51 protein-coding genes, 6 tRNA genes and 1 pseudogene (2 of these 58 cut by a window edge) are annotated in these 56,229 nt (G+C 61.6%); 34 read left to right on the top strand and 24 right to left on the bottom strand.

Going from position 1 to position 56,229, the window contains the following annotated elements; all coding sequences use genetic code 11:
- Positions 1-753 carry the 3' portion of an ATP-binding protein gene (locus tag HBN98_RS06670; RefSeq protein ID WP_064588751.1) on the top strand. Its footprint begins 594 nt before the window's first position, so 753 of the gene's 1,347 nt are visible here — the last part of the coding sequence; its start codon lies off the left edge, out of view; its stop codon occupies positions 751-753.
- Between the two features lie 120 nt (positions 754-873).
- On the opposite strand, the gene HBN98_RS06665 is transcribed toward HBN98_RS06670, so the two are convergent.
- The gene (locus tag HBN98_RS06665; protein WP_083368191.1) at positions 874-1,872 is read right to left on the bottom strand and encodes an AraC family transcriptional regulator; all 999 of its coding nucleotides are present in this window, start codon (positions 1,870-1,872) and stop codon (positions 874-876) included.
- Between the two features lie 349 nt (positions 1,873-2,221).
- On the opposite strand from HBN98_RS06665, the gene HBN98_RS06660 reads away from it, so the two are divergent.
- Positions 2,222-3,556: a dicarboxylate/amino acid:cation symporter gene (locus HBN98_RS06660; RefSeq protein ID WP_083368192.1), complete on the top strand. Its 1,335-nt coding sequence runs from the start codon at positions 2,222-2,224 to the stop codon at positions 3,554-3,556.
- A gap of 257 nt (positions 3,557-3,813) precedes the next feature.
- On the top strand, positions 3,814-4,995 hold the full coding sequence (locus tag HBN98_RS06655) for a CaiB/BaiF CoA transferase family protein (protein ID WP_083368193.1): 1,182 nt from the start codon (positions 3,814-3,816) through the stop codon (positions 4,993-4,995).
- A 36-nt stretch (positions 4,996-5,031) separates the two neighbouring features.
- Here the strand turns inward: HBN98_RS06655 and HBN98_RS06650 are convergent, their stop codons facing one another.
- Both HBN98_RS06650 and HBN98_RS06645 read right to left on the bottom strand, forming a co-directional pair.
- Positions 5,032-5,526, bottom strand: a complete 495-nt coding sequence (locus HBN98_RS06650; RefSeq protein ID WP_041067555.1) for a SprT family zinc-dependent metalloprotease — start codon at positions 5,524-5,526, stop codon at positions 5,032-5,034.
- Positions 5,527-5,674: 148 nt separating this feature from the next.
- Positions 5,675-6,277 (bottom strand): Yip1 family protein, encoded by a 603-nt coding sequence (locus HBN98_RS06645; protein ID WP_007917515.1) that lies wholly within the window; start codon positions 6,275-6,277, stop codon positions 5,675-5,677.
- A gap of 466 nt (positions 6,278-6,743) precedes the next feature.
- Between HBN98_RS06645 and ttcA the strand changes: the two genes are divergently transcribed.
- Both ttcA and HBN98_RS06635 read left to right on the top strand, forming a co-directional pair.
- Positions 6,744-7,568 (top strand): tRNA 2-thiocytidine(32) synthetase TtcA, encoded by an 825-nt coding sequence (gene ttcA, locus HBN98_RS06640; protein ID WP_003227187.1) that lies wholly within the window; start codon positions 6,744-6,746, stop codon positions 7,566-7,568.
- A gap of 180 nt (positions 7,569-7,748) precedes the next feature.
- Positions 7,749-8,423, top strand: a complete 675-nt coding sequence (locus tag HBN98_RS06635; protein WP_083368194.1) for a DNA-3-methyladenine glycosylase I — start codon at positions 7,749-7,751, stop codon at positions 8,421-8,423.
- A 90-nt stretch (positions 8,424-8,513) separates the two neighbouring features.
- On the opposite strand, the gene HBN98_RS06630 is transcribed toward HBN98_RS06635, so the two are convergent.
- Genes HBN98_RS06630 through arsC form a run of 3 tightly spaced genes read right to left on the bottom strand, consistent with a single transcriptional unit; the run spans position 8,514 to position 9,888 of the window.
- Complete coding sequence (locus HBN98_RS06630) at positions 8,514-8,939, bottom strand: DUF2069 domain-containing protein (protein ID WP_083368195.1); 426 nt, start codon at positions 8,937-8,939, stop codon at positions 8,514-8,516.
- A gap of 2 nt (positions 8,940-8,941) precedes the next feature.
- Positions 8,942-9,538 carry an NAD(P)H:quinone oxidoreductase gene (wrbA, locus tag HBN98_RS06625; RefSeq protein WP_083368196.1) on the bottom strand — a complete coding sequence of 199 codons (597 nt, stop codon included), beginning with the start codon at positions 9,536-9,538 and terminating at the stop codon, positions 8,942-8,944.
- The gene (arsC, locus tag HBN98_RS06620) at positions 9,535-9,888 is read right to left on the bottom strand and encodes an arsenate reductase (glutaredoxin) (protein ID WP_064588744.1); all 354 of its coding nucleotides are present in this window, start codon (positions 9,886-9,888) and stop codon (positions 9,535-9,537) included. The genes wrbA and arsC overlap by 4 nt, the downstream gene beginning before the upstream one ends.
- Before the next feature lie 114 nt (positions 9,889-10,002).
- Here arsC and HBN98_RS06615 point away from each other — a divergent pair, with 114 nt between their 5' ends.
- Entirely contained in the window at positions 10,003-10,470 is a 468-nt protein-coding gene (locus HBN98_RS06615) for a TlpA disulfide reductase family protein (protein WP_007968708.1), read from the top strand.
- 162 nt (positions 10,471-10,632) lie between these two features.
- Here HBN98_RS06615 and HBN98_RS06610 read toward each other — a convergent pair whose 3' ends face one another.
- Positions 10,633-11,037 carry an META domain-containing protein gene (locus HBN98_RS06610; protein WP_007968709.1) on the bottom strand — a complete coding sequence of 135 codons (405 nt, stop codon included), beginning with the start codon at positions 11,035-11,037 and terminating at the stop codon, positions 10,633-10,635.
- Positions 11,037-11,471: a hypothetical protein gene (locus HBN98_RS06605; protein ID WP_083368197.1), complete on the bottom strand. Its 435-nt coding sequence runs from the start codon at positions 11,469-11,471 to the stop codon at positions 11,037-11,039. Before HBN98_RS06605 ends, HBN98_RS06610 begins: the two co-directional genes overlap by 1 nt.
- A 133-nt stretch (positions 11,472-11,604) precedes the next feature.
- Between HBN98_RS06605 and HBN98_RS06600 the strand changes: the two genes are divergently transcribed.
- Positions 11,605-12,042, top strand: a complete 438-nt coding sequence (locus tag HBN98_RS06600; RefSeq protein ID WP_083368198.1) for a hypothetical protein — start codon at positions 11,605-11,607, stop codon at positions 12,040-12,042.
- A gap of 19 nt (positions 12,043-12,061) precedes the next feature.
- Here HBN98_RS06600 and HBN98_RS06595 read toward each other — a convergent pair whose 3' ends face one another.
- Positions 12,062-13,051 carry a 2-hydroxyacid dehydrogenase gene (locus HBN98_RS06595; protein ID WP_083368199.1) on the bottom strand — a complete coding sequence of 330 codons (990 nt, stop codon included), beginning with the start codon at positions 13,049-13,051 and terminating at the stop codon, positions 12,062-12,064.
- An 84-nt stretch (positions 13,052-13,135) separates the two neighbouring features.
- Complete coding sequence (locus HBN98_RS06590) at positions 13,136-15,889, bottom strand: response regulator (RefSeq protein ID WP_064590059.1); 2,754 nt, start codon at positions 15,887-15,889, stop codon at positions 13,136-13,138.
- A 217-nt stretch (positions 15,890-16,106) separates the two neighbouring features.
- Here HBN98_RS06590 and HBN98_RS06585 point away from each other — a divergent pair, with 217 nt between their 5' ends.
- The 7 genes from HBN98_RS06585 to HBN98_RS06555 all read left to right on the top strand — a co-directional run bounded on the left by HBN98_RS06585 (position 16,107) and on the right by HBN98_RS06555 (position 24,497).
- Positions 16,107-16,829: a response regulator transcription factor gene (locus HBN98_RS06585; RefSeq protein WP_083368200.1), complete on the top strand. Its 723-nt coding sequence runs from the start codon at positions 16,107-16,109 to the stop codon at positions 16,827-16,829.
- Positions 16,816-18,282, top strand: coding sequence for a sensor histidine kinase (locus HBN98_RS06580; RefSeq protein ID WP_083368201.1), 1,467 nt, complete (start codon positions 16,816-16,818; stop codon positions 18,280-18,282). Before HBN98_RS06585 ends, HBN98_RS06580 begins: the two co-directional genes overlap by 14 nt.
- Before the next feature lie 81 nt (positions 18,283-18,363).
- The gene (gene cysM / locus HBN98_RS06575) at positions 18,364-19,266 is read left to right on the top strand and encodes a cysteine synthase CysM (protein ID WP_064588738.1); all 903 of its coding nucleotides are present in this window, start codon (positions 18,364-18,366) and stop codon (positions 19,264-19,266) included.
- Entirely contained in the window at positions 19,266-20,642 is a 1,377-nt protein-coding gene (rlmD, locus tag HBN98_RS06570; RefSeq protein ID WP_083368202.1) for a 23S rRNA (uracil(1939)-C(5))-methyltransferase RlmD, read from the top strand. The genes cysM and rlmD overlap by 1 nt, the downstream gene beginning before the upstream one ends.
- Positions 20,643-20,743: 101 nt before the next feature.
- A complete protein-coding gene (gene relA, locus HBN98_RS06565; RefSeq protein WP_064588736.1) occupies positions 20,744-22,987 on the top strand; it encodes a GTP diphosphokinase in 2,244 nt (747 codons plus the stop codon).
- Positions 22,988-23,094: 107 nt separating this feature from the next.
- Positions 23,095-23,928, top strand: coding sequence for a nucleoside triphosphate pyrophosphohydrolase (gene mazG, locus HBN98_RS06560; RefSeq protein ID WP_083368203.1), 834 nt, complete (start codon positions 23,095-23,097; stop codon positions 23,926-23,928).
- Between the two features lie 26 nt (positions 23,929-23,954).
- Complete coding sequence (locus HBN98_RS06555; RefSeq protein ID WP_083368204.1) at positions 23,955-24,497, top strand: DUF2058 domain-containing protein; 543 nt, start codon at positions 23,955-23,957, stop codon at positions 24,495-24,497.
- A gap of 145 nt (positions 24,498-24,642) precedes the next feature.
- On the opposite strand, the gene HBN98_RS06550 is transcribed toward HBN98_RS06555, so the two are convergent.
- The 6 genes from HBN98_RS06550 to HBN98_RS06525 all read right to left on the bottom strand — a co-directional run bounded on the left by HBN98_RS06550 (position 24,643) and on the right by HBN98_RS06525 (position 32,115).
- A complete protein-coding gene (locus HBN98_RS06550; protein ID WP_003227153.1) occupies positions 24,643-24,831 on the bottom strand; it encodes a hypothetical protein in 189 nt (62 codons plus the stop codon).
- Between the two features lie 330 nt (positions 24,832-25,161).
- The gene (gene fabB / locus HBN98_RS06545) at positions 25,162-26,382 is read right to left on the bottom strand and encodes a beta-ketoacyl-ACP synthase I (RefSeq protein WP_007968959.1); all 1,221 of its coding nucleotides are present in this window, start codon (positions 26,380-26,382) and stop codon (positions 25,162-25,164) included.
- A gap of 11 nt (positions 26,383-26,393) precedes the next feature.
- Positions 26,394-26,909, bottom strand: a complete 516-nt coding sequence (gene fabA, locus HBN98_RS06540; RefSeq protein WP_003227150.1) for a 3-hydroxyacyl-[acyl-carrier-protein] dehydratase FabA — start codon at positions 26,907-26,909, stop codon at positions 26,394-26,396.
- A gap of 247 nt (positions 26,910-27,156) precedes the next feature.
- Entirely contained in the window at positions 27,157-29,061 is a 1,905-nt protein-coding gene (locus tag HBN98_RS06535) for a response regulator (RefSeq protein WP_064588733.1), read from the bottom strand.
- Positions 29,058-29,990 (bottom strand): ABC transporter substrate-binding protein, encoded by a 933-nt coding sequence (locus HBN98_RS06530; RefSeq protein WP_083368205.1) that lies wholly within the window; start codon positions 29,988-29,990, stop codon positions 29,058-29,060. Before HBN98_RS06530 ends, HBN98_RS06535 begins: the two co-directional genes overlap by 4 nt.
- A gap of 1 nt (position 29,991) precedes the next feature.
- Positions 29,992-32,115, bottom strand: coding sequence for a TonB-dependent receptor plug domain-containing protein (locus HBN98_RS06525; RefSeq protein WP_083368206.1), 2,124 nt, complete (start codon positions 32,113-32,115; stop codon positions 29,992-29,994).
- 196 nt (positions 32,116-32,311) lie between these two features.
- Here HBN98_RS06525 and HBN98_RS06520 point away from each other — a divergent pair, with 196 nt between their 5' ends.
- From HBN98_RS06520 to HBN98_RS06480, 9 genes are all read left to right on the top strand, one after another.
- Positions 32,312-33,337 carry an NAD(P)H-dependent glycerol-3-phosphate dehydrogenase gene (locus HBN98_RS06520; RefSeq protein WP_064588730.1) on the top strand — a complete coding sequence of 342 codons (1,026 nt, stop codon included), beginning with the start codon at positions 32,312-32,314 and terminating at the stop codon, positions 33,335-33,337.
- Between the two features lie 18 nt (positions 33,338-33,355).
- The gene (locus HBN98_RS06515) at positions 33,356-33,703 is read left to right on the top strand and encodes a DUF4389 domain-containing protein (RefSeq protein ID WP_083368207.1); all 348 of its coding nucleotides are present in this window, start codon (positions 33,356-33,358) and stop codon (positions 33,701-33,703) included.
- Positions 33,700-34,152 carry a phosphohistidine phosphatase SixA gene (gene sixA, locus HBN98_RS06510; protein WP_064588728.1) on the top strand — a complete coding sequence of 151 codons (453 nt, stop codon included), beginning with the start codon at positions 33,700-33,702 and terminating at the stop codon, positions 34,150-34,152. The genes HBN98_RS06515 and sixA overlap by 4 nt, the downstream gene beginning before the upstream one ends.
- Positions 34,153-34,318: 166 nt before the next feature.
- Positions 34,319-35,974 carry an AMP-binding protein gene (locus HBN98_RS06505; RefSeq protein ID WP_083368208.1) on the top strand — a complete coding sequence of 552 codons (1,656 nt, stop codon included), beginning with the start codon at positions 34,319-34,321 and terminating at the stop codon, positions 35,972-35,974.
- Positions 35,975-36,005: 31 nt separating this feature from the next.
- Positions 36,006-36,449, top strand: a complete 444-nt coding sequence (locus tag HBN98_RS06500; protein WP_083368209.1) for a hotdog fold thioesterase — start codon at positions 36,006-36,008, stop codon at positions 36,447-36,449.
- Between the two features lie 117 nt (positions 36,450-36,566).
- Positions 36,567-37,373: an alpha/beta fold hydrolase gene (locus HBN98_RS06495; RefSeq protein WP_083368210.1), complete on the top strand. Its 807-nt coding sequence runs from the start codon at positions 36,567-36,569 to the stop codon at positions 37,371-37,373.
- Positions 37,370-38,224, top strand: a complete 855-nt coding sequence (locus HBN98_RS06490; protein WP_064588724.1) for an alpha/beta hydrolase — start codon at positions 37,370-37,372, stop codon at positions 38,222-38,224. The genes HBN98_RS06495 and HBN98_RS06490 overlap by 4 nt, the downstream gene beginning before the upstream one ends.
- A 115-nt stretch (positions 38,225-38,339) precedes the next feature.
- On the top strand, positions 38,340-39,146 hold the full coding sequence (locus HBN98_RS06485) for a DUF4892 domain-containing protein (RefSeq protein ID WP_064588723.1): 807 nt from the start codon (positions 38,340-38,342) through the stop codon (positions 39,144-39,146).
- A 69-nt stretch (positions 39,147-39,215) separates the two neighbouring features.
- Entirely contained in the window at positions 39,216-40,256 is a 1,041-nt protein-coding gene (locus HBN98_RS06480; protein ID WP_064588722.1) for an AI-2E family transporter, read from the top strand.
- A gap of 810 nt (positions 40,257-41,066) precedes the next feature.
- Here the strand turns inward: HBN98_RS06480 and xopAW are convergent.
- From xopAW to HBN98_RS06465, 3 genes are all read right to left on the bottom strand, one after another.
- On the bottom strand, positions 41,067-41,918 hold the full coding sequence (xopAW, locus tag HBN98_RS06475) for an EF-hand domain-containing protein (protein ID WP_083368211.1): 852 nt from the start codon (positions 41,916-41,918) through the stop codon (positions 41,067-41,069).
- Between the two features lie 233 nt (positions 41,919-42,151).
- A complete protein-coding gene (locus HBN98_RS06470; RefSeq protein ID WP_083368212.1) occupies positions 42,152-43,204 on the bottom strand; it encodes a sensor histidine kinase in 1,053 nt (350 codons plus the stop codon).
- Positions 43,204-43,953, bottom strand: a complete 750-nt coding sequence (locus HBN98_RS06465; protein WP_025112978.1) for a response regulator — start codon at positions 43,951-43,953, stop codon at positions 43,204-43,206. The genes HBN98_RS06470 and HBN98_RS06465 overlap by 1 nt, the downstream gene beginning before the upstream one ends.
- 295 nt (positions 43,954-44,248) lie before the next feature.
- Between HBN98_RS06465 and pyrF the strand changes: the two genes are divergently transcribed.
- Entirely contained in the window at positions 44,249-44,947 is a 699-nt protein-coding gene (gene pyrF / locus HBN98_RS06460) for an orotidine-5'-phosphate decarboxylase (RefSeq protein ID WP_007968913.1), read from the top strand.
- A 124-nt stretch (positions 44,948-45,071) separates the two neighbouring features.
- Here pyrF and HBN98_RS06455 read toward each other — a convergent pair whose 3' ends face one another.
- On the bottom strand, positions 45,072-46,076 hold the full coding sequence (locus tag HBN98_RS06455) for an NADP-dependent oxidoreductase (RefSeq protein WP_064588718.1): 1,005 nt from the start codon (positions 46,074-46,076) through the stop codon (positions 45,072-45,074).
- 238 nt (positions 46,077-46,314) lie between these two features.
- Here HBN98_RS06455 and HBN98_RS06450 point away from each other — a divergent pair, with 238 nt between their 5' ends.
- The 4 genes and pseudogenes from HBN98_RS06450 (at position 46,315) to HBN98_RS28180 (ending at position 50,716) form a co-directional block, all read left to right on the top strand.
- Positions 46,315-47,076, top strand: coding sequence for an SDR family oxidoreductase (locus HBN98_RS06450; protein WP_083368213.1), 762 nt, complete (start codon positions 46,315-46,317; stop codon positions 47,074-47,076).
- Positions 47,077-47,269: 193 nt separating this feature from the next.
- Positions 47,270-48,640, top strand: coding sequence for an aminotransferase-like domain-containing protein (locus HBN98_RS06445; RefSeq protein WP_083368214.1), 1,371 nt, complete (start codon positions 47,270-47,272; stop codon positions 48,638-48,640).
- 108 nt (positions 48,641-48,748) lie between these two features.
- Positions 48,749-49,807 (top strand): annotated as a pseudogene (locus tag HBN98_RS28185) (methyl-accepting chemotaxis protein); the annotation flags it as partial.
- A gap of 27 nt (positions 49,808-49,834) precedes the next feature.
- Positions 49,835-50,716: a methyl-accepting chemotaxis protein gene (locus tag HBN98_RS28180; RefSeq protein ID WP_418323059.1), complete on the top strand. Its 882-nt coding sequence runs from the start codon at positions 49,835-49,837 to the stop codon at positions 50,714-50,716.
- Positions 50,717-51,306: 590 nt separating this feature from the next.
- Here HBN98_RS28180 and HBN98_RS06435 read toward each other — a convergent pair.
- Positions 51,307-52,065, bottom strand: a complete 759-nt coding sequence (locus HBN98_RS06435; protein WP_169842111.1) for a hypothetical protein — start codon at positions 52,063-52,065, stop codon at positions 51,307-51,309.
- Positions 52,066-52,449: 384 nt separating this feature from the next.
- Between HBN98_RS06435 and HBN98_RS06430 the strand changes: the two genes are divergently transcribed.
- The 6 genes from HBN98_RS06430 (at position 52,450) to HBN98_RS06405 (ending at position 53,157) form a co-directional block, all read left to right on the top strand.
- Positions 52,450-52,525: transfer RNA gene (locus HBN98_RS06430), tRNA-Glu, on the top strand.
- Positions 52,526-52,527: 2 nt separating this feature from the next.
- Positions 52,528-52,603 (top strand) — tRNA-Gly (locus tag HBN98_RS06425).
- 104 nt (positions 52,604-52,707) lie between these two features.
- A tRNA-Glu gene (locus HBN98_RS06420) sits at positions 52,708-52,783 on the top strand.
- 3 nt (positions 52,784-52,786) lie between these two features.
- A tRNA-Gly gene (locus HBN98_RS06415) sits at positions 52,787-52,862 on the top strand.
- Between the two features lie 141 nt (positions 52,863-53,003).
- A tRNA-Glu gene (locus tag HBN98_RS06410) sits at positions 53,004-53,079 on the top strand.
- Positions 53,080-53,081: 2 nt separating this feature from the next.
- Positions 53,082-53,157, top strand: a tRNA-Gly gene (locus HBN98_RS06405).
- Between the two features lie 143 nt (positions 53,158-53,300).
- On the opposite strand, the gene HBN98_RS06400 is transcribed toward HBN98_RS06405, so the two are convergent.
- From HBN98_RS06400 to HBN98_RS06390, 3 genes are all read right to left on the bottom strand, one after another.
- Positions 53,301-55,040 (bottom strand): dipeptidase, encoded by a 1,740-nt coding sequence (locus HBN98_RS06400; protein ID WP_083368217.1) that lies wholly within the window; start codon positions 55,038-55,040, stop codon positions 53,301-53,303.
- A 200-nt stretch (positions 55,041-55,240) separates the two neighbouring features.
- On the bottom strand, positions 55,241-55,879 hold the full coding sequence (locus tag HBN98_RS06395; RefSeq protein ID WP_083368218.1) for a LysE family translocator: 639 nt from the start codon (positions 55,877-55,879) through the stop codon (positions 55,241-55,243).
- Position 55,880: 1 nt separating this feature from the next.
- Positions 55,881-56,229: the 3' end of a 2OG-Fe(II) oxygenase gene (locus HBN98_RS06390; RefSeq protein WP_064588707.1), read on the bottom strand. It continues 422 nt past the right edge of the window; 349 of the gene's 771 nt are visible here — the last part of the coding sequence; the start codon falls outside the window, past its right edge — the gene reads right to left on this strand; it ends in the stop codon at positions 55,881-55,883.

The raw sequence follows: 56,229 nt of genomic DNA, 5'->3' as shown, positions 1-56,229 counted from the left end.
CTCGACGAAATCGAAAGCGGCACCCGCGAAAGCCTCAGCGAACAACACCCGCGCGAACTGCTGCGCCTGACCGGCTCGCTCAACCGTCTGCTGCACAGCGAACGCCAGCAGCGCAGCCGCTACCGCGACTCCCTCGATGACCTGGCGCATAGCCTGAAAACCCCGCTGGCGGTGTTGCAAGGCGTCAGTGAGGACATGGCCCAGCGCCCGGAAGATCGCGATCAGGCCTGGGTGCTGCAAACCCAGATCGAACGCATGAGCCAGCAGATCAGCTATCAACTGCAGCGGGCCAGCCTGCGCAAAAGCGGCCTGGTGCGCCACCAGGTGCGTCTGCAACCGGTGCTCAAAAGCCTGTGCGACACCCTCGACAAGGTCTACCGCGACAAACACGTGCGGGTGGCCTTCGATCTACCGGAGCATTGCTACGTGCCGATCGAGCAGGGTGCATTGCTGGAGATGATGGGCAACCTGCTGGAAAACGCCTATCGCCTGTGCCTGGGCGAGGTGCGTATCAGCGTGCGCCAGACCCTGGACGGTATCGAATTGTGCGTCGAGGACGACGGCCCCGGTGTGCCGCCGAATCAGCGCGCGCGGATCCTCGAGCGCGGCGAACGTCTGGATCGTCAGCACCCGGGGCAGGGCATCGGGCTGGCGGTGGTCAAGGACATCATTGAAAGCTACAACGCCAAACTGATGCTCGGCGATTCGCCGATGGGCGGGGCGGCGTTCAGGATTCAGTTTCCTGCGGTTTAGTCGCATGTCTTGCCGGCACCTTCGCCAGCAAGCTCGCTCCCACATTGGATCGGCGGCGTTCACAGCCCCCCTGTGGGAGCGAGCCTGCTCGCGAAGACGCCAGTCGGTTCACCGCGGCACTCACTGCTCCTGCGCCCGATAAGCCCCCGGCGTCAGCCCCGTCCACTTCTTGAACGCCCGATGAAACGCCGACGGCTCGGAAAATCCCAGTTGCTCGGCGATCTGTTGCAACGACAGATCCGCCCGGCCCAGGTGGTAAATGGCGATATCCCGCCGCAACTGATCCTTCAATTCCTGAAAACTGGTGCCTTCCTCGCGTAAATGCCGACGCAGGGTTTGCGGGCTGATGTGCAGGTGCGCGGCCACCGCTTCCAGGTCCGGCCAGTGCGCGCTGTCGCGGCTGAGCAAACGGCGCAGGCGGCTGCTGAGGCTGTCGCCGTCGTCGGGGCGTGACAGCAGGTCGGCGGGGGAGCGTTCAAGGAAATGCTTGAGGGTGCGTTCGTCCTGCAGCAGTGGCATCGACAGATAGCGGCTGTGAAACAGCAGACTGCTTTGCTCGGCAGAAAACACCAACGGGCAGGGGAACAGCAGGTCGTACTCGGCGCCGTGCGGCGGTTTCGTATAGCTGAACGTGGCCTGCTCCAGACGAATCCTCTGGCCGATCAGCCAACTGCCGAGGCGGTGCCAGATCACCAGCAGGCTTTCGCTGAGAAAGTGATCCGGGTCCCATAACTGCGAATCATCGAGGCTCAGGCGCACCCATTCGTCTTCGCGCTGCAGGCTCAGGCGCGTGGCCGTGGGGAATAGGCTATAAAACAATAAACCGCGTTGCAGTGCCTTCTCCAGGTTGCGGCAGTGAATCAGGGCGTGGCACATCATCGCGAAACTGCCGGGTTTGCTCGGTGCGTTGCCAAAGCCCAGGTATTCGTCATCCAGGGCCAACCACAGGCTCTGCAGCAGTTGGGTGAATTGCTCCGGGGCGATGCGCGCCCGCGGCTCATCCAGCAGCTCCGGGCTGATGCCCAGCTGTTGCAGCAGCGGCAGATAATCAAACCCCGAGCGGCGTGCGCCACCGAGGGCGGCACGGGCGAAATGACTGGCGATGGTACGTTCGCGCATAAGCGGCAGATCCTTCCTCAGGCGCCGGATGTTAGCCGCGGGCATCATCGCCAACAAGGCGGATTTCCGCCAAATTGTAGGACGAGATCCGGCGAGTTGGCGGAAATCCGCCACATTTGAGTCACCAAACAGTGACACAGAACAAGCTGTAAGTCCTGATATCAAAAGGCTTGCAGCGAATTGCACCAAAGTGGCACGGCGTTTGCGATAAGAGCGACAGAAGTGTGCGTCTATCCCGTGGGAAAAGCGCCGCTCGAACAACAAATCCCTCCAGTGCAGGAGGGTTCGCAATTCAGGTTCTGCGCTCAACAGATGGATGTTGCCCGCGGGACGCTTGAGGAAACTTGCAATGACGACTCGTCAGCCACTGTACAAATCCCTGTATTTCCAGGTGATCGTCGCGATCATCATCGGTATTGCCCTTGGTCACTACTACCCGCAGTTCGGTGTGGCGGTTAAGCCACTGGGTGACGGGTTCATCAAGCTGATCAAAATGATCATCGCCCCGATCATCTTCTGCACCGTGGTCAGCGGTATTGCTGGCATGCAAAGCATGAAGTCGGTCGGCAAGACCGGTGGTTACGCACTCCTGTACTTCGAAATCGTTTCGACCATCGCCCTGTTGGTCGGCCTGATCGTGGTCAACATCGTGCAGCCGGGCAATGGCATGCACATCGACGTCAGCACCCTGGACGCCTCGAAAGTCGCGACCTACGTGCAACAAGGCGCTGACCAGAGCGTTGTCGGCTTCCTGCTCAACGTGATCCCGACCACCATCGTCGGCGCGTTCGCCACAGGCGATATCCTGCAAGTGCTGATGTTCTCGGTGATCTTCGGTTTCGCCCTGCATCGCCTGGGTGACTACGGCCGTCCGATCCTCGACTTCATCGATCGCTTCGCCCACGTGATGTTCAACATCATCAACATGATCATGAAGCTCGCGCCAATCGGTGCCTTCGGTGCGATGGCCTTTACCATCGGTGCCTACGGTGTCGGCTCGCTGGTGCAGCTGGGTCAACTGATGATCTGCTTCTACGTCACTTGCCTGCTGTTCATCCTGATCGTGCTGGGCGGTATTGCCCGCGCTCATGGCTTCAGTGTGCTGAAGATGATCCGCTACATCCGTGAAGAGCTGCTGATCGTGCTGGGTACTTCCTCCTCGGAATCGGTACTGCCACGCATGCTGATCAAGATGGAGCGTCTGGGCGCGAAGAAATCGGTAGTGGGTCTGGTGATCCCGACCGGTTACTCGTTCAACCTCGACGGTACTGCGATCTACCTGACCATGGCCGCCGTGTTCATTGCTCAGGCCACCGACACGCACATGGACATCACCCATCAGATCACCCTGCTGGTGGTGTTGCTGCTGTCCTCCAAAGGCGCCGCCGGTGTGACCGGTTCGGGCTTCATCGTGCTGGCCGCCACTCTGTCGGCAGTAGGTCACCTGCCGGTGGCCGGTCTGGCGCTGATCCTCGGTATCGACCGCTTCATGTCCGAAGCTCGCGCTCTGACCAACCTGGTCGGCAACGCCGTAGCGACCATCGTGGTTGCCAAGTGGGTGAAAGAGCTGGACACCGACGTGCTGCAGTCCGAGCTGGCCTCGGGCGGTCGCGGTATCGCTGACACCCGTCCTGAAGACGACCTGGGTGTGGCTGAAGGCCCAACGCCTAACAGCGTCAAGTAAGCTGTATTTGGCAATACCTTGTGGCGAGGGAGCTTGCTCCCGCTGGACTGCGCAGCAGGCCCCTCTTTGAAGAGCGGGACCGCTTCGCGCCCCAGCGGGAGCAAGCTCCCTCGCCACACAGGCACTGAAGAACCTGCCTCGGCAGGTTTTTTATTGCCTGCGATTTGAGCATTACGGTCACAACTGCTGACACATAAGGTGATTGCCGTACGCGGCAGCGCTGCCTAGGCTGGGTGCATCGCCCAAGGAGATCGCCCATGTCCGCACCGCTGGCCTCACTGAAGATCCTCGATTTCTCGACATTGCTGCCAGGTCCGTTCGCCTCGCTGCTGCTGGCGGACATGGGGGCCGAGGTGCTGCGCATCGAATCGCCGACGCGCCTGGATCTGCTGCGAGTGCTGCCGCCCCACGATCAGGGCGTGTCAGCCAGTCATGCGTACCTGAACCGCAACAAGCGCAGCCTCGCACTGGATCTCAAACAACCTGAAGCGCTGGAGGTGGTCAAGCAACTGCTGGCCGATTACGACATCGTCCTGGAGCAGTTCCGTCCCGGCGTGATGGAGCGTCTGGGCCTGGGTTACGAGGCGCTGAAGGCGATCAACCCGAAGCTGATTTATGTGTCGATCACCGGCTACGGCCAGACCGGGCCGTACAAGGATCGCGCCGGGCATGACATCAACTACCTCGCACTGGCCGGGCTTGCCAGCTACACCGGCCGCGCCGACAGCGGTCCGTTGCCACTGGGCATGCAGGTGGCGGATGTGGCGGGCGGGTCTCTGCACGGGGTGATCGGCCTGCTGGCGGCGGTGATTGCCCGTCAGCAGACCGGGCAGGGCACCCATCTGGACGTGAGCATGACCGATTGCGCGTTCAGCCTGAACGCCATGGCCGGTGCCGGGTATCTGGCCTGTGGCGAGGAGCCGGCGTGGGAAGACCAGATGCTCAATGGCGGCAGCTTCTATGACTACTACCGCTCGCGCGACGGGCGCTGGATGTCGGTAGGCAGTCTCGAGCCGGGGTTCATGCAGCAATTGTGCACGGCGCTGGGCCGCCCGGAGTTGGCGGCGCAAGGTTTGTCGCCCAAGCCTGAGCAGCAGCGGGCGTTGAAATACGCGCTGACGGTCGAGTTCGAAAAACATGCCTTTGCCGAGCTGTGCGAGATGTTTGCCGGGATCGATGCGTGTGTCGAGCCAGTGTTGAGTCTGGGGGAGGCGGTGCGCCATCCACAGTTACAGGCGCGGGAACTGGTGACCCAGGTGCCGCGCGGGGATGGCACGACCCAGGCGCAAATGGCGTGTCCGTTGAAATTTTCCGAGGCGTTGCCGGCGCCACGGCATGTTGGCGCGGGGTTGGGGCAGCATACGGATCAAGTGTTGTGGGAGTTGGGCTTCAGTGCTGAGCGAATTGCTGAATTGCGGGCCTTGAAGGTAGTTGCGTAGCTCGTTCCCACGCGGAGCATGGGAACGATCAGGGAGTCACTCGACGCGCATCTCACCACTGAACACCAAGGTGTTGCGGCATCTGCGGCACAAATACCGCCGCCCCTGCCTTACCAGGCTGTGCCGTTGCGCCGAGAACGGAAAATCACTGTCGGCGCACGGGCATTTGTAGATGTAGCGCGTCACGCTGCGGCGTTTCACGGCGTAGGTGTGGCAACGGTCCGGCGGCAGTTCATAGACCCCGCGCATGATCAGTTGCCACTCCTCGCCGTGCGGCTGGATGCGGTCGCCGAACAGTTGATGGGCGATCAGGTGCGCGACTTCGTGGGCCACGGTCTGCTTGAGGAAGTGTTCGGTGTTTTCCCGGTACAGCTGCGGGTTGAAGCGCAGCAGGTTCTCGTGCAGATGCGCGACACCGGCTTTCTGCCCGCGCAGCTTGAGGCTGACGACGGGGCGTTGGAAATGACGTTTGAAAAAGGCTTCAGCGAGTTGGTAACAGTCTTCGACGCGGGTATTGAGTTGCTCGGGCATGCTTGATGGATCTCCAGAGGCGTCGAGTATGCCGCAACCTCCCGGACTTGCGAATCGCCGACCTGCCGAATGGTCATCCGCCATACGAGAAGGCCGCCTTGCGGCGGCCTGTATTGGCAGATCTTGTTGTTCTCGGGGGTGAATCATGTCAGTTGGTATACACCGGCCCCACGCCGAGGCCCCAGACGATCACGGTGAACGCCATGATGGCCACCAGCACCACCAGGCCTACCGCGAGCACTGAGCTGGAAAACAGAAAGCCTTCGTCCGACGGAATGTTCATGAACGTCGGCAGCCCCACGTACAGCAGGTACACCGTGTAGCAGATGGCCGCCGTGCCGACGATCATCCCCAGCCACATGTGCGGATACAGCGCTGCCAGCCCGCCGACGAACAACGGTGTCGCGGTATAGGTGGCGAATGCCACGCAACGGGCCAGGCTCGGGTTGGCGTCATAGGTGCGGGCCATCCAGTGCACGAAGGCGCCCATCACCGCGACCCCGCCGAGCATCGCCAGGTACGACATTACGGTCATCCAGATCGCGCTTTCCACGGTGAGCATCACCGGCGCGCGGTTGCCGATCACCCAGCCGACCTGGGTGGTGCCGATGAACGCCGAAACGGCTGGAATCGCCGCCAGAATCAGCGTGTGCGTCAGGTACATGTGGCTGATGCTTTCCTCTTGGTCGCCACGGATTTCCTTCCATTCCTGATCGGGGTGGGTAAACAGTCCCACTACGTGATGGATCATGCCAGTCACTCCTCTTGTTATTGCCATCGCCCCCCAACGGAGCGCCTACGGGCCAAGGTGGCCGAGCAAATACAGGTCTTCAGATGTGTGCGACCTTATGTCGCAGTATAGAAAGGACTTAACCGCACAGGGACTAGGGGCTTAGAGCAAATCGCGCTGTAAACACGGGGCGTAATCGCCTTGGGGTCTTGGCATCAGCTCTTTTTTATCTCTGAAATACATTTGTGGTGAGGGGATTTATCCCCGATGGGGTGCGAAGCATCCCCAAAACCTCAGAACTCTATTTTCCCGATACTTCGCGGTGGATGGTTTGGCGACATGCTGCGCAGCCGATCGGGGATAAATCCCCTCGCCACAGAGGGCAATGCAGACCTCGGAAGAATGGGGCAGACCCACGGCCCTTCGCCCCCGGCGGGTTTTTTGCGTAAAATGCCGGCCTTTCGTCACACCTCACGGATTTCGCGTCATGGGCACTCTTACGGTCAACCAGAACAAACTGCAAAAGCGCCTGCGCCGCCTGGCCGGCGAAGCGGTCGCCGATTTCAACATGATCGAAGACGGCGACAAGGTCATGGTCTGCCTGTCCGGGGGCAAGGACAGCTACACCATGCTCGACGTGCTGATGCACCTGCAGAAGGTTGCACCGATCAAGTTCGAGATCGTCGCCGTGAACATGGACCAGAAGCAGCCGGGCTTCCCCGAGCACGTGCTGCCGGCCTACCTGAAAGAGCTGGGCGTCGAGTACCACATCGTCGAGAAGGACACCTACTCGGTGGTCAAGGAGCTGGTGCCGGAAGGCAAGACCACCTGCTCGCTGTGCTCGCGCTTGCGTCGCGGCACGCTGTACACCTTCGCCGACGAAATCGGCGCGACCAAGATGGCCCTCGGTCACCACCGTGACGACATCGTCGAGACGTTCTTCCTCAACATGTTTTTCAACGGCACCCTCAAGGCGATGCCGCCGAAGCTGCGCGCCGATGACGGCCGCAACGTGGTGATCCGCCCGTTGGCCTACTGCAACGAGAAGGACATCCAGGCTTACTCGGACTTCAAGGAGTTTCCGATCATCCCGTGCAACCTCTGCGGTTCGCAGGAAAACCTGCAGCGTCAGGTGGTCAAGGAAATGCTCCAGGACTGGGAGCGCAAGACACCGGGTCGAACCGAAAGCATCTTCCGCAGTCTGCAGAACGTGGTGCCGTCGCAACTGGCCGACCGCAACCTGTTCGACTTCACCAGCCTGAAGATCGACGAGACGGCGGCTTCGCGCTTCGTTAACGTCGTTAACCTCTAATCAAAACTGTAGGAGTGAGCCCTGTGGTGAGGGGATTTAGCGAAACGTCGCACCGCCCCGATGGACTGCGCAGCAGGCCCAAGCTCCTCTGGGGGCGCTTCGCGCCCCATCGGGGATAAATCCCCTCGCCACAGGGCCTACTCCTACATTGGATTTTCGTTTCATTTCCCAGGAGAGGGCATGCGCGATTACAAGTGGCTGCACGAATACTGTCTGAACCGCTTCGGTTCGGCGGCTGAACTGGAAGCCCATCTGCCCGTTCCCAAGACCCCGGCGCAATTGCGCAAGATCAGCGACGATCGCTACCTCTCGACCATGGCCCTGCGCGTATTCCGCGCCGGGCTCAAGCACAGCCTGGTAGACGCCAAGTGGCCGGCCTTCGAAGAAGTGTTCTTCAAGTTCGACCCGGAAAAAGTCGTGCTGATGAGCGCCGAACACCTCGAACGCCTGATGCAGGACGCGCGGATTATCCGCCACCTGGGCAAGCTCAAGAGCGTGCCGCGCAATGCGCAGTTCATCCTTGATGTCGAGAAGGAGAAGGGCAGTTTCGGCGCGCTGATCGCCGACTGGCCGGTGACCGATATCGTCGGTCTGTGGACTTACCTGAAAAAGCACGGCAGTCAGTTGGGCGGGCTGTCGGCGCCGCGCTTCCTGCGCATGGTCGGCAAGGACACCTTCGTGCCGAGCTATGACGTGGTCGCGGCGCTGAACGCGCAGAAGATTGTCGACAAGGCACCGACCAGCCTGCGCGATCTGGCGAGTGTGCAGGATGCGTTCAACCAGTGGCATGAACAGAGCGGCGGGCGGCCGATGAGCCAGCTCTCGATGATGCTCGCGTACACCGTCAACCATTAAGACCGCGTCGCCCCATTCGCGAGCAGGCTCGCTCCCACAGAGGGAATACATTTCAAATGTGGGAGCGAGCCTGCTCGCGAAGGCGTCAGATCAGGCGACGCTGATCTCGCCCTCGCCAGCCAGCTTGCGATTCAACTGATACCGCCAGCGCACATACAGCAGCGCCGAGCAGAACAGCGCCAGGCTGGCGACCATCTCCAGCACACCAAACAGCTGTCGGTTCGGGTCATAGGCCGCCAGTGCGCCTTTGATGAAGTACAGATTCACCACAAAACACATCCACGAATGCCCGCGGGCGCTGCCCATGATCATCGCCGGTGCGAGGACGATCCACGGGATCAGCTCGACCAGCAGAATCACCCACGGCCGCGCGCCGTGCAGGTCGGCGAACACCAGGTAGTAAGCGGCGAGCAGCCCGGCGAGGCCGAAGAAGCACAGCAGGCTGATGACCCGCATCGCCTTGACGCGCGGTTCGAGCCACTCGATCGAGGGCAGGATTTTCGGCTTCTTCGCCACCCTCAGCCCTCCAGCTTTTGCGCAGTCTTGGCCAGACGCAGGCCGAGGGCGCGACACAGCGCCATTTCGTGCTGATCGAGGCCTTTTTTGCCGTCCGCGCCGGCGTGGTGGCTGGCGCCATACGGCGTGCCGCCGCCCTGGGTTTCCAGCAGCGCCGACTCGCTGTACGGCAGGCCGGTGATCAGCATGCCGTGGTGCAACAGTGGCAGCATCATCGACAGCAGGGTGGTTTCCTGGCCGCCGTGCAGGCTCGCGGTTGAGGTGAACACGCCGGCCGGTTTGCCGACCAGCGCGCCGGTCAGCCACAGGTTGCTGGTGCCGTCGAGGAAGTATTTGAGCGGCGCGGCCATGTTGCCGAAGCGGGTCGGGCTGCCGAGGGCCAGGCCGGCACAGTTCTTCAGGTCATCGAGGGTCGCGTAGAGTGCGCCTTCATCGGGAATGCCCGGGGCCACGGCTTCGCACTCGGTGGAAATCGCCGGCACGGTGCGCAGACGCGCTTCGAGGCCGGCCTGTTCGACACCGCGGGCAATTTGCCGGGCCATCTCGTTGGTCGAGCCGTTGCGGCTGTAATACAGCACCAGAATGTACGGCGCGCTCACGGCAGCAACTCCAGGATCTGCTCCGGCGGACGACCGATCACGGCCTTGTCGCCGACTTCAAGAATCGGCCGTTCCATCAGTTTCGGATGCTCGGCGATGGCGGCGATCAGTTGCGCTTCGCTGAGGCTCGTGTCAGCCAGCTGAAGCATTTTGTATTCATCTTCTCCGGTGCGCAGCAGTTGCCGCGCGCTGATCTGCAGCTTGCCAAGCAAGGCCTTGATCTGCGCGGCGTCCAGCGGCGTTTCCAGGTAACGCACCACGTTCGGGGTCAGGCCACGGGCCTCAAGAAGTTCCAGCGCGCCGCGGGATTTCGAGCAGCGCGGATTGTGATAAAGCGTCAGATCGGTCATGGCGGGTCGCTTCTGGCGTAAAGTGGCGGCTATTCTAACTGTGCAGCGCGCAATCCAGAACCTTCAGAGGCGATGGGTCGCAGGCGCATTCAATTTTTGACCAGGGAACATGACATGACACGGCGATTGGCAGCGGCATTGACGATAATCGGGGCGTTGATGCTGGGGGGCTGCGGGAACGACTACGGCATTGACCAGAACGGTCAGAAAGTCGCGTCCGAGCGTCTGGACAAACAATGGGTGGTGCTCAATTACTGGGCTGAATGGTGCGGCCCGTGCCGCACGGAAATTCCGGAACTCAATCATCTGGCGGACGAGTTGAAAGGCAAGAACATCGGCGTGTTCGGGGTCAACTTCGACAACGTACAGGGCGAGGATCTCAAGTCTGCCAGCGAGAAGCTGGGCATCAAGTTCACCGTGCTGGCGCAGGATCCGGCGGACCTGTTCGACCTGCCGCGCAGTGAAGCGTTGCCGGTGACCTACATCATCGACAACAAGGGCAAGGTGCGCGAACAGTTGATGGGCGAGCAGACGGCGGCGGGGGTGATGGCCAAGCTGGAGGCGTTGCAGGCTACAAAGTAGGGTAAGTGAGGTTTTGTGGTGAGGGGATTTATCCCCGATGGGCTGCGCAGCAGCCCTGAAACCCGAGAGCTCGGTTTATCCTGAGCCTCCGAAGGGGGGCGCTCCGCGACCCATCGGGGATAAATCCCCTCGCCACAGGGTAGTCTCAGCAGCAGGAGGGGGTTAACCCTCTTCCAGCCACCAGCGCAGCGGCTTGCCTTCAGCCGGCCAGAAGCGCATCTGCTCGATCGGCGAGATGTCCCAGCGTTCGACGCCTTGCAGCGCCTGCAGGAAGCGTTGTTCCTGCTCCATCAGCGCCGGCGCGCAGAGTTTGCGGGTCTTGCCGATCGGGCCGAAGCTCAGCTTGTCGCCGTCGAGGGTGTACGGCGCGAACCAGTGGTTGCAGCCGCCGTTGCCGTAAGCACGACCATCGTCGCCGAGGGTCACGGTCAGGTGGCTGTAATCCATCAACGGCCGCTCGCCGATCCACTCCAGAATGTAGCTGCGGTTTTGCTGCAATTGCACAGGCTCTGCAGCACAGCCCACCAGAGCGGCACCGACCAGCAGGGGCAGGGCAAGGCGTTTCATCACGCAGGCTCCTGGCATTTCGGGCACAGGTGCTTGTCACCGACGGCTTTCCAGCCCAGCTCGGCGATGCGCGCGGTGGCGGCCGGTTTCTCGGCAGGCTTGCCCAGCTTGGCGTCCACCGCGAATTCGAAGTTCAGCTCTTTGGCGCAGCTGTCGCAGTTGACCTGCCAGGTGTGGATCGCCAGTTCGCCGAATACCGGGCCGGAGGTCATCGCGGTCCATTGGCCCGGCGGATTGATCAGGTGGCGCACAGTGTCGACGGTCAGGCGCATGGACAAGTCCTTGCTGCCTTTGAGGGTGACCAACAGGACGTCACCGTTGCGGATCGAGCCACCATTGCCGGTGACCTGATAGCGGCCCGGTACAAGGGCGCGGCATTCGGTGAGGGTGTGTTGCGGGTTCATCAGGGTGTAGCGGAAATCGTGTTCGACCATGGGTCCTCCAAATATGCGCGACATGCTAGCACGGGCTTGATTGCAGGATGGCGTACGCGTGCGACCTTCGATCCGGTTCAAATCGGCCGGCGCTCATGGCAAACTGCCGCCCTTCACTCTGAGGGAACGGAACATGGCGCTGATTGAATGTTATGAATGCAAGCGGAGCATCAGCTCGGAAGTAAAGGCGTGCATTCATTGTGGTGCTCCGATGGCGCAGCAGCACGAGCACAGCCCGGCGCAAGCAGCGACCACGATTTCATTTGGCAGCCTGCCACGTAACAAATCCGTGCCCGAGGCTTTTGTCCTGCCACCGGCGCCTGAGCCGGCGCCGAAAGTTCTACCGGCCGCAGTCGGTCGCCGTCGTCGGCAATCCGCGCCAGTCCCTCAAGTCCAGCCCAACGCCGACGGCTCGCGTCCGGTGGAAGGCTGGTTGAAGATCATGGTGTTCCTGTTGCCGATGGTCTTTGTCTGGTTCCTGCTGCGTAACGGCCACTCGATGAAGCAACGCTTTTTCGGTTTTGGCTGGCTGGCGCTGCTGATCCTGGCCTCTTCGCTGTCGCCGAAATAATTCGACAAACCTTCAACCTTCAACCTTCGACCTGGTTCTGCGGCGCACCTGCAGCCCAGGTCGCGATGTTGTGCAAGGTGGTCGCGGCAATCGCGCCCAGGGCCTCATGGGTCAGAAACGCCTGGTGCGCGGTGATGATCACGTTGGGGAAGGTCAGCAAGCGCGCCAGCACATCGTCCTGCAACGGCAGGTCGGAGCGATCCTCGAAAAACAGTTGCGCCTCTTCTTCATAGACATCCAGTCCCAGATAGCCGAGTTGACCGTCCTTCAACGCGTCAATTAGTGCTGGCGTGTCCACCAGACCGCCGCGTCCGGTGTTGATCAGCATCGCCCCCGGTTGCAGATGCGCCAGTGAATGACGGTTGATCAAATGTTTGCTCTGCGCGTTGAGCGGGCAGTGCAGGCTGATGATTCGCGACTGCGCGAGCAGCTCCGGCAGGCTCAGATAACGTGCGCCCAACGCCACCACCTCGGGGTTGGGAAACGGATCGTAGGCCAGCAATTCACAACCGAAACCGTGCATGATTTTCGCGAACGTGGCGCCAATCTGTCCGGTGCCGACGATCCCGACGGTCTTGCCCACCAGATCGAAACCGGTCAGGCCGTGCAGGCTGAAATCCCCTTCGCGGGTGCGGTTGTAGGCGCGGTGCAGGCGTCGATTCAGGGCGAGGATCAGCGCCACCGCATGTTCGGCCACGGCATGCGGCGAGTAGGCCGGAACCCGCACCACGGCCAGCCCCAGGCGTTTCGCTGCAACCAGGTCGACGTGGTTGTAACCCGCCGAGCGCAGAGCGATCAGCCCCGTGCCGCCGGCGGCGAGACGCTCCAGCACCGGCGCACTGAGGTCATCGTTGATGAACGCGCAGACCACTTCGTGCTGCTCGGCCAGGGCCGCGGTGTCGAGACTGAGCCGGGCCGGCTGAAAGTGCAGCTCGATAGCGGCCGGGCAGTCAGCGGCGAGGAAACTGTCGCGGTCGTAGGTCTGGCTGCTGAAAACGATCGTGCGCATGCATTCCTCCTGGAGCGGGATGGCGGGCCAGTGTTGACCCGCCCTCACTTTAGCGTGGGACGGCAAGCGCGACATTGCCGTGGATCAGGCGCTGATCCTGGCCTGCGCCGCGAGGCGATTGATCGCGCGCTCGAGCTCTTCGAGCGCCGCCACCGCTTTCGGGTCGCCCTGTTTGAGCAGGGTTTCACTGCGCTGACAGGCCGCGCGCAGTTGCGGTACGCCGCAATACCGGGTGGCACCGTGCAGGCGATGCACACGCTCGATCAGCGCGTTCTGGTCACGGGCTTCGCTGGCGGCGTGAATGGCTTCGCGGTCGGCTTCCAGCGAAGCGAGCAGCATCGCCAGCATGTCTGCTGCGAGGTCGGCCTTGCCGGCGGCCAGGCGCAGGCCTTCTTCGTGGTCGAGCACCGGCAGTTCATGGCTGCCCGCCGCGCTGTCGATGGTCCGTTCCGGTCCTTGATTGCGCAAGGCCAGACCGGTCCACTTCAACACCACTTGCGCCAGTTGCCGCTCGCTGATCGGTTTGGTCAGGTAGTCGTCCATGCCACTTTGCAGCAACGCGCGTTTTTCGTTGGCCATGGCGTGGGCGGTGAGGGCGACGATGGGCAGCGGCGTGCAATGCCGTTCGCTTTCCCACTGGCGGATGGTTTCCGTGGTCTGGCGTCCGTCCATGCCCGGCATCTGCACGTCCATCAGCACCAGATCGAAGGATTCGCTCTGCACCGCTTTGACCGCCGCATAGCCGCTTTCCACGGCCAGGACCTTGGCGCCCATGTCTTCGAGTAGTGTCTGCACCAGTAACAGGTTGGCCGGGTTGTCGTCGACACACAGCACTTTCGGCGCGCGGCTCGATAGCGGTTCGCCCGGTTCGTTGCGTGGCTGGCGCGGGTTGGCCAGGTCCGCCAGGGCCCGGCGCAGTTTGCGCGTGCACGCCGGTTTCGCCTGCAGTTGACTGTGCGGGTTTGGCACCGACAGATGGAACAGTGTCTGTTCGGTGGTCGGGCACAACACCAGGACTTTGCAGCCCAGGTGTTCGAGGTCCCAGATGTGCTGGTTCAGGCGCTCCGGAAGCATGTCGTTGCTAGTGATGCCGAGCACGGCGAGGTCGATCGCCTGATCGGTCTGATGTGCGCCGGTGACGCCGTTGGTCAGGCTTTCCAGGGTGTTGAAGGGCGTGACATCGAGGCCACAGTCTTCCAGTTGATGCTGCAGCGCCTGACGCGCCAGTTCGTGACTTTCCAGCACCGCGACCCGGCGCCCGAGCAGCGGCGGGCCCGGCAGGTCTTCGGTGTCGTCGCGGGTTTTCGGCAGGCTCAGGCTGATCCAGAATTCCGAGCCTTCGCCCGGGGTGCTGTCGACGCCGATTTCGCCGCCCATCTGTTCGATCAACCGCTTGGAGATCACCAGCCCCAGGCCGGTGCCGCCGGGTTGGCGCGACAACGAATTGTCGGCCTGACTGAAGGCCTGGAACAGCGCGCGCACATCCTGACTCGACAGGCCGATGCCGGTGTCCTGAATGCTGATGCGCAGTTGCACGCTGTCTTCGTGCTCTTCTTCGAGCATGGCGCGGGCAACGATGGTGCCTTCGCGGGTGAACTTGATCGCGTTGCTGACCAGGTTGGTGAGGATCTGCTTCAGGCGCAGCGGATCGCCGACCAGCGACAGCGGCGTGTCGCGGTACACCAGACTCACCAGCTCCAATTGTTTGGCGTGGGCGGCTGGCGCCAGAATCGTCAGGGTGTCCTGCAACAGGTCGCGCAGGTTGAATGGAATATGGTCGAGCACCAGTTTGCCGGCCTCGATTTTCGAGAAGTCGAGGATCTCGTTGATGATCCCCAGCAGGCTGTCGGCGGATTTCTCGATGGTGCCCAGATAGTCGAGCTGGCGCGGGGTCAGTTCGCTTTTCTGCAGTAGATGCGTGAAGCCGAGAATGCCATTGAGCGGGGTGCGGATCTCATGGCTCATGTTGGCGAGGAATTCGGATTTGATCCGGCTCGCTTCCAGCGCCTCTTTGCGCGCAAGGTCCAGTTCGATGTTCTGGATCTCGATGGTTTCCAGGTTCTGCCGGACGTCTTCGGTGGCCTGATCGACGCTGTGCTGCAGTTCTTCGCGGGCGTTCTGCAGGGTGCCGGCCATGCGGTTGATGCCCGAAGCCAACTCGTCCAGCTCCTGGCTGCCGAGCGGTGGCAGGCGGGTTTCCAGATGACCGTCCTTGAGCTGGGCGACCGCGTGTTTGATCTGGCTCAGCGGGCGGTTGATCGTGCGGCCCATGCGCAATGCGAGCAGGGCGGCGCCGGCAAGGCCCGCGGCAATCAACAGCAGGCTGGCAAACAGGCTGCGATAGCCGCGCAGCAGCATGCCATTGTGCGACAGCTCCAGTTCGACCCAGCCGAGCAGGCGCTCGGATTCTTGCGGGATCACGTCGCCGGCCAGATTGCGATGCTTGCCGAACACCGGCATCAGGTAGCGGGTGGCGTCATTGCCGCTGCGCCGTTGCAACAGCGCGCTGTCGCCGCTGGGGGCCTGATTGAGCATGGTCGGGCCGGCGTGCGCCAGCGGTGTGCGGTCAGGGGCGAGGAAGGTGACGGCGCGCACGTCAGGCTGTTCAAGGGACTGGGTGGCGATGCGTTCCAGCAGATCGGTGTTGCCGTGGCCCATGGCGGGCGCCACCAGCGGTGCCAGCTGTTCGGCGATCATCTCGCCGCGCTGCATCAATTGGGTCTGCAGGTCGGACTGTTGCATCCAGGTGAAGTAGCCCCCGAGCACCAACGCCATGAGGCTGGTCGGCAACAGGGTCAGCAACAATACGCGACCTTTGATTCCCAGTTTCTTGAGCACACCCATCTCCTGCATCCCGCTGAACTGTTGACTCGCACGTGCGTCCGGCACGCGGCATTGGCGCAGTGTAGCGATTTGCAGGCAGGCAATCTTCGGAAAAATCATCTCGGCATCGGTCGGCAGGGTCCGGCTCGTTTGTCCCGCCAGTCAACCTTGGGTTGCCCGATGGCGGGCAATCTTGAATAATCGCTCAACTGAGAATTATTTGCAGATACTCATGACTTCTGTTTCCGCCTCTCCGCCACGCATTCTTGCTATCGAGGACGACCCGGTCCTGGGTGCCTACCTTCACGAACATCTGGGCCGTAGCGGCTTTGCGGTGACCTGGTGCCAGAACGGTCAGGACGGTCTGAACATTGCCCGCCACCAGCCGTTCGACGTGGTGCTGATGGACATTCTGTTGCCCGGGCTCGATGGCCTGAAGGTGCTGACGCAATTGCGCCAGAGCCATTCGACGCCGGTGCTGCTGATGTCGGCCCTGGGCGCCGAGGCCGATCGCATCAGCGGTTTCCGCCTGGGGGCCGACGATTACCTGCCCAAGCCGTTCAGCATGGCCGAGCTGCATGTGCGGATCGAGGCGATCCTGCGTCGCGTGGCGCTGGATCGACGTCCGCCAGCGATTGCGCTGCCCAGCCTCAGTGGCGGGCTGCATTTTGACGATGCGCAGTGCGACGTCTTTTATAACCAACAGGCCGCCGACCTGACCCGCAGCGAATACCGTCTGCTGGAAACGCTCAATCGCCACGACGAGGAAGTGCTGAGCAAGGCTTTCCTCTATCAGCACGTTCTGCAACGCGGCTACGCGCCACACGACCGCAGCCTCGACATGCACATCAGCCAGATCCGCCGCAAACTCAAGGCCATCGGTTACGCCGAGCGGGAAGTGCGCACGGTGTGGGGCAAGGGTTATGTGCTGAGTGCACCCGATGAAACTCTCTGACCTGCCGGGGCGGCACTCGCTGTTCTGGAAGCTGGCGTGTCTGCTGGTGGCGTTCTGTCTGCTGATGATCTGGCTGAGCTGGTCGTGGGGGCGTTACATGGAGGAGCGCAACCAGTTCCTCTCCGACGAGGCGCGCGGCACCCTCAGCCGTTATGCCGCCGAAGCCGAGCGGGCGTGGCAGCGCGGCGAGCGTGACGGGATCGATAATTGGTTGCAGAGCATGGAATTGCGCGAGGCGGGTTGGGTCGGGGTGATCGACCGCAACCTGCAATCGTTGAGCAGCGATCCGTTGAGTGAGCAGGAAATCCAGCACCTGACCTTTTTGCGCGGCCTGGATTGGCCGATTCACAAGAAAAGCCGGCCGTGGCTGCGCGTGCCGTTTCCCCGGGACCCCTCCGCCGGCAGTCTGGTGATCGAGCTGCCCGAGCGTTTCCTGCCGGGGAAATACCGGGTGTTCTGGCGAGTGATCACCAACGGCGTGATTCCGGGGCTGTTCACCTTGCTGCTGTGCGTCGGCCTGTATCGCTTGCTGGTGGTGCCGCTGAACAACTTGCGCGAGCAGGCCAACGCCTGGCGCGCCGATCAATTGAATGTGCGCCTGTCGAGTGGCATCACCCAGCGCCCGGACGAACTCGGCGAACTGGCCCGGGCCTTCGACTCGATGTCCGAACGCCTGCAATCCAGCGTCGCCTTTCAACAGCAGTTGCTGCGCGACCTGTCCCATGAACTGCGCACGCCGCTGAGCCGGCTGCGGGTGGCCAGTGAAAGCGAGCAGGATCTGCGGCAACTGCGCGAGCGCATCGGCCGTGAAGTCGACGGCATGCAGCGCCTGGTCGAAGACACTCTGCAACTGGCCTGGCTCGACACCGAGCGTGCACCGCTGCCGGACGAGGCGATCCAGATTCAGGCGCTGTGGGAAATGCTTACCGACAACGCCTGCTATGAAAGCGGCTGGCCGAGCCTGCAATTGCAGTGCGCGCTGCCGGCGTCGTGCTGGGTGCGCGGCCACCTCAATACCCTGGCGCAGGCGCTGGAGAACATTCTGCGCAACGCCATTCGTCATTCGCCCGAGGGCGGCATCGTGCGCCTCGATGGACGGCGTGATGGCGATCACTGGCATTTGTGGCTGGAAGATCAGGGCGGTGGCGTGGCCGAGGGCGATCTGCAACGGATCTTCTCGCCATTCACCCGCCTCGACGGCTCGCGCCCGGGAGATGGCGGGTTCGGGTTGGGCTTGAGCATTGCGAGGAATGCGGTGCAACGCCAGGGCGGGATGTTGTGGGCGGAGAATACCGGGGCTGGGTTGCGGCTCAATCTGCGACTGCTTGCTGATGACGGCGCTGTCAGTCCCGACACCATCGCTGGCTTGCCAGCGATGAGGCCAGTCGCATCGTCTCAACTCAAAAGTCTCACCGCTGGCAAGACTTTTACTGCTTATTCCCAGAAACCATAAGCACCGCACTTTGCGTGATATGGCCCGCGCAGGTTTGCCGTTATGATAGTCGCCCCCGCACGTCTGGATTGCGAATACGCCATGACCCTGCAGTACCCAACCATCGCCGATTGCGTCGGCAACACTCCGCTGGTGCGTTTGCAGCGCCTGCCCGGTGCCACCAGCAACACCCTATTGCTCAAGCTCGAAGGGAACAACCCGGCGGGTTCGGTCAAGGACCGTCCGGCGCTGTCGATGATCACCCGTGCCGAACTGCGCGGGCAGATCCACGCCGGCGATACGCTGATCGAAGCGACTTCGGGCAACACCGGCATCGCCCTGGCCATGGCCGCCGCGATCAAGGGTTACAAGATGATCCTGATCATGCCGGACAACTCCAGCGCCGAGCGCAAGGCAGCGATGACCGCGTACGGTGCCGAGCTGATTCTGGTCAGCCAGGAAGAGGGCATGGAAGGCGCTCGCGATCTCGCTCAGCGGATGGAAGCCGAAGGCCGTGGCAAGGTGCTCGATCAGTTCGCCAACGGCGACAATCCGGAAGCGCACTACACCACCACCGGCCCGGAAATCTGGCGCCAGACCCAGGGCACCATCACCCATTTCGTCAGCTCCATGGGCACCACCGGCACCATCATGGGCGTCTCGCGCTACTTGAAAGAGCAGAGCGCCAGCGTGCAGATCGTCGGTCTGCAACCGATGGAAGGCTCGGCCATTCCCGGTATCCGTCGCTGGCCGCAGGAATACCTGCCGAAGATCTATCAGGCCGACCGCGTCGACCGCATTGTCGACATGGCGCAAAGCGAAGCCGAGGACGTCACCCGACGGTTGGCCCGCGAAGAAGGCATCTTCTGTGGCGTGTCCTCGGGCGGTGCGGTGGCAGCGATGCTGCGCCTGTCCAAAGAAGTTGAAAACGCGGTGATCGTCGCGATCATCTGTGACCGTGGCGACCGTTACCTGTCGACCGGCATTTTCGACGCGGCCAACTGATGGCCAAGCACGAGAGAGGCTTGCGCTTCCAGCCCACCGGCGGTAGCAAGGCCGCGCAAATTCCGACCGGCAAGAAGCAGCGCCTGAACATCGAGCGCCTGGCCAATGACGGTCGCGGTATCGCGTTTTTTGAAGGCCGCACCTGGTTCGTCCTTGGCGCCCTGGCGGGTGAAGAGGTCGAGGCGCGGGTGCTCGGCGCCCACGGCAAAGTGGTCGAGGCGCGCACCGAGCGCGTGTTCAAGGCCAGCGACGTGCGCCGTCCGGCCGCCTGCCCACACGCCGGCCGCTGCGGCGGTTGCAGCGTGCAACATTTGCCCCACGCCGAACAGCTTGCCCTGAAACAGCGCATGCTCGCCGAGCAATTGTCGAAGGTCGCCGGTATCGCGCCTGAAGAATGGGCCGCACCATTGAGCGGCCCGGAGTTCGGCTATCGCCGTCGCGCGCGGATCGCCGTGCGCTGGGACATGAAGGCGAAGAAACTCGAAGTCGGTTTTCGCGCCGCCGGCAGCCAGGACATTGTCGCGATCAGCGAATGCCCGGTGCTGGTACAGCCCTTGCAACCGATCATGACCCGTTTGCCGGAGATGCTCCGTCGCCTGAGCAAACCGCAAGCGCTGGGCCATGTCGAGTTGTTCAGCGGTTCATCGCTGGCCGTGCTGTTGCGGCACATGGCGCCGTTGTCCGAAGCGGATCTGACGATTCTCAAGGACTTCTGCCAGTTCCATGAAGCGCAACTGTGGCTGCATGGCGAAGGCGAACCGCAACCGGTGGATGCCACCCAGTCGCTGGGCTATCGCCTGGAACAGTGGGACCTGGACCTGGCCTGGCGGCCGGGGGATTTCATTCAGGTCAACGCCGGGGTCAACGAGGCGATGGTGGCGCAGGCGCTGGACTGGCTGAAACCGCGTGCCGACGAGCGCGTGCTGGACCTGTTCTGCGGCCTGGGCAACTTCGCCCTGCCGCTGGCCAAACGTGTGCGTGAAGTGGTGGCGGTGGAGGGCGTGCAGACCATGGTCGACCGTGCCGCTGCGAACGCCGCTAGTAACAATTTGCATAACACAAAGTTTTTTCAAGCCGATTTATCCCAGCCTTTGACCGATGCCCAGTGGATCGCAAACGGCTTTTCTGCGGTACTCTTGGACCCACCGCGTGACGGTGCTTTCGAGGTGGTGCGCAAGCTCGCGACCCTGGGTGCCGAACGGTTGGTGTATGTGTCGTGCAACCCTGCAACTCTGGCGCGCGATACGGTCGAATTGATCAAGCAGGGCTACCGGTTAAAACGTGCCGGGATTCTCGATATGTTTCCTCAGACGGCGCATGTCGAGGCCATGGCGTTATTTGAAGCGAGCCAGGATGGCTCGTCTGAATCCGCCTGATCTGTCCGCGCAGCGCTCGCTTTAGCCCCGCGAGCGCAAACGGGCAATAAGGATCAGCGATTTGACGCATTGAATCTGCGTCGTAGGGAAGGTAAAGCAAGATGGTACAGGTGAGAGCACACCAGCCGATCAACACTGACGGCAGTATCAATCTCGAGGCTTGGCTCGATCACGCGGTCAGTGTCGACATGGCACTGGATCGCGAAGCCTTGAAAGAAGCCTGCGAGTTCGCTCGCGAGGCCGAACAACAGTCCAATGCCAAGAAGAACCTGTGGGCCGAAGGCACCGGCAGTTTCAGTACAGGCCTGGAAATCGCCGAAATTCTCGCTGACCTCAAGCTCGATCAGGATTCGCTGGTCGCTGCGGTCCTGTATCGCGGCGTACGTGAGGGCCAGATCGAACTCGCGGCAGTCGGCCAGCGCTTCGGTCCGGTGGTGGCCAAGCTGATCGACGGCGTGCAGCGCATGGCGGCGATCAGTGCCAGCCTCAGCCCGCGCCAGTCGATGGTGATGGGCACCCAGGGCCAGGTGGAAAACCTGCGCAAGATGCTGGTGGCGATGGTCGACGACGTGCGCGTCGCACTGATCAAACTCGCCGAGCGCACCTGTGCGATCCGCGCGGTGAAAACCGCAGACGACGAGAAGCGCAACCGGGTCGCCCGGGAAGTCTTCGACATCTATGCGCCGCTCGCGCATCGCCTGGGCATCGGTCATATCAAATGGGAACTGGAGGACTTGTCCTTCCGTTACCTGGAGCCCGATCAATACAAACAGATCGCCAAGTTGCTCCACGAGCGGCGGCTGGACCGTGAGCGCTTCATCAGCGACGTGATGACCCAGCTCAAGGACGAATTGCAGGCCACCGGCGTCGATGCCGACATCAGCGGCCGGGCCAAACACATCTATTCGATCTGGCGCAAAATGCAGCGCAAGGGTCTGGAATTCAGCCAGATCTACGACGTGCGCGCCGTGCGCGTGCTGGTGCCGGAAATGCGCGATTGCTACACCGCGCTCGGTATCGTCCACACCCTGTGGCGGCACATTCCGAAAGAATTCGACGACTACATCGCCAACCCGAAAGAGAACGGCTACCGCTCGCTGCACACCGCCGTGATCGGTCCTGAAGGCAAGGTGCTTGAGGTCCAGATCCGTACGCATTCGATGCACGAAGAGGCCGAGCTCGGTGTCTGCGCGCACTGGCGCTACAAGGGCACCGACGTCAAATCCGGTTCCAACCACTACGAAGAGAAAATCTCCTGGCTGCGGCAGGTTCTCGAGTGGCACGAAGAACTGGGCGACATCGGTGGTCTGGCCGAACAGCTGCGGGTCGATATCGAACCGGACCGGGTCTACATCTTCACCCCCGACGGCCACGCCATCGACTTGCCCAAGGGCGCGACGCCGCTGGACTTCGCCTACCGCGTGCACACCGAAATCGGTCACAACTGCCGTGGCGCGAAGATCAACGGCCGCATCGTACCGCTCAACTACAGCCTGCAGACCGGTGAACAGGTCGAGATCATCACCAGCAAACACGGCACCCCGAGCCGCGACTGGCTGAACCCGAACCTGGGCTACGTCACCACCTCGCGGGCGCGGGCGAAGATCGTTCACTGGTTCAAGCTGCAGGCTCGTGACCAGAACGTGGCGGCCGGTAAAACCCTGATCGAACGCGAGCTCAATCGTCTCGGTCTGCCGGCGGTGGATTTCGACAAGCTGGCCGAAAAGGCCAACATGAAAACCGCCGAAGACATGTTCGCCGCCCTCGGTGCCGGCGACCTGCGTCTGGCGCAACTGGTCAACCTGGCGCAGCAACTGGTCGAGCCGGAACGCGGCAACGAACAGCTGGAGCTGATCCCGCGCAAGGCCACCGGTTACAAGCCGGGCAAGCGTGGCGACATCCAGATTCAGGGCGTCGGCAACCTGATGACGCAGATGGCCGGCTGCTGCCAGCCGCTGCCGGGTGATGCGATTGTCGGTTACATCACCCAGGGGCGCGGTGTGAGCATTCACCGTCAGGACTGCGCCTCGGTGCTGCAACTCGGCGGGCGCGAGCCAGAGCGGATCATCCAGGTCAGCTGGGGCCCGGTGCCGGTGCTCACCTATCCGGTGGACATCGTCATCCGCGCCTACGACCGTTCCGGTCTGCTGCGTGACGTGTCGCAGGTGCTGCTCAACGAGCGCATCAACGTGCTGGCGGTCAACACCCGCTCGAACAAGGAGGACAACACCGCGCTGATGTCCCTGACCATCGAGATCCCCGGGCTGGATGCGCTGGGACGCTTGCTGGGGCGGATTTCGCAGTTGCCGAACATCATCGAGACGCGGCGTAACCGTACCCCATAACGCGGTCCCCTGTAGGAGCTGCCGCAGGCTGCGATCTTTTGACGTTGTTTTTAGGATCAAAAGATCGCAGCCTGCGGCAGCTCCTACACGGTTGAATGAGATTTTGTATGTACAGCCTTGAAGACCTGCTCCACCTGATGAGCCGTCTGCGCGACCCGCAGTACGGTTGCCCGTGGGACATCAAGCAAACCTACGCGACCATCGTCCCGCATACCCTTGAGGAAGCCTACGAAGTGGCCGATGCCATCGAGCGCGGCGACTTCGATCACTTGCAGGGCGAGTTGGGCGATCTGCTGTTTCAGGTCGTCTATTACAGTCAGTTGGCCCGGGAAGAAGGGCGCTTCGAATTTGCCGGCGTGATCGACAGCATCACCCGCAAGCTGATCCGCCGTCATCCGCACGTGTTCCCCACCGGGGATCTGTATGCGCCGCTGGACGTGCCGCGTTTGAGCGAAGAACAGGTCAAGCAGCGCTGGGAGGAGATCAAGGCCGAAGAGCGTGCGGAGAAGTCCGCCGCGCCGCAGCAACTGTCACTGCTCGATGATGTGCCAGCCACGCTGCCGGCGCTGTCGCGTTCGGCCAAGTTGCAAAAGCGCGCCGGACAAGTCGGTTTCGACTGGCCGGATGCACTGCTGGTGCTGGACAAGGTGCGCGAGGAGCTTGATGAAGTGCTCGAAGCCATGTCCGAAAACGATCCGCAAGCGGTGGCCGACGAGATCGGCGATCTGCTGTTTTCCGTGGTCAACCTGGCCCGGCATCTGAAGGTCGATCCAGAAACCGCGCTGCGCGGTGCCAACGCCAAGTTTGAAAGACGTTTCCGTTTTATCGAACAGGCATTGCGCGACACCCGTCGTCCCATGGAAGATTGCACCCTCGAAGAGTTGGACGCCCTGTGGGGTGAAGCCAAACGCCAGGAAAAGAATGTGCCCAGCTGCGGCTGAGCCGTTGCCCAAGTGAGTAAGCATTAATGAGCCTTTCCCTTCGCGACCAGTTGCTCAAAGCAGGCCTGGTCAACCAAAAGCAGGCCAAGCAGGTCAGCAAAGACAAGCAGAAGCAACAGCGTCTGGCCCACAAGGGGCAGGCCGAGCTGGATGATTCGCAGCAGCGTGCCGCGCAGGAAGCCATGGCCGAGAAGGTCAAGCGCGATCAGGAGCTGAACCGTCAGCAGCAAGAGAAAGCCGAGGCCAAGGCGCGTGCCGCGCAGGTCAAACAGTTGATTGAAGTCTCGCGTCTGCCGAAGCTGAACACCGAGGACTACTACAACTTCGTCGACGACAAAAAGGTCAAGCGTATCTCGGTCAACACGCTGATGCGCAACAAGCTCAGCAGCGGTTCGCTGGCCATCGTGCACCATGGCGGCGGCTATGAAGTGATCCCCCGTGAAGCGGCCCTGAAGATCCAGGAGCGCGATCCGCAGCGCATCGTGCAGCTCAATGTGCAGACCGAAGAGGTCAACGCCGAGGACGATCCGTACGCGGCCTATCAGATCCCTGATGACCTGATGTGGTAAACCGATAAAGCTGTAACAACGACACATTGTGGCGAGGGAGCTTGCTCCCGCTGGACTGCTTAACGGGCCCTGCTCTTGAGTTAAAGAACAGGGCCGCTTTGCGCCCCAGCGGGAGCAAGCTCCCTCGCCACAAGTTCAATATTCGCTAAGCGGATTTCAGATCCCGTTGCTGTTCTTGCAGTTCGAGTTCGGCCTTGTAGTTGTGGGCATCGATCTCGTTGTGGAACATGCCGACCAGCAAGTCTTGTTGATGCACATCCCAGATCCGTACACCGGCGGCTACGCCTTCATGGGACATGTGTGAATCGTCGCGTTCAGTTACTTTTACAGTCATCTGCTAGCTCCAAATCTCAAGTTATCTGCAGCAAGGCGTGTGCAGGACTCTTTTATATGATTTGTTAGCTTGCTAAGTAAACGCTTGATTTGTGCAAGGTGTTGTTGCGGTTTTTGCAACAGTGCTGCAGCCCGCTAAACCCGCGACATTCGGTCGCAGGGCGGGAAGTTGCATGACAGAAGTTTCATTTTCAGATGCTCCGCAAGGCCACTTGTGGGAGCGAGCAGGCTCGCTCCCACAGGGTTTTACGGTGTAACTGCCATTTATTTCAGACAAAAAAACGCCCCGAACCAGTCGGGGCGTTTTCAGGTGTGGCTCAAGCGTGGGGAATTACTTGCCTTCCCAGCGCTTCAGTACCAGCGTGGCGTTGGTGCCGCCGAAGCCGAAGCTGTTGCTCATCACGGTGTTGATGGTGGCGTTCTCGCGGGTCTTGGTCAGCACCGGCAGATCGGCCACTTCAGGGTCCAGCTCGTCGATGTTGGCGGAACCGGCAATGAAGTTGCCTTCCATCATCAGCATGCAGTAGATCGCTTCGTGAACGCCGGCGGCGCCCAGGGAGTGACCGGACAGGCTCTTGGTCGAGCTGATCGCTGGTGCCTTGTCGCCGAACACTTCACGCACACCTTTCATTTCCGCAACGTCGCCGACCGGAGTCGAGGTGCCGTGGGTGTTCAGGTAGTCGATCGGGGTGTCGACGGTGGACATTGCCATTTGCATGCAACGGATCGCGCCTTCGCCGCTTGGGGCAACCATGTCGTAGCCGTCGGACGTTGCGCCGTAGCCAACGATTTCGGCGTAGATCTTGGCGCCACGGGCCAGAGCATGTTCCAGCTCTTCAACCACGACCATGCCGCCACCGCCAGCGATGACGAAACCGTCACGGTCGGCGTCGTAAGCGCGCGAGGCTTGTTCCGGGGTGTCGTTACGCTTGCTGGACAGGGCGCCCATCGCGTCGAACAGGAACGACTGGCTCCAGTGTTCTTCTTCACCGCCACCGGCGAAGACGATGTCCTGTTTACCCATCTGGATCTGTTCCATGGCGGTACCGATGCAGTGAGCACTGGTGGCGCAGGCAGAAGCGATGGAGTAGTTCAGGCCCTTGATCTTGAACGGCGTGGCCAGGCACGCGGAAACGGTGCTGCTCATGGTCCGCGTGACGCGGTATGGGCCCACGCGCTTCACGCCTTTCTCGCGCAGGATGTCCAGCGCTTCCATCTGGTTCAGGGTCGACGCGCCGCCCGAGCCGGCGATCAGGCCGGTACGCGGGTTGGACACTTGCTCTTCGGTCAGGCCGGAGTCAGTGATCGCGTCTTTCATGGCCAGGTAGGCGTAAGCCGCTGCGTGGCCGACGAAACGATAGATCTTGCGATCGATCAGTTCTTCAAGGTTGAGGTCGATGGAGCCGGAAACCTGGCTACGCAGACCCATTTCAGCATATTCCGGGTTGAACCGGATGCCAGGGCGGCTTGCACGCAGGTTAGCGGAGACGGTCTCTTTGTCATTGCCCAGGCACGAAACAATGCCCAGACCAGTGATAACGACGCGGCGCATGCGAATAACCCTTAGAAGTTGTCAGTGGAGGTGAACACGCCGACGCGAAGGCCTTCGGCGGTGTAGATTTCGCGACCGTCGACAGTCACCGAACCATCGGCGATGGCCAGGTTCAGCTTGCCCTTGAGGACGCGTTTGATATGAATGTTGTAGGTGACTTTCTTGGCGGTCGGCAGGACCTGGCCGAAGAATTTCACTTCGCCCGAACCCAGCGCACGGCCGCGGCCCGGCAGGCCTTGCCAGCCCAAGAAGAAGCCGACCAGTTGCCACATGGCGTCCAGACCCAAGCAGCCCGGCATCACCGGATCGCCTTCGAAGTGGCACGCGAAGAACCACAGGTCAGGGTTGATATCCAGCTCGGCGACCAATTCACCTTTGCCGTACTTGCCGCCTTCTTCGCTGATCAGGGTGATGCGATCCACCATCAGCATGTTCGGGGCGGGCAGTTGCGCGTTACCTGGGCCGAACAGCTCACCGCGACTGCAGCGCAGCAGATCTTCCCGAGTAAAGGCGTTTTGTTTGGTCATGCGAGCTCCTCAATAATCCCATGCGGCAGGTGGGGCAAATCTTCCCGGCCGATCGACGCGTTCATGCCTCGTACCGGCAGCCTACTCATAGACTATTGCGTTGTGGTGAAAGTCACAGCACCAAGGACATGAATGTACACTTGTGCACTGAAATTTTTATTCAAGCCTCTTTTGAGGCTTGTTCGGGTGCCTAAGACTGCCGCACTTTCGCTTTTCACGCCAGTCGCAGATGGTCGAAAAACCGTCACTACTGCACCCAGCGCTGCAGAATCTGTTGTAGGTCATTGCGTTTGAACGGCTTCGCCAGGTAATCGTTCATGCCCGCCGACAGGCAGGTTTCGCGGTCGCCCTGCAAGGCATTGGCGGTCAGCGCGATGATTGGCACCTTGCCGCGTCCGGGCAGTTGGCGGATCTGCCGGGTCGCTTCGTAACCGTCGATGATCGGCAGGCGGCAGTCCATCAGAATCACTTCGAAATCATTGCCCTCGGCGCTGCGCACGGCTTGCGCGCCATCGGTGGCGACGCTGACGCTAAAGCCGAGGCTGCGCAGCATGGCTTCGATGACCGTCTGATTGACCGGATTGTCCTCGACCAGCAACACATTGCGTCCCTCGCCATGCCCGTTGCCACTGGCGGCGCGCGGTGCCGTCAGTGGGGGCGCCGTCTGCTTATAGAGGGCCAGCGGAATTTCCAGGGTGAACACCGACCCCAGGCCTTCTTCACTTTGCGCCCGCAACGTCCCGCCCATGCGTTCGGCCAGGGTGCGGGCGATTGGCAGACCGAGGCCGGTGCCGCCATAGCGCCGGGAAATCGAACTGTCGGCCTGCTGGAAGGCATTGAACATCAACTCCAGACTCTGCGACGAAATCCCGATGCCGCTGTCGCGCACCGAGCAGGTGAACCAGAGCAATTCGTGATCCAGCGACTGCCATTGCGCCTCGATGCTGACCCGACCGCGCTCGGTGAACTTCAAGGCGTTGCCCACCAGATTGACCAGAATCTGCCGGATCCGTGTCGGATCGCCTTGCACCTGCAAGTCGCGCATGTCCTCGGGAATCCGCAGGCTCAGGTCCAGGCCACGCTGCACCGCGCTGTGCTGGAAGGATTGGGCGCAAGCGCCGATCAGATCGGCGAGATTGAACGGGATGTGCTCCAGCTCCAACTCCGAGCGCTCGATCCGCGAGAAGTCGAGAATGTCGTTGATGACTTTCAGCAGATGCTCGGTCGACTCCGAGGCGAGCGCCGCGTACTCGATCTGCTCCTCGGTCATGTCCGTGGTTTCCAGCAACTGCAACATGCCCAGCACTCCGTTCATGGGTGTGCGCAGTTCGTGGCTCATCATCGCCAGAAAGTCGGATTTGGCATTGTTGGCCTTTTCCGCTTCCTCACGGGTCTGGATCAGTTGCGCCATCGCCTGATGCTGCTCGCGGCTGGCCTGCTCCAGAGCCTGGGCGAGGTTGTTGATGTGCTGCGACAGGGCGCCCAATTCCGTGTCATCGACGATCGGCAGCGGGGTCTTGTAGTCGCCTTGCTGGATCGCCTTGACCGCGTTGCCGATATCGCGGATCGGCGCCGACAGGCTGCCGGCCAGACGCCGTGCCAGAACAAAGGTGAAGAGCAAGGCGAACAACGCCAGAATTGCGGCTTTGAACAGGATTTCCTGCTGGCGCTGACTGAAAGCATCGTTGGACAGACCGACGATCACTCGGCCCAGATAATCCTCGCTGGTTACGTTGTTGCTGGCTTTGGCGTCGTGAAAGAAATCGCTGTTCAGGGCAATCCGTTGCAGGCGCACCGGGGCCTGGAATACCTCGACCTGATGCGGCCGGTTGTGCACGTCGGCGGCTTGTTCAACGTAGGCCAGGATCCGGTTGGCGCTGTCCTGCACCTCGAGAAAACGCACGTTCGGTGTGGCCAGGGTCGCTTTGAGCAGGCTTTCCAGCACTTCATTGTTGCCGGAAATCACCCCGTACTCGGTGGCCGGGGCCAGTTGATTGGCGATCAGTTGCCCGGTGTGATTGAGCTCCTGGCGCAAATCCTGGATCCGCACGAAGGTAAAGAAACTGATCAGCAACAGCGTGAGCAGCAGTGCAGGGCCCAGGCTGATCAATTGCGTGCGGGTATTGATGTCCCAGCGGCGACGCAGATTCATGGGTGGCTTTCTCCTTCAGCCAACTGGCGGGCAACAGATGCTTCATCGATTGGCTCGATACCCAGGGAACGAGCGACCTGCGCATTACTTGAAACTTTAAAGCGCTCGGGATAGAGCGTTCGCGGCCAGGTGGCCGGCGGGCGGTCAAGCAATTGGTCGAGGATGGTCAGCCAATCGGACTGATCGCTGTACGTGCTGGCCAGGCTGCCGGCACGGACAAATGCCGCGTTGGGCCCGACCAGTGCGATTTGCCTTGAGTAACTGCTGAGCAGCAGGTTCTTCGCGGTTTTCGGGTTGTACAGGTCGGGGTCGTCAAGGCCCAGCAACACGTCACTGTTTTTCAGGACTGTCTGCAACGGGCGGCTGTCCTGGGTGTTGTCCCAGCGTTGACTGACGATTTGCAGGTGCAACGGCGCGGCAGCCAGTTGCAGCTCCTTGAGCAGGAATTCGCTGTGTTGATCGAACAGCACCCCCACTCGCCGCGCCTGCGGCAGAATCCGCTGAATCAATTGCAGTTGCCGTCCCAGCGGTGGATCGCTCCACAGCAGACTCAAGTGCGCCGGTTGTGTGCCACCCAGACGTTGCCGGGCCTGCAGGCGGCTGATGCGCAATACCAGCGTCGCCGGTCCCTGGGGTTCTTGCAGGCGCCAGTCGAGGCTTGGCAGGTCGAGCAGAATCATCCGCAGGTTGCCCGGCAACTTGCCCGGCGAAGGCAGGCTGGCCAGCGGTTGGAAGCGCACGCTGTCGGTGGGGCGCAACTCACTCAGGGCCTGGACGAAGGCCTGCACACCGGGACTGTCTTCAGCGCCGGTCAACAGAATATCGGCGGCTTGCACCGCCACGCCGTGCAGCCACGCGGTCAAAAACAGACAGGCACCGGCCAGCCAGTGGCCAAGGGTTGGCGTCTTGTTTGCCGTGCCGCAGCGCACCCTAGAACTCCAGCTCGGCGCTGAAATACATCACTCGGCGTTCGTCGTAATTGTTGTCGACGAAGGTGGTCGGCTCGTTGTCGAGGCGCTGTTGCAGCACGCCGGCCAGTTGCAACTGAGCTTTGCCCAAGGGAATGCGTTTGGCGATGCGCGTGTCGACCCGTTCGAAGCGGTAGCCGTTGAGTGCGTTGTCGCCGTAATAGAACAGGGCGCTGTTCCAGCCGTGGCCCCAGTCGCGCAGCCAACCGGCGGAGCCGCTGTTGCGCGAGGTGAATTGCTGATCCAGCGGATTGCTCGCCTCGGCGTCGACGAAGGCGTAAGTGAAGCGCAGGCGATCGATCGTGCTCAGGCGCCAGTCGAGCTGGGTTTCAGTGCCGCGAAAGCGTGAGCTGTTGGCGTTGCTGGCGATGTATTGGTTGTTGCGCAGCGGCTCGCTGATCATCCCGGTGATCTCGTCGTAAAACAGCTTCACATCGACCGCCAGGCCCAGCTCGGCGAAATAGCCGTTGTAGCCCAGCTCGCGCGAGCGCATGTGTTCCTGGTCGAGATTGCCCGGGCCGCGGGTCTTGACGAAGTAACGGGCCGAGGACTGACCGTAGGCCGAGGGCCGCAGGTTACTCACCTGATAGCTCCAGTTGACGTTGTTCTCGAACATGTCCGGCGAGCGGATCGCCTCCGAGTACACCGCGCGCAGGCCGTGGCGCGGGTTGATCAGGTAGTTGACCGCGAAGCGCGGCGTCAGCGAGCTGCCGATCAATTGGGTGTTTTCGAACATGGCGCCACCCTGCAGCAGCCAGTGTTCACTGGCGCGCCACTCCAGTTGGCCGAACGCACGCCAGGTGGTGTCGTCCAGCGTGCCGTTGAAGTAGGTTTCGGAATCCGCCCGGTCGTAACGATAGTTCATGCCGCTGACCAGTCGCAGACTGTCGGACAGGCTGAGGGTGTCCTGCAATTCGAGGTCGTAGCGCGATTCGCGGGCGCTCTGGTCGATGTCGCCACACAGGGTCTGGCTGGCACCGTTGCGCCACTGATCCAGCACTTGATTGGCCAGGGCCATCTCCTGCGGCGTGCCAGCCTCCGGGCCGGGTCCGGTGAAACGGGTGATGTTGCGCGCCAAGCGTTCGGTGTAGTTCGGGTTGAGCTGCCACAGCTGCGTCAGTTGTGGGCTGAACGACACTTCGGCATCACAGGCGCGCCACACCTGTTGGCGATCCCAATGTTGGGCCGAGCCTTGTATATAGAGGCTGTGTTGCGGATTGATGTCGAGGTTCCAGCGCACCGAACCGGCATAATCCTTGGCGACCACGTCGGAATTGTTCCCGGCAGCGGTAATCCCCGAGAACACCGGGCGGTAGGTGTAAGGCCGCTGGTTGCTGCCGTCCTTCGCGTTGATCTGCCAGTCGAGGCTCTGGTTGTCGCTCAAGGTCTGGCTGACGGCGAGGCTGAAGCGGTTCAAGCGGCGGCTGTCACGGTAATCGGCGCCGCTGCGGTCGTGGTCGAAACCATCGTCTTCCTGGCCGGACAGCGACAGGCGCAGATCGCCGCCATTCCAACCGGTGCCCTGGCTGGCATAGAAATCGTTGATACCGCGTTGGCCACGGGTGTACTTCAGGCGCGTGCCGTGGCTGTCCGCCGGGTTGCGGGTGATGATGTTGACCACCGCCATCAGCGCGTTGGCGCCGTAGCTGACCGTGTTCGGCCCACGGAAAACCTCGATGCGCTCGATGTCTTCCATGGCCACCGGAATATCGCTCCAGTCCACCGTGGCCAGACCCGCGCGGTACACCGAGCGGCCATCGATCAGCACCTGCATGCGCCGTGCTTCACTGGCGTTGGTCCCGTGATAGTTGACCGCAGCCTGATTGCCGCTGATGTTGCCCACCATCATCCCCGGCACCAGGCGCAGCAGTTCGCTGATGTCGCGGGCGCCGCTGGCGTTGATCAATTCACTGTCGAGTACGGTCATGCTCCCCGGCACTTCCGCCGGTGTTTGTTTCAGGCGCGTGGCCGTCAGCACCTGCGGCAGCGTTTCGCTGTCGACAAACAGGTCGTCCGCCTGCAATGCCGGGCTGATCAGCAGCGCCAGCAACAAGGATGAACGCGAGGGGGGAGAGCCAAAAGACACGACGCAGCCTTGATCACAGAGAATTGGCGCGCATGTTAACCGAGGGCAGCGACTTTTCCAGTCACGATGCGGGCATTTTCCTCGGTTTTCTTGGTCTTCTTCCTACAAGTGCCGGTAATTGACGCAGGGGCTGGCCGCGACCCGGTCGCCCCGTATAATGCCGGCATCGCCACTGGTATGGATTAACGGATTGCATATGACTGAACAGCGCCCGATTGCGGTCCTGGGAGGCGGAAGTTTTGGTACCGCCGTGGCCAATCTTTTGGCCGAGAACGGCCATCAAGTCCGGCAGTGGATGCGTGACCCCGAGCAGGCCGAGGCCATCCGGGTCAATCGCGAGAACCCGCGTTACCTCAAGGGCATCAAGATTCTGCCGGGAGTGACCGCCGTCACCGACCTGCAGGCCACCCTCGACGCCTGCGAGCTGTGCTTCGTCGCGCTGCCCTCGAGTGCCCTGCGCACGGTGCTGGCCGCCCAGGCCGAGCGCCTGAGCGGCAAGATGCTGGTCAGTTTGACCAAGGGCATCGAAGCCCACACCTTCAAACTGATGAGCCAGATCCTCGAAGAGATCGCCCCGCAGGCACGCATCGGCGTGTTGTCCGGGCCGAACCTGGCGCGGGAGATCGCTGAACATGCGCTGACCGCCACGGTGGTCGCCAGCGAAGACGAAGACCTGTGCAAACAGGTGCAGGCTGCGCTGCACGGTCGCACCTTCCGCGTTTACGCCAGTGCCGACCGCTTCGGTGTCGAGCTGGGCGGGGCGCTGAAAAACGTTTACGCGATCATCGCCGGCATGGCGGTGGCGCTGGAGATGGGCGAGAACACCAAGAGCATGTTGATCACCCGTGCCTTGGCCGAGATGACCCGGTTTGCGGTGAATCAGGGTGCCAACCCCATGACTTTTCTCGGTCTGGCCGGGGTCGGCGACTTGATCGTGACGTGCTCGTCACCCAAGAGCCGCAACTACCAAGTGGGATTTGCCCTCGGTCAGGGCTTGAGCCTCGACGAAGCGGTTTCGCGTCTGGGCGAAGTCGCCGAAGGCGTGAACACCCTGAAGGTGCTCAAGGCCAAGTCCCAGGAGGTTGGCGTGTACATGCCGCTGGTCGCCGGGCTGCACGCGATTCTGTTTGAAGGACGCACGCTGGAGCAGGTGATCGGTCTACTGATGCGGGCCGAGCCGAAAACCGACGTCGACTTTATTTCCACCAGTGGTTTCAACTGATTCAACGGGAAGCGAGCCATGAACGAACCGAAAACCGAAGCCAAGTACGAATCCATTCTCCTGCGGGTGCTGTGGATGATCGTCTACGTGCTGGTCTGGCAAGTGGCACAGTTCATCCTCGGCGCGGTGGTGCTGGTGCAACTGATCTATCGTTTGATTTACGGCGCCCCGAGCGCCAGCCTGATGAATTTCGGCGACAGCCTGAGCCAGTTCCTGGCGCAGATCGGCCGCTTCGGCAGCTTTCACAGCGACCAGAAACCGTGGCCGTTCGCCGATTGGCCAACCCCGCGCGCGCCGGAAGGCGAAGCGCCGCACGCCGTGCCGCCAGCCCCGCATCCGGCCCGGGATGAGGAACCCAAGCTATGAAACTCTGGGTATTGCGTCACGGTGAGGCGGTGCCTTATGGCTCGTGCCCGGACTCCGAGCGCGAGTTGACCGAGCATGGCCGTCAGGAAGCCCTGAGCAGTGCGGCCCGGTTGATCGGGCAGCCGCTGACGGCGATCTACGCCAGCCCTTATCTGCGAGCGCAGCAGACCGCGCAGATTGTCCGCGAGGCGTTGGGGTTCGAGCCGGAAATTCGCACCGTCGAATGGCTGACGCCCGAGACCGATCCGGACAAGGTCACCGATCAACTGGTGTCGGTGAGCAATGTGCTGCTGGTCAGCCACAACCCGCTGGTGGGCAATCTGCTGAGCTATCTGCAGCATGGCGCCGGGTATCCGCCGGAGCAGGTTGGCACCGCGGGTCTGGCCGAGCTGGAAAGCCCCGAGCTGTTGATCGGCTCGATGACGCTTAACAGCCTCAAGCATCCATAAAAGCAAAAGATCGCAGCCTCCGGCAGCTCCTACATTGGAGCGCTTTCTTGTAGGAGCTGCCGGAGGCTGCGATCTTTTGATCTTGTTTCTTTTGGTAAAAAATCCAACCAAGCACTTGCTTGGTTGACTACGCTTGCTCCAGACCAAAAAAACAGGAGCGAGTCGCATGTCTGCCGCCTTCCGTTTGCCGCTGGACGTTTTTTACGAGCGTGAGGCCCGGCACCCGCGCCAGCGCTTCCTCGTGCAGCCCATCGGCGGCGGGCAGGTCGAGACTGTGACCTGGGCCGACGTCGGTCATCAGGCCCGTTGCGCCGCGCACTGGCTGCGCGCGCGGGAATTACCGCAAGGCAGCCACATCGCGCTGATCTCGAAAAACTGCGCGCACTGGATCATCGCCGATCTGGCGATCTGGATGGCCGGGCACGTGTCGGTGCCGCTGTATCCCAACCTCACCGCAGACTCGGTGAATCAGGTCCTCACCCACTCGGAAAGCGTCCTGGCGTTCATCGGCAAACTCGATGACTGGCCGGGGATGTCCAAAGGCATTCCGCCGGGGCTGGCGACCATCAGCCTGCCGCTGCATCCGCCGGGCGAGTTCGATTTCAGTTGGGACGACCTGCAAAAGAGTTCGCCGATCCAGGACGATCCGCGCCCGGCGGGCGAGCAACTGGCAACCATCATCTACACCTCCGGCACCACCGGGTTGCCCAAGGGTGTGATGCACAGCTTTGCCAATCTGGGATTTGCCACGACGCATGGCACGCAGTTGTTCGGGCTCAACGAGAACGATCGGCTGCTGTCATACCTGCCGCTGTGCCATGTCGCCGAACGGATGTTCGTTGAACTGGCGTCGATCTACACCGGGCAAACGGTGTTCTTTGCCGAAAGCCTCGACACCTTCATCACTGATCTGCAGCGGGCGCGGCCGACCGCGATGTTCGGCGTGCCGCGCATCTGGACCAAATTCCAGATGGGCGTGTACGGCAAGATCCCGGCCAAGCGCCTGGATTTCCTGCTCGGTCTGCCGTGGATTGGCAAGCGGGTCGGGCACAAGGTGTTGGCCGGGTTGGGGCTTGATGCACTGCGCGTCGCCCTGTCTGGCGCGGCGCCGGTGCCACAGACCTTGCTCAGTTGGTATCAGAAGCTCGGCCTCGATGTGCTGGAGGTCTATGGCATGACCGAGAGTTGCGGTTATTCGCACATCTGTCTGCCGGGCCAGTACAAACAGGGCTGGATCGGCAAGCCGTGCCCGGAGGTCGAAGTGCGGATCGACGAATCGGGCGAGGTGCAGGTGCGCAGTCAGGCGAACATGCTCGGCTATTTCAAGGAGCCGCAGAAAACCGCCGAGACCCTGGCCGAGGACGGCTTCCTGCGTACCGGCGACAAGGGCGAACAGGATGCCGAGGGGCGCTTGCGCCTGACCGGGCGGCTCAAGGAAATCTTCAAGACCAGCAAGGGCAAATACGTCGCCCCGGCGCCGATTGAAAACCGTCTGGCGGTGCATTCACGGATCGAGCAGGTGTGCGTGGTCGGTGATGGTCTGAGCGCGCCGCTGGGCTTGTGCGTGCTGTCGACGGTCAATCAGGACGAGGGGCGGGCGAGTCTGCATTCGAGCCTGGAAAAATTGCTCGAAGAGGTCAACGCGGTGCTCGACAAGCATGAACGCCTGCGCCGGCTGGTGGTGGTCAAGGACAGTTGGGCGGTGGAAAACGGTTTTCTCACGCCGACGTTGAAGATCAAGCGCAACGTCATCGAAGACACCTACGGCGCGCGGTTTGAAGAATGGAGCGCGCGCAGCGAGGCGGTGCTGTGGCAGGATTGAGCGACGATCAAAACAACAAAGGAAGCCTGCGATGACCTTGTGGCGCACCACTCCGAACATCGAGCAGTTGAATGCAATCCAGAAAAACACCATCGGTGAAGTGCTGGACATCCGCTTCGAGTCCTTCGACGAAGCGTCGCTGACGGCGAGCATGGTCATCGACCACCGTACCCACCAGCCTTACGGTCTGCTGCACGGCGGCGCCTCGGTGGTGCTGGCGGAAACCGTCGGTTCGATGGCCAGTTACCTGTGCATCGATGCCAGTAAGTTCTACTGCGTGGGGCTGGAGATCAATGCCAACCATTTGCGCGGCTTGCGCAGCGGGCGGGTGACGGCCGTGGCCTCGCCGATTCATATCGGTCGCACCACGCACGTCTGGGATATCCGCCTGACCAGCGATGAAGGCAAGGCCAGTTGTGTCTCGCGCCTGACCATGGCGGTGGTGCCGCTGGGCGAGCAGCCGCCGGCCCGTTGATGTTCGATGCGCCATAGCCATGACCGGACTGTCATCATTCCTGGCAGTTACGGTCATTGCTCAGGGCCGCGCTCTTGCGGACAATCAGCGCATGTTTCCGCTCATGGATTTACCGGCATGTCGCAACCGATCTTTTTCACCCACGCCAACGGGTTCCCCTCGGGCACCTATGGCAAGCTGTTCGCGGCGCTGGCGCCCGAGTATCGGGTCGCGCATCTGGACGTGCATGCCCATGACCCGCGGTTCCCGGCGGACGACAACTGGTACAACCTCGTCGACGAGTTGATCCACCATTTGCAGCAACAGGATCAACCGGTGTGGGGCGTCGGTCATTCCTTTGGCGGCGTGTTGCACCTGCACGCGGCGCTGCGTTGTCCTGAGCTGTATCGCGGCGTGGTGATGCTCGACTCGCCGGTGCTGACCCGCACCGACCAATGGGTGATCCGCGCGGCCAAGCGCTTCGGTTTCATCGACAGACTGACCCCGGCCGGGCGCACGTTGGGCCGTCGCGAAGAGTTTGCCGACCTCGAGAGTGCGCGCCGCTACTTTGCCGGCAAGAGCCTGTTTCGCGGTTTCGATCCGGAGTGCTTCGACGCCTACCTGCAACACGGTTTGCACAAGGTCGGCGACAGGTTGCGCCTGCGCTTCGATCCGGCTACCGAAATCAGCATCTATCGTGGCGTGCCGCACACCAGCCCGGGCCGCACCCGGCAGCTGAAAGTGCCACTGGCGGTGGTGCGCGGGCACAAGAGCCGCGTGGTGATGCGTCATCACGGCAGTTTTGTGTCGCGCCTGCCTCAGGGTGAATTGCTGAGCATGCCCGGCGGGCACATGTTTCCCCTGGAACGTCCACAGGACACCGCACGGCTGCTGAAAAATCTGTTCAACCGCTGGGAAGGTCGTCAGGACAAGGACTGCGCATGAGCCCGACCTTCGAAGAAGTGCGCCTGAGCCTGCCGCATATCGAACTGGCGGCGCATTTGTTCGGTCCCGAGGACGGTCTGCCGGTGATTGCCTTGCATGGCTGGCTCGACAACGCCAACAGCTTCGCGCGGCTGGCGCCCAAGCTCAAAGGCCTGCGCATCATTGCCCTGGACATGGCCGGGCACGGTCACTCCGGGCATCGGCCAAACGGCGCTGGTTACGCCTTGTGGGACTACGCCCATGATGTGTTGCAGGTGGCCGAGCAACTGGGCTGGAAGCGCTTCGGCCTGCTCGGGCATTCGATGGGGGCGATCGTTTCGCTGGTGCTGGCCGGCTCATTGCCGGAGCGCATCAGCCATCTGGCATTGATCGACGGGGTGATTCCGCCGACGGACAAAGGTGAAAATGCGGCCGAGCGCATGGGCATGGCGCTGCAGGCGCAACTGGACCTGCGCGAGAAGCGCAAACCGGTCTACAACACCCTCGATCGCGCCATCGAAGCGCGCATGAAAGGCCTGGTGGCGGTCAGTCGCGAAGCCGCCGAACTGCTGGCGCAACGCGGCTTGATGCCGGTGCCCGGCGGTTATACCTGGCGCACCGACAATCGCTTGACCCTGCCATCGCCGCTGCGCCTGACGCAGGAGCAGGCCATGGCCTTCGTTCAGCGCATCACCTGCCCGGCGCAACTGGTGGTCGCCGCCGACGGCATGCTGGCCCGACATCCGGAGTTGCTGGAACGTCTACCCTTTAGCCAGGAACAGCTGGCGGGCGGGCACCATTTGCACCTGAACGACGAGTCCGGTGCCGACCTTGTCGCAGACTGTTTCAATCGCTTCTTCGCCATTCCTTGACTTGCACCGGGCAACTGTCGAGGCTGGGCGGGTTGAAATGGGAGACAAACACGATGGATTTCTATACCGCTGCGACCCCGACCCGCCAAGCCATGCCGATCCGATGAGCCTGACTATGCGGTCACTCAGTCTGTTGGCGCTGTGCTGTTTCAGTCCCGTTCTATTCGCTGCCGATGTGCCGGGCAGCCAGGATCTGCAGATCGTGCCGCGTCTGGCCGATGCGCAGATCGTCGACTATCGCCCTCCCGTGGAGCTCGAGCGGATTTACCCGCTGGGCTCGATCCGCAAGATCAGCGGCCAGTTACGCTTCGATGGCCAGGTCACGGCGCGCGGCCAGACCACGTCGGTGACCTACGAGTTGCCACCGGAACACGCCGCCACCGAAGCCTTCACCGCTGCCCGTGAAGCCCTGCAAAAACAGGGTGCCGAGCTGCTGTTCTGGTGTCAGGCCCGCGACTGCGGCGAAAGCAGCCTGTGGGCCAACGAAGTGTTCGGCAATGCCAAGCTGTATGGTGCCGACGAGCAACAGGCCTATCTGCTGTTGCGTCTGGCCGCACCGCAGGACAACACCCTGGTGGCGCTCTACAGCATCACCCGTGGCAATCGCAAAGCCTATCTGCATGTCGAGCAGTTCGAGGCGGGCGCCCCGCTGGGCGAGCTGCTGCCGACCTCGGCCACGCTGTTGCGTCAACTCAAGAGCACTGGCGAGCTGAGCTTGCCAAAACTGGCGGGCGATCCGGATGACACCTGGTTGCGGTTGATTTCCCGTGGCTTGAACCTCGACACCACCCAGCGGGTGACGATTTCCGGGCCAAAGGCCGAGGCCTGGCGCCAGGCGCTGATCGGTCAGGGTGTGCGTGCGGCACGGATGGAGGCGGGGAGTGCCGACAGCGCGGGCCTGCGCATCGATCTGTTGCGATAAGCTGTACCGGGCGAGCACGCGTGGCGTGTTCGCCTACTCTTTGACGGACTGACTTTCTCGAGACCTTACATGCTCAATAACGATCGGCTGTTGGTGCAAATCCTCCTGCTGGTGCTGTTTGGCGCCAGCCTGTGGGTGATGGCGCCGTTCTGGTCGGCGCTGTTCTGGGGCGCGGTGCTGGCGTTCGCCAGTTGGCCGCTGATGCGTCTGCTGACCCGTTGGCTCAATGGTCGCGAATCGCTGGCCGCAGGTATCTTGACCCTGGGCTGGATGTTGCTGGTGGCGGCGCCGCTGGTGTGGCTGGGGTTCAACCTGGCCGATCATGTGCGCGATGCCACGGCGTTCATCAAGGATGTGCAGGTTGATGGCTTGCCGGAAGCACCGGTCTGGCTCGGCACTGTGCCGCTGGTGGGGGAGCGCCTGGTCGGGGTCTGGAACAGCATCGATCAGCAGGGCGCGGCACTGATGGTGTCGATCAAGCCGTATCTGGGGCAGGTCGGGAACTGGTTGCTGGCGCGCAGTGCGCAGATCGGCGGCGGGATTCTCGAGCTGACCCTGAGCATTGTTTTCGTATTCTTTTTCTACCGTGACGGGCCGCGACTGGCGGCGTTCGTGCACGGTCTGCTGCAGCGACTGATCGGTGAGCGGGCCGGGTATTACATCGAGTTGGTGGCCGGCACCGTGCAGCGGGTGGTCAACGGGGTGATCGGTACGGCGGCGGCCCAGGCGATTCTGGCGTTGATCGGGTTTCTGATCGCCGGGATTCCAGGGGCGCTGGTGCTGGGGATCGTGACCTTTCTGTTGAGCCTGATTCCGATGGGGCCACCGTTGGTGTGGATTCCGGCGACGGCCTGGCTGGCGTGGAAGGGTGAGTATGGGATGGCGGTGTTTCTGGGGATCTGGGGGACGTTCATCATCAGTGGCGTGGATAACGTGTTGAAGCCTTATCTGATCAGCCGTGGCGGGAATCTGCCGTTGGTGATTGTGTTGCTTGGGGTGTTTGGCGGGTTGATTGCGTTTGGGTTTATCGGGTTGTTTATTGGGCCGACGTTGTTGGCGGTGGCTTATAGTTTGTTGACGGATTGGAGCAAGAGTCAGGCTCGGGTTTAAGCATTGCGGCAGGCTTTTTGGGGATGGCGGGCATATCCGTTGCTTCGGGTGCTGCCGCTGGCGGTTTCGCCCTTACGGCGAGTCACTTTTTACAGCCGCCCGGGATGCCGGCCCAGTCAAAAGTAACCCAAAACGCTTGCCCCAACGTTCGGCCCTCGCCGTGGCTCGGGTCCCTTCGCTCCGGGATCCATCCGGGGGCATCGCCTACGGTTTGCTTCGCTGCACCTCCTCTCGATGTGTTCGACTTCGTCGAACGGTCGCTGCGCTCCCACCCCCGGATGAATCCCTCCACTCAGCCTGCCGACGGGGCCTTAAGATCAAGAGCTGCAGCCGAGCTAACGCTCATCCTGTTGAGTGGTGAGAAGCGGATGCGGTCTGCTGTTGATTTCTGTGGGAGCTGCGGTGCGACGATTCGACTTGCCAGCGATGGCGGCCTGACAGCCGACCAGTCTCCAGCTGAACGCACCCAATCCAACTGTAGGAGTGAGCCTGCTCGCGATGGCGGCCTGACAGCCGACCAGTCTCTAACTGAATGCACCCGATCCAACTGTGGGAGCTGGCTTGCCAGCGATGGTGGCCTGACAGCCAACCAGTCTCCAACTGAACGCACCCGATCCAACTGTGGGAGCTGGCTTGCCAGCGATGGCGGCCTGACAGCCAGCCAATCTCTGACTGAAAACACTGAATCAAACTGTGGGAGCGAGCCTGCTGGCGAAGAGGCCCTCTCAGCCAGCCACCCTCTTCCTGCTGCATTCAGATGACCGTTCCCACACCACTCCCATGGAAACGATCACCCTTCACCTCATCGACTCAAGTCGCCACATTCAGGTATTTGCCTACCGGCGCAGCATTGTCGAGTGAATACTGTTTGCTCAAGTTGGCAATCATCCGGTTCAGCGCTTCGGTGGTGGTCTGGGTGCTGGCGGTGTTTTCCTCAGGCGGGCGTTCCCGGCCGGCTTGCAACGCGGCTTTCAATTCGTCGCTGCTCACGCCGCCGCTGCTGTCGCTGTCCAGCACCTTGAGCAGTGCGGCGCTGGTATCAGTGCTGTTCGTTGAGGTGTTGTCGCTGCTGCTCTGTAACGCGCTACTGAGTTCGGTCGCGCTGATGCTGCCGTCGCCGTCGGCATCCAGTTGGCTGAACAGTTCGTCGCTGGAGGCTTGTTGCGGTGGTGGCGGCGGGGGCAGGCTGGCGGTGAGTTCGTCCTGGCTGACGGTGCCATCCTTGTTCTTGTCCAGGGCCGAGAAGATTTGGTTGCCGTCGGCGCTGCTGCCGGCGCTGGTCAGGCCGTTGTTCAGTTCATCGCTGCTGATGGCGCCGTCGCCATCGGTGTCGAGGGCGCTGATCAGGGCGTCGGCCAGGTCGGTGTTCGGGGCCTGGTCGCGGGGTGGCGGTGGGGGCGCCATGGCGGTCATTTCTTCGGCGCTGAGGCTGCCGCTGGCGTCGCTGTCCAGATCGCCGAATTGTTTGCTCAGGTTGACCAGCAGGCCGTCGTCGGACTTCTGTGACAGGGCGCTTTTCAGTTCGTCCTGGTCCACCGCGCCGTCGCCGTTGCTGTCGAGTTTGGCGAACAGCTGCTTTTGCAATTGCTGGCTGCGGGCGTTCTGGGTGGAGGTGCTGCTGGTGCTGGTATAGCTCGTGTAGTTGCTGACGCTACCGATCATGGGCTCACTCCTTGGACTGTAAAACCGGTGGGCGTACCGGCTTGTGCAGACTCAAGGGGCAAGTTGTCCTGGGTGTTTGGTTTTTGTACCGGTGGATACACACGATGCAATGAGCGCCACCGAAATCTGTGGCAGCGAGCCTGCTCGCGAAGAGGCCGGCACATTCAAAAGAGAGGTTGGATCAGCCGACGCCTTCGCGAGCAGGCTCGCTGCCACAGGGAATTGGGTGGTTCTCAGGTGCGCGGCAGGCGGATGATTGCGGTCAGGCCGCCGCCGGGTGTTTCGGCCAGGTTCAATTGCCCGCCCAGTCGTTGCGCCGCTTCTCGGGCAATGGTCATACCCAGGCCGACACCGCCGGAGTTGCGGTTGCGTGAGCCTTCCAGGCGATAGAACGGTTCGAACACTGCTTCGCGCTTGTCCTCGGCAATACCGGGGCCGTGGTCGATCACGCGGATCAGCAGTTGCTCGCGCTGATCCTGCAGCTCGATGCGCGCCTGTCCGGCATAGCGCAGGGCGTTGTCCATCAGGTTGTTGATGCACGAGCGCAATGCCATCGGCTGCACCTGCAGCGGTGCGCAATGGCCGCTGACCTGCACGTCCGCGCCTTGGTCCTGAGCGTTTTCGCACAGCGATTCGACCAGCGCCTGCACGTCCATCAACTGCAGGGCTTCGCTGGTGCGCTGTTCGTGCAGGTAGGTGAGGGTGGCGTCGAGCATGCCGATCATGTCGTTCAGGTCCTGGCGCATCTGGCCCTGCAGTTTGTCGTCGTCGATCTGTTCCAGCCGCAGTTTCAGCCGTGACAGCGGGGTGCGCAGGTCGTGGGAGACGGCGCCGAGCATGCGAGCCCGTTGCTGCACCTGTTCGCGAATGCGTTGTTGCATCAGGTTGAAGGTGTGCGCCGCTTGCCGTGCCTCACGCGGGCCGGACTCGTCCAGTGGCGGGCTGTCGAGGTCTTCGCTCAGGCGTTCGGCGGCGTCACTCAGGCGCTGAATCGGCCGGCTGAGCAGTTTGGCGCCGTACCAGGCAGCGATCATCAGCGAGATGAATTGAAACGTCAGTGGTACCAGCGGCCCGCCGAACCAGGGGCGTGGCGGGCGATGGGCGAAGCGTGGATCTGGCGGTGGCCGTTGGCCGTCGACGCCCTCGGCGAATTCCGGCGGGGGCGGCGGTGGGGGGGGCGGGCCGTAATGGTGGAACCAGGCAAAGGCCAGCAAGTGCGCCAGGACGATCGCCACGAACAGCATGCCAAACAGGCGGCCGAACAGCGTGTCGAAGCGCGCTCGCATCAGCCGATGTCTCGCGCGTCGAACAGGTAACCTTCACCGCGCACGGTTTTGATCAGCTGCGGGGCTTTCGGATCGTCGCCGAGTTTTTGCCGCAGGCGCGACACCAGCAAATCGATGCTGCGGTCGAAGGCTTCGATCGAACGGCCGCGGGCTGCGTCCAGCAGTTGTTCGCGGCTGAGCACGCGGCGCGGGCGTTCGATGAAGACCCAGAGCAGGCGGAATTCGGCGTTGGACAGTGGTACCACGAGGCCATCGTCGGCGATCAGCTGGCGCAGGACGCTGTTCAGGCGCCAGTTGTCGAAGCGGATGTTGGCGCGCTGTTCGGTGCGATCATCGCGCACCCGGCGCAGAATGGTCTGGATGCGTGCCACCAGTTCCCGCGGTTCGAACGGTTTGGCCATGTAGTCGTCGGCGCCCAGTTCCAGGCCGATGATGCGGTCGGTGGGCTCGCAGCGGGCGGTGAGCATCAGGATCGGGATGTCCGATTCGGCGCGCAGCCAGCGGCACAGCGACAGGCCGTCTTCGCCGGGCAGCATCAGGTCGAGGACCACCACGTCGAAATGCTCGGCCTGCAGCGCCTGACGCATGGCCGCGCCGTCGGTGACGCCGCTGGCGTGGATGTTGAAGCGGGCCAGGTAGTCGATCATCAGCTCACGGATCGGCACGTCATCGTCGACGATCAGCGCGCGGATGCTCCAGCGCTTGTCGTCTTTATGCTCATCAGTCACGGTCGTTTGGGTGTTGTGCATGGGGCTGTTCATCTGCCAGTAGGCCGCCAACCACAAAGATGGGCTGCGAGGTGGTGGTTTCAGCATAGGCGTCCTGCCGTGAGGCGGGAAGTGCTGATGTAAGGACGTGTTGCGGCTGGCGAGGCTAGCGCGGGCGCTTGTTGGCGGCGTGTCGGTTGTGTATCGGGTTCGACACAATAGCAGCGAGCGCTATGCTGATCACGTTTGCGGCGACGATTTACCGATCATCGGGTGCCGCGCCGCCGCCGCTTCCGCTACAATGCGCGCCGATTTCGACTTGCCTGAGAGCCCATCCATGTCCGCCTGCCAGACTCCCATCATCGTCGCCCTGGATTTCCCCACCCGTGACGCCGCACTGAAGCTGGCCGACCAGTTGGACCCGAAACTGTGCCGGGTCAAAGTGGGCAAGGAACTGTTCACCAGTTGCGCCGCGGAAATCGTCGGCACCCTGCGTGACAAAGGCTTCGAGGTGTTCCTCGACCTGAAATTCCATGACATCCCCAACACCACCGCGATGGCGGTGAAAGCCGCTGCCGAGATGGGCGTGTGGATGGTCAACGTGCATTGCTCCGGTGGCCTGCGCATGATGGCGGCCTGCCGCGAAGAGCTTTCCAAGCGCAGCGGCCCGCAGCCGTTGCTGATTGGTGTGACCGTGCTGACCAGCATGGAGCGCGAGGATCTGGCCGGTATCGGTCTGGACATCGAGCCGCAGGAGCAGGTGCTGCGCCTGGCTGCGCTGGCCGAGAAAGCCGGGATGGACGGTCTGGTGTGCTCGGCGCTGGAAGCCACCGCACTGAAGTCGGCGCACCCGTCGCTGCAACTGGTGACCCCGGGGATTCGTCCGGCGGGCAGCGCGCAAGATGACCAGCGTCGCATCCTGACCCCGCGTCAGGCGCTGGATGCCGGTTCCGACTACCTGGTGATCGGCCGTCCGATCAGTCAGGCGGCGGACCCGGCCAAGGCCCTGGCTTCGGTCGTGGCCGAAATCGCCTAAGCAACACCGCAAAACCCTGTAGGAGTGAGCCTGCTCGCGATAGCGGTCTGTCAAACAACGGTAATGTTGACTGACAGACTGCTATCGCGAGCAGGCTCACTCCTACATTTGTTTTGTGGTGGTCTTAAACTTTCAGCACCAACTTGCCGAAATTCTCCCCGCTGAACAACTTCATCAGCGTCTCCGGAAAGGTCTCCAGACCTTCGACGATGTCTTCCTTGCTCTTGAGCTGTCCCTTGGCCATCCAGCCGGCCATTTCCTGCGCGGCACTCGCGTACTGGGCGGCGTAGTCCATCACCACAAAGCCTTCCATGCGTGCACGGTTGACCAGCAGTGACAGGTAGTTGGCCGGGCCTTTGACCGCTTCCTTGTTGTTGTACTGGCTGATGGCACCGCAGATCACCACCCGGGCTTTCGGGGCCAGGCGACTGAGCACCGCGTCGAGGATCTCGCCACCGACGTTGTCGAAGTACACGTCGACGCCTTTCGGGCACTCGCGCTTGAGGCCGGCCAGCACGTCTTCGTGCTTGTAGTCGATCGCGCCGTCGAAGCCCAGTTCATCGATCAGGTATTTGCACTTGTCGGCGCCACCGGCAATGCCGATGACCCGGCAGCCTTTGATCTTGGCGATCTGCCCGGCAATGCTGCCCACCGCACCGGCAGCCCCGGAAAGAACCACGGTGTCGCCGGCCTTCGGCGCGCCGACGTCGAGCAGGGCGAAGTAGGCGGTCATGCCGGTCATGCCCAGCGCGGACAGGTACACCGGCAGCGGCGCCAGTTTCGGATCGACCTTGTAGAAACCTCTGGGCTCACCGAGGAAATAATCCTGCACGCCCAGGGCGCCATTGACGTAGTCGCCGACGGCAAAGCCCGGGTTATTGGAGGCGATGACTTTTCCGACGCCCAGGGCGCGCATCACTTCACCGATCGCGACCGGCGGGATGTAGGACTTGCCCTCGTTCATCCAGCCGCGCATGGCCGGGTCGAGGGAGAGGAATTCGTTCTTTACCAGGATCTGCCCCTGCGCAGGTTCGCCAAGCGGAACCTCCTGATAGGTGAAGGTCTCACGGGTGGCGGCGCCCACCGGGCGTTTGGCGAGCAGGAACTGGCGATTGGTCTGGGTGGTCATGGCAGGCACTCGAACTGAATGAAGCCTTGTTGATAGACCCTCAAGGTCAATGCTGCAAGGTTGGCTGATACGGCGAATGCGCAATGATCCAGTGCAGTGATAGTCCCCCAGCGGGTTTTATCACTGCGACGCATGGGCGCATAAACAGCCTTCTGATAGTGCTGACGCGCGGCGAACGTCGATGGCTATGCTGCGATTCTGAGCATCCCTCCCGCATCTCTCCTTCGAGGACATAACAATGAGCATGACGTTTTCCGGCCAGGTTGCTGTAGTGACGGGAGCGGCCAACGGCATCGGCCGTGCGACCGCGCAGGCGTTCGCTGCCGAAGGCCTGAAAGTGGTGGTGGCCGATCTAGATGCGGCGGGAGGCGAGGGCACCGTGGCACTGATTCGTACGGCCGGTGGCGAAGCGACCTTCGTGCGCTGCAACGTGACCGTCGAAAGTGAAGTAAAAAATCTGATGGACGAGGTGATCAACACCTACGGTCGCCTCGACTACGCCTTCAATAATGCCGGTATCGAAATCGAGCAGGGCAAGTTGGCCGATGGCACGATGGATGAGTTCGACGCGATCATGGGCGTCAACGTCAAAGGCGTCTGGCTGTGTATGAAATACCAGTTGCCGTTGCTGCTGGCGCAGGGTGGCGGCGCGATCGTCAACACCGCATCGGTGGCGGGACTAGGGGCGGCGCCGAAGATGAGCATCTATGCGGCATCCAAGCACGCGGTGATCGGCCTGACCAAGTCGGCGGCGATCGAGTACGCGAAGAAGAAAATCCGCGTCAACGCCGTGTGCCCGGCGGTGATCGACACCGACATGTTCCGCCGAGCCTACGAGGCCGATCCGAAGAAAGGCGAGTTCGCCAACGCGATGCACCCGGTCGGGCGTATTGGCAAGGTCGAGGAAATTGCCAGTGCCGTGTTGTATCTGTGCAGTGATGGCGCAGCGTTTACCACCGGTCATTCCCTGGCCGTGGACGGAGGCGTCACCGCTTTCTGACGCGGTACGGCATGACATGAAAAAACCCGCCAGCGTGCGGGTTTTTTCATGTCGGGCCGTCGGTTCTGTGTATTCGCTAAACAATGTGTATCAAACGGTTAGAACGGTCGCTTTTGACGGCGTTGTCGCACAGCCTGTACGGCGTGGCTGTGATTTACTGCCGCCAGCAAAACGGACGGGAGTTTGCGTGCTCATGGAATTGAGAATTGACCGACAGGCAATGGTGCCGGTCGTACAGCAGATTGTTGATGGAATGACCGACTGGATCTTGCGCAGTGGCGTGGCGCCGGGCACACGTCTGCCCTCCGTCAGACAAATTGCGCGCGCCAGTCTGCTCAGCCAGTCGTGTGTGGTCGAAGCTTGTGAGCGGCTTGTGGCGCAGGGCCTGCTGTCCGCACGCCAGGGGGCGGGATTCATGGTGGCCGCCGCACCGTTGAATGCCGGGTACAACAACCGGTTGGCCGGCATCGACGGCGGACCGCCGGCGGGCGGGTTGCACCTGGGCGAGGGTGGTTTGCCGCAGGGCTGGCGCGAATCCGATGACCTGAGCTACGCAATCCGTCAGGTGGCCCGGACCGACATGGCGAGCCTGTTCAACTACAGCAGCCCGCTGGGGCTGCCAGCGCTGCGTGAGCAGATCGGCAAACGCCTGCGGCTGATCGACATCCAGGCCGATGATGATCAGTTGCTGACCACCGCCGGTGCCAGCCACGCGCTGGATCTGCTGGTGCGCACGCTGCTCAAGGCTGGCGACTGCGTCGTGGTGGAAAATCCGGGCTACGCGCCGCTGTTCGAACTGTTGCGCCTGCACGGCGTGCAGTTGCTGGAAGTGCGCCGCACGCCGAGCGGTCCGGACCCTCAGGCGCTGGAGGCACTGCTGCAGCAATGTCGGCCGGTCGCTATGTTCATCAACAGTCATCACCATAATCCCACCGGTTCCTGCCTGACCACGGGCGTGGCGCAACAGGTCCTGCAATTGTGCAATGCTCATGATGTGCAACTGATCGAAGACGATGTCTACGCCGACCTGCACAACGGCAACGGGATTCGTTTGGCGGCTCTGGATGAGCGGGTGATCTACGTCGGCAGTTTTTCCAAGACGCTGAGCAGTTCACTGCGCGTCGGCTTCATCTGCGCCGGGCACGCGCTGATTGCGCGTCTGGCCCGGGTCAAGACAATCAGCAGCATGGGCGCCTCGAGTTTCAATGAGGCGGTGCTGGCCAGCCTGCTGGGCAGTGGCGCGTATCGCAAGATGGTGCAGCGTCAGCGGCAGCGCCTGAATACCGATCGGGCTGCCGCTTTGCAGGCGCTGGAAGACGCCGACTGGGAGGTGTTCGGCAAACCCTGTGGCGGGCTGTTCATCTGGGCCCGTTCGACGCAGAGCGATCCGGCCCGATTGCAGCGTCAGGCGCAGAGCAGTGGCGTGCGCCTGTGCGCCCCGGGGGCTTTCAGTCCGACTGGCGAAGCCGGCGCGTGGCAGCGGATCAATGTGGCCTATGCTTGTGATCCGCGGGCCCGACAGTTTTTTCGCAGTACCCGTGCGAATCGACCTCAAGCGTTCTGAAAACGACGCAGGCCTAGCTTTTTGCCATTATTCCGACGCCAGAGACTTGTGCTGCTTCATGGCCGTTGCGAATCTTCGTCAACAGACTTTGGCAGGGGACTACGCGCAATGATTTCGGCCGTGCAAGGACGTTTTGCCAACCTCGGTATGGCGAAAAAACTGGGTGTCGGGTTTGTACTGGTGCTGCTGTTGACCGCGCTGGTGGCCGCCATGGGTGTCTGGTCCCTGCAGACCATCAGTCAGCGTTTCGACGGCCTGAAACAGATGTCGGCGCTCAACAGCGCGTTGCTCAAAGTGCGGCTGCTTGAGCAGGACTATGCGCTGCACAGCAACCCGAAAACCGTCGATGCCTTGCACGAAGGCGTCGACGGCCTGCTGGCCCAGGCCGCGCAACTCAAGGCCAAATCGCCGGCGAACGTGGCGGTGATGAGCGATGTCGAGCAGTCACTGGGTGCCTATCGCAAGGCGTTCGACGAGTTCGTCTCGCTGACCCAGGCCAAGGATCTGGCGCTGGAAATGGCCAGTTGGTCGGTGTCCAGCGTGGCCAATAACCTGGATGTGCTGCAAGCCGGGCTGGCCGATGATGGCGCGTATACCTTGAAGGACACCGAAGGCAAGGACGGTGCGCAGTTCATCGAGCAGGCCAGTCAGGTCAGCCAGGTGTCGCGGCTGATGTTGCAGGCGATGAACGAGGCGCGGATTCGCCTCGACCAGAGCCGCAAGGGCGATGCCGACAGTGCCGGCAAGGGCAACATCGAACAGGCTGCTCAGGCCCAGGCTCAGGCCGAGCAGTTGAAGACCACGGTCAAGGATGAGGGCTACCTGACAGTCCTCAACGAAGTGTCCGGGCACATCGCCGGTTTCAACGACAAGCTGGCCGAATACACCGGCTTGCTCGCCCAGGAAAAAACCGTCTACGAACAGTTGCACCAGCGTGCGGCCCAAGTGGTGGAGCGTGTCGATCAGGCGTATGTCGCCGAGGACGGCGCGATGCAGGCGGAGCTGAAAAAAAACTCGGTGCTGATCATCGGTTCTTCGGCGCTGGCGTTGCTGGTCGGGCTGATTGCCGCGTGGGTCATTACCCGGTTGATCGTCGCGCCGTTGCGCAGCGTGATGCGCGTTGCGCAGCAGATCGCCGCCGGGGACTTGAGTGCGCGGGTCGAGGTGACCCGTCGTGATGAAATCGGCCAGTTGATGCTGGCGATGCAGCAGATGGGCACCGGCCTGAGCACGATCGTCAGCGGTTTGCAGGCGGGGATCGAACAGCTGGCCAGTTCTGCGCAATCGCTGTCGGCGGTGACTGAGCAGACCAATCTCGAAGTCAGCAGCCAGAAGGAAGAAACCGAACAGGTGGCCACCGCCATGAACCAGATGACTGCCACCGTGCATGATGTCGCGCGCAATGCCGAGGAGGCCGCATTGGCTGCGCAAACGGCGGATGGCAAGGTCGAGAGTGGGCAGCAGGTGGTGCGCCAGAGCATGGCGCGGATCGAGCAACTGGCGGATTCGGCGACGTCGGCCAGTTCGAGCATCGAAAGCCTCAGTGCGCAAATCCAGAATATCGGTACGGTGCTCGATGTGATCAAAAGTGTGGCCGAGCAGACCAATCTGCTGGCGCTGAACGCGGCGATCGAAGCGGCGCGGGCCGGGGAGCAGGGCAGGGGCTTTGCGGTGGTGGCCGATGAGGTGCGCGCGTTGGCCCGGCGTACCCAGCAGTCGACTGAAGAGATCGAACGGTTGGTCAGTGCGTTGCGTTCGGCGGCGCATTCGTCGGTGCAGCAGATTCAGAGCAGTGGGGAGTTGGTGAAGCTTGCCGTCAGTGATGCGCTGCAGACGGAGAGTGCGCTGGGCAGTATTGCGGCGGCGGTGTCGTTGATTCAGCAGATGAATCAGCAGATTGCGGCGGCCGCCGAGGAGCAGAGTTCGGTGGCTGAGGAGATCAATCGCAGTGTGACGAGTATTCGTGCGAGTGCGGATCAGTCTTCGATTGCGATGCGGGGGAATGCGGCTTCGAGTATTGAGCTGGCGCAGTTGGGGAGTGAGCTCAAGGGGATGGTTGGGCACTTTCGGCTTTGAGCTTTGAGCTTTTAGCTTTGAGCCTTGGCGGCCTTTGGGCCGACCAGGTTCTTGGGGGTTTGGGTGTATATCCGTTGCTTCGGGTGTTGCCGCTGGCGGTTTCGCTCTTACAGCGAGTCCCTTTGGCAGACGCCCCAAAGGAACCAAAGGTCTGGGCCCCGGCGTTCGGCCCTCGCTTAGGCTCGGGTTCCTTCGTTCCGGGATTCATCCGGGGGCATCGTCTACGGTTTGCTTCGCTGCACCTCCTCTCGATGTGTTTGGCTGCGCCAAACGGTCGCTGCGCTCCCACCCCCGGATAAACCCCTCCACTCAGCCTGCCGAAGGGGCCTTAAGATCAAAAGCGAGGCGAGCTGACACTCGGCCTGTGGGGCGCAGGTACGCGATCATTGTGAGAGCTGGTTTGCCTCCTCGGCGGCCTGACAGCCGACCAATCTCTAACTGCCTGTCCCAATCCAATGTGGGAGCTGGCTTGCCAGCGATGGCGGCCTGCGAGCCGATCAATCTCCAAATGAATGCACCCAATCCCTTGCCGGCAGCCATCCACCCACAAAAAAGCCACCTATCGGTGGCTTCTCTTGACTATCGAACCATCAGTCGTAGATCACTTTCTTTTTCCAGTCGGCATCGGCTTCGACTTCCTTGAGGCCTTCGGTCAATTGGTTCACTTCGCCTTCGACCGGGGCAATCTTGTCCATGACTTGGGCATTGGCGCGGGCCAGGAGTTTTTCCAGGTATTGCAGTTGTTCCGAGTAGATCTGCGGGTCTTGCTGTTTGCGCAGGTATTGCACGCCGCGTTCGAAGGCGAGGCGGGCCTGGCCCGGTTGGTTTTGTTGCAGGGATTGTTGGCCGAGGTTGTTGAAGAATTCGATGTGCAGCAGCACCAGGATGTGCCGGACTTCTTTGATCCAGTGCTTGGCTTCGTTCGGTGCGAGGAAGCCGTCATGGGCGGCACGGGTGATCTGGCCGTGCAGGGCTTCGAGCAGGAAGCGCACGTCCTTGGCTTTGGCTTCGGTCAGGATCGGTGCCGGCGGGTTGTTGACCGGGATCGATTCGCCCTGTGCTACCAATGCGCTGAGTTCGGTGATGCGTGCCTTGGTCGTCGCGCTGGTTTTTTCCAGGTTCAGCAGGCGCTGGCAGACGTTCAGTTCCAGGCGGGTCAGCAGCAGCTTGAGCGCAGGCGTCATGAACTGGCCGGGGAAGGTTTCGGTCAGTTCGCCGCAGCGGCGCAGGCGGTCGTTGAGTTCGACTTTGGTGCGGGCCTTCTCCAGTTTGTTGTTTTCCACCACATGGTTCATGTAGCCAATGGCGATCAGAATTGCGATCCCGGCTACGACTAGCAGGGTGATCATGAGTGGTGTCACCGGTAAGACCTCTTTATAGGGTTCGCATGCGAGTGTAGTGGCTGGGCATTTATGCGCCTAGCGCCGCTCGACGAGTTGGATCGGCAGGTGCAATCTGTATCGGCCGCAGGCTGCTTATATGAATGCTGGCGCTTGTGGTGCAGATTGCCATCACCGTGTTGCGGACTATAACGTCTTGGCGAGTGGCGGAATATAGGCGTCAAACGTTGGTCGACGGAAAAGCTTGCGATGGGCCTGAAACCAGGTCGAAGTCATTGATTTAAATAAATTTATATCTGGGGGTTGACGACCTCTCAATCCATCCATAGAATGCGCGCCACTTGCAGCGTAAAGCACACAGCGAAGCGCCGCAGGGAGTGAATGTTGTAGCGTGTCCCCTTCGTCTAGTGGCCTAGGACACCGCCCTTTCACGGCGGTAACAGGGGTTCGAGTCCCCTAGGGGACGCCAATGCGGGAATAGCTCAGTTGGTAGAGCACGACCTTGCCAAGGTCGGGGTCGCGAGTTCGAGTCTCGTTTCCCGCTCCAATTTTAAACAGCACTGCTTTCGGGCGGGGTTGAGTGAAACCAGAACCCAATCTTCGGATGCGGATCTGGACACCGAAACACACACCATGTGTTCCGGGTAGCGTGTCCCCTTCGTCTAGTGGCCTAGGACACCGCCCTTTCACGGCGGTAACAGGGGTTCGAGTCCCCTAGGGGACGCCATTTGCGGGAATAGCTCAGTTGGTAGAGCACGACCTTGCCAAGGTCGGGGTCGCGAGTTCGAGTCTCGTTTCCCGCTCCAAATTCAAAAACGCCGCTCAGTAATGAGCGGCGTTTTGTTTCCAAACAGCGCTGCTTTCGGGCAGAGCTGAGTGAAACCAGAATCCAGTCTTCGGATGCGGATCTGGACACCGAAACACACACCATGTGTTCCGGGTAGCGTGTCCCCTTCGTCTAGTGGCCTAGGACACCGCCCTTTCACGGCGGTAACAGGGGTTCGAGTCCCCTAGGGGACGCCATTGCGGGAATAGCTCAGTTGGTAGAGCACGACCTTGCCAAGGTCGGGGTCGCGAGTTCGAGTCTCGTTTCCCGCTCCAATTTCACAAGAACGCCGATCAGTGATGATCGGCGTTTTTGTTTGTGCGGTATTTGTCGCGCAACAAAAAAGGACCTTCGGGTCCTTTTTTATTTTTACGTCGTTCAGTAATGGGCCCGCCTGAACAGCGGGGCCCGTACCTCATCAGAGCTTCGGCAGTTGGCCGACACGCCCCATCATTTCGGTGACGATCTGCAGGTCCAGCAGGAACTGGTCAACCGTCTTGAACTCGCCGTCGGTGTGCCCGGTGTATTTCACTTCAGGCCGGGCCAGGCCGAATTGCACGCCGTTCGGCAGTTCATGCACCGAGGTCGCACCGGCCGAAGTGCCGAATTCGTGCTTCATGCCCAGGTTTTCGGTGGCCACTGCCAGCAGCGCTTTCACCCATTCGCCTTCCGGATTGCGGAACATCGGTTCGGCGATCGAATAATCGAAGGTCACGGCGATGTGGTTCTGGCTGGCCCAGGCGCTCAGCTTGTCGGAGATTTGCTTCTTCAGGACGTCTGGCGACTTGCCCTTTGGCACCCGCAGGTTGACGGCCAGTTTGAACGCTTGCTCATCTTCGCCCACGTAGGTCAGGGACGTGGTCAGCGGGCCCATGAAAGCATCGGAGAAGCCGACGTCGAGTTTTTTACCCAGGTAATCCAGGCCCCAGTTATCGGCGGCGTAACGCGCCGCGTCGGTGAACTGGTTGTGTTTGAGGGCGATTTTGCCGTCCAGGCCATTAATGAAGCTCAGCATCCGCGCTACCGGGTTGACGCCGGACTCGGGTTCGGAGGAGTGCGCGGAAACCCCGGTCACTGTCAGTTTGACGTCTTTGCCTTCAACTTTGGCTGTTACCTGGAAGTCGCCACCGTGCTGCCTGGCGTATTCATTGCCGGCCTTTTGCAGGCTCGCCGCCAGCTCGGCAGGCTTGTCGGTCACCAGGGTGACGACTGAAGCCGAAGGAATCTGGTTTGCCGCCATGCCACCGGTCATCGAGGTGATTTGCGCCCCGCTGCCTTCGGCTTTGCGTTTGGCAAATTTCGCCATGATCGTGCCGTAGCCTTTTTCGGCGATCACCACCGGGTAGCCGCCGTCCAGCGCCATGTTGTAGTTCGGCGTCGGGTTGTGTTCGAAGTAATACGGGATCGCGTCACCGGTGGTTTCTTCAGTGGTGTCCACCAGCAGTTTGAAGTTGCGTGCCAGTGGCAGCTTTTCTTCTTTGATTACTTTCATCGCGTACAGCGCGACGACGATGCCGTTCTTGTCGTCCTCGGTACCGCGGCCGTACATGCGGTCGCCGATCAGCGTCACCTTGAACGGGTCGAGTTTGGTGCCGTCTTTCAGCACCCAGTTTTCCGGGGTAACGGGTACCACGTCAGCGTGAGCGTGGATGCCGACGACTTCGTCGCCTTGGCCTTCGAGGGAGATTTCGTAGACGCGGTTATCGACGTTGCGGAAGTTCAGATTGAACGACTCGGCCAGGCTTTTGATCTTGGCAGCGATCTTGATGAATTCCGGGTTGTCGTGCTGGGCCACGCCTTCCTTGCGATAGGTCGGGATTTCCACCAGTTCACGCAGGTTTTCCAGTGCGGCCTTGCCGTACTTTACCCGGGTGTAGATGCCCAGCAGTCGATAGATCTCGTTCTGCTGCTCGGCGGTCAGGGTCTTGTTGTCGAGAAAGCCATTGATGGCCGGGGTGAGGTTGTCGGTCTTGCTCAGATCGCTTTTGGCCACAGCACCGAGAAACTGACGAAAATCGCTGACTGTCGTATCGCTGAAGGTCTTGAGGATCGCAGCACTTTGCTCAGGTGTGATGTTGGCCTGGGCAGGCAGGGTGAACGACGAAAGACTGGCCAGAACCAGGCTGGCAGCAGCCAGACGCTTGAGGGAAAAATCCATTGCGATGGGCATTCCTTTGCAGGCAGTTGAGTGGGAAGTGTTTGAAAGATGAAACAAATCTTTTCCAAACTAACACCACGAGGGTGTTGAAGGGGAGTCCCCGAAGTGGGATCCGTCGCACAGAAATGCAAAAGCGACGCACAAACGAAAAAGGCCCGAACAGTGTTCAACTGATCGGGCCTTTTGTTTGAGCGCAGCGTTTACATCGACAACACCAGCCTGCCGGCGAACAGAATCAGGATCACGCCCATGCTGCGTTCGAACCAATGACCCATGCGCATAAACAGCAAGCGCACTTTACTGCTGGAGAAAAACAGCGCGACGATCACGAACCACAGCGCATTCACGAAGCACATCCAGATACCGTACAGGGCCTGGACTTCCAGCGGGGTGCTGGTGCTGATGATCGTGGTGAAGATCGCCAGGAAAAACAGCGTGGCCTTGGGGTTGGTGGCATTGGTCAGAAAACCGGTGCTGAACGCCTTGAACAACGACTGCTCGACCAGCGGTTCGTCGGTGTTTTTTTCGCCCTCGAGCGTAGTCTTCGGTTTACTGCGAATCAGGCTGATGCCGAGGTAAAAGATGTACGCGCCGCCGATCACCTTGGCCACGGTGAGTAGCCACGGTGTGGTGTGCATAAGGGCGCCAACGCCGAGCAATGTGTAGAGAACGTGCACGGAAATCCCTGCACCGATCCCTAGTGCGGTGCAAATGCCCACCAGTCGGCCAAAGCGCACGCTCTGGCGGATGGTCACGGCAAAGTCCGGGCCGGGTGCGACCACAGCCAGAAAGTGAATGGTAGCCAGCGCCAGAAACTCGCCCAGGTAGTTCGATAACATCTCAGCTCCAGAAGGTCAGGGGTGAAGCGTTGCCGCGATAGCCGACAAAGAAGGAAAGGCTCAGCCGCGGATCCGCCACGCCCGGTGTCACCGAGTGCATGCAGCGCGAATTGAACATGATGAAATCGCCCGGCTCCGGCCGTACTTCAAGGGTCGGCGGGCCGAGCAGTGCCGGGTCGATGCCGTAGCTGTCACCGCGCATTTCGTCGAATTGATCCGGGGTAATGTCGTCATCCCACACCTGCAACGCACCGCCCTCGGTCGGCATGTTCAGGTAGACGTTGCAGGCAAACTGCGCCTCCAGACTGCGGGCCTGGAAGCTGTCCGGGGCGTCCTTGGCAAAAATGTCG

The sequence above is a fragment of the Pseudomonas koreensis genome (assembly GCF_012986595.1).
Taxonomy (GTDB): Bacteria; Pseudomonadota; Gammaproteobacteria; order Pseudomonadales; family Pseudomonadaceae; genus Aquipseudomonas; species Aquipseudomonas koreensis.
Note: the sequence above shows the minus strand (reverse complement) of the source record. Positions and strands in the feature narration are given on the sequence as shown.

Bases quoted from the DNA above. Each gene is read 5' to 3' on its own strand.
- HBN98_RS06665 (WP_083368191.1), bottom strand. From the start codon at position 1,872: ATGCGCGAACGTACCATCGCCAGTCATTTCGCCCGTGCCGCCCTCGGT.
- HBN98_RS06660 (WP_083368192.1), top strand. From the start codon at position 2,222: ATGACGACTCGTCAGCCACTGTACAAATCCCTGTATTTCCAGGTGATC.
- HBN98_RS06655 (WP_083368193.1), top strand. From the start codon at position 3,814: ATGTCCGCACCGCTGGCCTCACTGAAGATCCTCGATTTCTCGACATTG.
- HBN98_RS06650 (WP_041067555.1), bottom strand. From the start codon at position 5,526: ATGCCCGAGCAACTCAATACCCGCGTCGAAGACTGTTACCAACTCGCT.
- HBN98_RS06645 (WP_007917515.1), bottom strand. From the start codon at position 6,277: ATGATCCATCACGTAGTGGGACTGTTTACCCACCCCGATCAGGAATGG.
- ttcA (WP_003227187.1), top strand. From the start codon at position 6,744: ATGGGCACTCTTACGGTCAACCAGAACAAACTGCAAAAGCGCCTGCGC.
- HBN98_RS06635 (WP_083368194.1), top strand. From the start codon at position 7,749: ATGCGCGATTACAAGTGGCTGCACGAATACTGTCTGAACCGCTTCGGT.
- arsC (WP_064588744.1), bottom strand. From the start codon at position 9,888: ATGACCGATCTGACGCTTTATCACAATCCGCGCTGCTCGAAATCCCGC.
- HBN98_RS06615 (WP_007968708.1), top strand. From the start codon at position 10,003: ATGACACGGCGATTGGCAGCGGCATTGACGATAATCGGGGCGTTGATG.
- HBN98_RS06610 (WP_007968709.1), bottom strand. From the start codon at position 11,037: ATGAAACGCCTTGCCCTGCCCCTGCTGGTCGGTGCCGCTCTGGTGGGC.
- HBN98_RS06605 (WP_083368197.1), bottom strand. From the start codon at position 11,471: ATGGTCGAACACGATTTCCGCTACACCCTGATGAACCCGCAACACACC.
- HBN98_RS06600 (WP_083368198.1), top strand. From the start codon at position 11,605: ATGGCGCTGATTGAATGTTATGAATGCAAGCGGAGCATCAGCTCGGAA.
- HBN98_RS06595 (WP_083368199.1), bottom strand. From the start codon at position 13,051: ATGCGCACGATCGTTTTCAGCAGCCAGACCTACGACCGCGACAGTTTC.
- HBN98_RS06585 (WP_083368200.1), top strand. From the start codon at position 16,107: ATGACTTCTGTTTCCGCCTCTCCGCCACGCATTCTTGCTATCGAGGAC.
- HBN98_RS06580 (WP_083368201.1), top strand. From the start codon at position 16,816: ATGAAACTCTCTGACCTGCCGGGGCGGCACTCGCTGTTCTGGAAGCTG.
- cysM (WP_064588738.1), top strand. From the start codon at position 18,364: ATGACCCTGCAGTACCCAACCATCGCCGATTGCGTCGGCAACACTCCG.
- rlmD (WP_083368202.1), top strand. From the start codon at position 19,266: ATGGCCAAGCACGAGAGAGGCTTGCGCTTCCAGCCCACCGGCGGTAGC.
- relA (WP_064588736.1), top strand. From the start codon at position 20,744: ATGGTACAGGTGAGAGCACACCAGCCGATCAACACTGACGGCAGTATC.
- mazG (WP_083368203.1), top strand. From the start codon at position 23,095: ATGTACAGCCTTGAAGACCTGCTCCACCTGATGAGCCGTCTGCGCGAC.
- HBN98_RS06555 (WP_083368204.1), top strand. From the start codon at position 23,955: ATGAGCCTTTCCCTTCGCGACCAGTTGCTCAAAGCAGGCCTGGTCAAC.
- HBN98_RS06550 (WP_003227153.1), bottom strand. From the start codon at position 24,831: ATGACTGTAAAAGTAACTGAACGCGACGATTCACACATGTCCCATGAA.
- fabB (WP_007968959.1), bottom strand. From the start codon at position 26,382: ATGCGCCGCGTCGTTATCACTGGTCTGGGCATTGTTTCGTGCCTGGGC.
- fabA (WP_003227150.1), bottom strand. From the start codon at position 26,909: ATGACCAAACAAAACGCCTTTACTCGGGAAGATCTGCTGCGCTGCAGT.
- HBN98_RS06535 (WP_064588733.1), bottom strand. From the start codon at position 29,061: ATGAATCTGCGTCGCCGCTGGGACATCAATACCCGCACGCAATTGATC.
- HBN98_RS06520 (WP_064588730.1), top strand. From the start codon at position 32,312: ATGACTGAACAGCGCCCGATTGCGGTCCTGGGAGGCGGAAGTTTTGGT.
- HBN98_RS06515 (WP_083368207.1), top strand. From the start codon at position 33,356: ATGAACGAACCGAAAACCGAAGCCAAGTACGAATCCATTCTCCTGCGG.
- sixA (WP_064588728.1), top strand. From the start codon at position 33,700: ATGAAACTCTGGGTATTGCGTCACGGTGAGGCGGTGCCTTATGGCTCG.
- HBN98_RS06505 (WP_083368208.1), top strand. From the start codon at position 34,319: ATGTCTGCCGCCTTCCGTTTGCCGCTGGACGTTTTTTACGAGCGTGAG.
- HBN98_RS06500 (WP_083368209.1), top strand. From the start codon at position 36,006: ATGACCTTGTGGCGCACCACTCCGAACATCGAGCAGTTGAATGCAATC.
- HBN98_RS06495 (WP_083368210.1), top strand. From the start codon at position 36,567: ATGTCGCAACCGATCTTTTTCACCCACGCCAACGGGTTCCCCTCGGGC.
- HBN98_RS06490 (WP_064588724.1), top strand. From the start codon at position 37,370: ATGAGCCCGACCTTCGAAGAAGTGCGCCTGAGCCTGCCGCATATCGAA.
- HBN98_RS06485 (WP_064588723.1), top strand. From the start codon at position 38,340: ATGCGGTCACTCAGTCTGTTGGCGCTGTGCTGTTTCAGTCCCGTTCTA.
- HBN98_RS06480 (WP_064588722.1), top strand. From the start codon at position 39,216: ATGCTCAATAACGATCGGCTGTTGGTGCAAATCCTCCTGCTGGTGCTG.
- xopAW (WP_083368211.1), bottom strand. From the start codon at position 41,918: ATGATCGGTAGCGTCAGCAACTACACGAGCTATACCAGCACCAGCAGC.
- HBN98_RS06470 (WP_083368212.1), bottom strand. From the start codon at position 43,204: ATGCGAGCGCGCTTCGACACGCTGTTCGGCCGCCTGTTTGGCATGCTG.
- HBN98_RS06465 (WP_025112978.1), bottom strand. From the start codon at position 43,953: ATGCACAACACCCAAACGACCGTGACTGATGAGCATAAAGACGACAAG.
- pyrF (WP_007968913.1), top strand. From the start codon at position 44,249: ATGTCCGCCTGCCAGACTCCCATCATCGTCGCCCTGGATTTCCCCACC.
- HBN98_RS06455 (WP_064588718.1), bottom strand. From the start codon at position 46,076: ATGACCACCCAGACCAATCGCCAGTTCCTGCTCGCCAAACGCCCGGTG.
- HBN98_RS06450 (WP_083368213.1), top strand. From the start codon at position 46,315: ATGAGCATGACGTTTTCCGGCCAGGTTGCTGTAGTGACGGGAGCGGCC.
- HBN98_RS06445 (WP_083368214.1), top strand. From the start codon at position 47,270: ATGGAATTGAGAATTGACCGACAGGCAATGGTGCCGGTCGTACAGCAG.
- HBN98_RS28180 (WP_418323059.1), top strand. From the start codon at position 49,835: ATGCTGGCGATGCAGCAGATGGGCACCGGCCTGAGCACGATCGTCAGC.
- HBN98_RS06435 (WP_169842111.1), bottom strand. From the start codon at position 52,065: ATGATCACCCTGCTAGTCGTAGCCGGGATCGCAATTCTGATCGCCATT.
- HBN98_RS06400 (WP_083368217.1), bottom strand. From the start codon at position 55,040: ATGGATTTTTCCCTCAAGCGTCTGGCTGCTGCCAGCCTGGTTCTGGCC.
- HBN98_RS06395 (WP_083368218.1), bottom strand. From the start codon at position 55,879: ATGTTATCGAACTACCTGGGCGAGTTTCTGGCGCTGGCTACCATTCAC.